Raw genomic sequence first — 56,072 nt, forward strand, 5'->3', positions numbered from 1 at the left:
ACGTCGGCTTCGTCGTCAAGGACAACGGCGACGGCACGATCTCCACGATCGAAGGCAACACCGGCAACGGCAAGGTCGAGGAGCGCGTCCGCCCGACGTCCCAGGTCGTCGGCTACGGTTACCCGTCCTACGCCGCCTGACACCTCGACACGGCGCGCATTCCTGCCCGGGATGCGCGCTTTGTTGTATTACCGCACGTCACGGCGGCTGTGACGCTCGGCACACCCGACTTCTCGATAAATGTGCATGATGCCTAGTAGGGCACTTTCCTCCGTACGGCAGGCTGTTTGACAGGAACCACGGCACGCCGTCAGCAAGATGTAAGGGTGCCGAAAGGGGACGGGGGCATGGTTAGGGACATGAGAGCAGGCGACAACCCAGAAGCGGCTGAAACTGTCGGTGCCGGTCACGAGACTGGGTGAACACGCCGGAGTTCCACCACTGACGACTGAAGTTGAAGGACGTGATGGAGATGCGCCAGACACAGGTTCGCCGCCGGCCGAGGAAGCCGGTCAAGGCCGCACTGGACCTTCGCACGCCGTCGGGGCGACAGTTGCCCTTTTGATCATCAGGAAGCAGGAGCGCCATCTGAGAGGTGCGCGATGATGTGCAGTCACTTTCCCGTATGCCCCAGTGCGGACTCGCCCGACCGTGAGCGTTCGCACGTGATCTCGGCCCACCCCGACCAGGGCTGGAGCCTCCTCTGCAACGGCGTGGTGCTGTTCGAGGACACGGGTCTGCTGCTGCCTGACGGCAGCGTCGTCGCCCCCCACAGAGCGCCCGTCGCCGCCTGAGAGCCCGCGGGCCCCGAGGCCCGGGGGCAACCCCCCGCCGGCCGGTGCCGAGGGGCGTGACCGCCCGCCCGGCACCCTTCGACGCGCTCGGGCCCTACCTGCGCCCGATGCTCAGCACCGGCCCGGTGCGGTCGGTGAAGAAGTCGTCACCCTTGTCGTCGACGACGATGAAGGCGGGGAAGTCCTCGACCTCGATCTTCCACACCGCCTCCATCCCCAGCTCGGGGTATTCGAGCACGTCGACCTTCCTGATGCAGTCCTGGGCGAGCCGGGCGGCCGGGCCGCCGATGGAGCCCAGGTAGAAGCCGCCGTACTTCTGGCACGCCTCGGTCACCTGCTTGGACCTGTTGCCCTTGGCCAGCATGACCATCGAGCCGCCCGCCGCCTGGAAGCGCTCGACGTAGGAGTCCATGCGGCCGGCCGTGGTGGGGCCGAACGAGCCGGAGGCGTAGCCCTCGGGGGTCTTGGCCGGGCCGGCGTAGTAGACCGCGTGGTCCTTGAGGTACTGCGGCATCTCGCCGCCCTCGTCGAGCAGCTCGGCGATCTTGGCGTGCGCGATGTCACGGGCGACGACGAGCGGGCCGGTGAGCGAGAGCCGCGTCTTGACCGGGTACTTGGTCAGCTCGGCGAGGATCTCCGGCATCGGCCTGTTGAGGTCGACCCGGACGACGTCGTCCGACAGGTGCTCGTCGGTGGTCTCCGGCAGGAAGCGGGCCGGGTCGGTCTCCAGCTTCTCCAGGAACACGCCCTCGGCAGTGATCTTCGCCAGCGCCTGGCGGTCGGCCGAGCACGACACCGCGATGGCCACCGGGCAGGACGCGCCGTGCCGGGGCAGGCGGATCACGCGGACGTCGTGGCAGAAGTACTTGCCGCCGAACTGCGCGCCGATGCCGAGCTTCTGCGTCAGCTCGAAGACCTTGGCCTCCAGCTCCAGGTCGCGGAACCCGTGCCCGGAGGGCGAGCCCTCGGTGGGGATGGAGTCGAGGTAGCGGGCGCTGGCGTACTTGGCGGTCTTGAGCGCGAACTCGGCGGAGGTGCCGCCCACCACCACGGCCAGGTGGTACGGCGGGCAGGCCGCGGTGCCCAGCGAGCGGATCTTCTCCTCCAGGAAGGCCAGCATGCGCTTCTCGTTGAGCACCGCCTTGGTCTCCTGGTAGAGGAACGACTTGTTGGCCGAGCCGCCGCCCTTGGCCATGAACAGCAGCTTGTACTCGTCGGCGTGGCCGTGGGGGTCCTCGGCGTAGAGCTCGATCTGCGCGGGCAGGTTGTTGCCGGTGTTCTTCTCCTCCCACATGGTCAGCGGGGCCATCTGGGAGTAGCGCAGGTTGAGCTTGGTGTAGGCGTCGTAGACACCGCGCGAGAGGTGCTCGGCGTCGCGGCCGTCGGTCAGCACGTGGCGGCCGCGCTTGCCCATGACGATGGCGGTGCCGGTGTCCTGGCACATCGGCAGCACGCCGCCCGCCGAGATCGAGGCGTTCTTCAGCAGGTCGAGGGCGACGAACCGGTCGTTGCCGCTGGACTCGGGGTCGTCGACGATCTTGCGGAGCTGGGCCAGGTGCGACGTGCGCAGGAAGTGCGAGATGTCGTGGACCGCGGTCTCGGTGAGCAGCCGCAGGGCCTCCGGGTCGACTTCGAGGAACGTACGCCCGGCCGCTTCGACCTTCCGCACCCCCTCCGACGTGATCAGCCGGTACTCGGTCTCATCGGCGCCAAGGGGAAGCAGATCGGTGTAGTCGAAGTCCATGTCCATAGAGGGTACGCCCCCCGTTCACTGGTCATCCCGGGGCCGGTACGGGCTCCGGCGAGCGCCGCGCGGTGAGCCCCACCAGGATGCCCGCGATCACCAGACCGGCCCCCGCGAGGTCGTAGGCGCTGGGCGCCGCGATGCCGAGCACGAGCCCCGTGACGATCGCGCCGACCGGGATGAGCCCGGCGAACAACCCGGCCGCCCCCGGGCCGAGCTTGGGCAGCGAGGTGTACCAGAGGAAGAAGGCCCCGACCGTGACCACCACCGCCAGGTACGAGAAGCCCAGCGTCTCGGGCGCGGTCGGCGTCCGCAACATGGCGGTGCCCTCCTTGACCAGGCCGATCACCGCCAGCATGGGCACGGCCAGCGCCGTCGAGTACGCCGAGACCCGGATCGCCCCCAGCTTCGGCAGCAGGGGGATGGCCAGCATGGAGAAGCTGACCTCGCCCACCAGCGCCCCGAGCGCCCACAGCAGCCCGGTCGGGTTGCCGCTGCCGAGCCCGGTCGCCAGCGTCGCCCCGGCCACCACCACCGCGGCGCCCGCCAGCAGCCGCGGCGCCGGACGCCCCCCGGCCAGCGCGAGCGCCAGCGGCACGGTGCCGAGCACGGTGCCCACCAGCGCCGGTCCCGAGGCCTTGGTGGACTCGACGACGCACACGTTGAAGATCACCAGGCCGAGCAGGGTCAGCCCGCCCAGGTACAGGGTCTCGCGCCGGGTCAGCCGGACGAACCGCAGGCCGAGCACCCTGGTGATGACCAGCAGGATGACGGCGGCCGCGAGGTAGCGCACGGCCTGGCCGCCGTACACCGGGTAGGAGCCGATCAGGCCGGACACCCCGGCCAGGGTGCCCACCAGGAACATGGCTGTGGCGGCTCCGGCGATTCCGTTTCTCATGGGCAGGATGTTAGGGAGACAATGGTTCGTCCAAACAGTCCAATGTCCCGCTATATGACAGGACCAATATGGCCGACCTGCACATCCAGATCAATCGGGATGAGGGAGGGATCGCCGGGCAGATCGCCGCTGAGCTGCGCGAAGGCGTGCGCCTCGGGCGGCTCGTGCCCGGCACCCGCCTGCCCGCCACCCGTGACCTCGCCGCCGACCTCCAGGTCTCCAGGGGCGTGGTGGTGGAGGCGTACGAGCAGCTCGTGGCCGAGGGGTTCCTGGTCTCGCGGGTGGGGGCCGGGACCGAGGTGGCCGCGCTGGGCGCCGTCCGGTCCGCCCTGCCGGGTCCGGTGGCCGACGGCGGGGTCTACGGGCCGTACCACGGGCACCGGGCCACGTCCCCCGACCTCGGGCACTTCCCCAGGGAGCGCTGGCTGGCGGCGGTACGGCACGTCCTGGCCACCGTGCCGTCCGACGCGCTCGACTACGGCGACCCCGGGGGCGTCCCCGAGCTGCGCGAGGAGCTGGCCGGTTACCTGCGGCGGGTCAGGGCGGCCGACGTGCACCCGGACAACCTGATCGTCGTGGGCGGCGTGGCCCAGGGGCTGAGCCTGGCGTTGCACGTCCTGGCCCCGCGCGGGGGCCTGCGCCTGATCGTCGAGGACCCCACGAGCCGGCGCCAGGTCCCGCTGCTGGAACGGGCCGGGGCCCGCCTGGTGCCGGTGCCCGTGGGTTGTGACGGCCTGGTCGCGGGTGACATGAAGGGCGAGGCGGCGCTCGTCACGCCCGCGCACCAGTACCCGACGGGCGTCGTGCTCTCCCCGGCCAGGCGGGCCGCGCTCATGGAGTGGGCCGGCGCGGGCGACCGGATGATCCTGGAGGACGACTACGACGCCGAGTTCCGCTACGACCGCGACCCGGTCGGCTGCCTGCAGGGGCTGGCCCCCGACAGGGTGATCCTCACCGGCAGCGTCAGCAAGTCGCTCGCGCCCGGCCTGCGGCTCGGCTGGGTCGCCGCCCCGGCCCACCTGGCCGGCGCGATCCGCCGCGCCCGCAGCGAGCTGGACCTGGGCTCGCCGGTCATCGAGCAGTACGCGCTGGCCCGCTTCCTGCGTACGGGCGGCTACGACAAGCATCTGCGGCGCATGCGCAGGGAGTACCGCCGCCGCCGGGACGCGCTGGTCAGGGCGCTGGCCGAGGAACTGCCGGAGATCCGCGTCCGGGGCATCCAGGCCGGGCTGCACGTCTACCTCGACCTGCCGGACGGCTGGGACGAGCCCCGGGTCGTCCGCGCGGCCCAGAGTCTCGGCCTGTCCGCCGAGCCGGTCGGGCCGATGCGGTTCTCGCCCGGCCCTCCGGCGGTCGTGCTCGGGTTCGCCCGGGTGCCGGTACATCAGGCGGGGGAGGCCGTCCGAGGCTTAAAAGTCCGCATGTCCGGACATAGTATGGACTGAGGAAGAAACGTGTGACTGGAGGCGGCATGCGGGTCGGACTGCTGGGCCTGGGCCGGATCGGCGCCTTCCACGCCGCGAACCTGGCCGCGCACCCCCTGGTCGACGAGCTGATCGTGGCCGACCCGGTCAGGACGTCGCCGTACGGCAGGCCCGGAGACCCGTTCGACGCCGACGCCGTGGTCATCGCCACGCCGACCGGCACGCACGCCGAGCTGCTGATCCGGGCCTGCGAGCTGGGCGTCCCCGCCCTCTGCGAGAAGCCGGCGGCGAGCACGGTCGCCGAGACGCTCAAGGTGCTGGAGGCGAGCGCGGGCAGACGGGTGGGCATCGGGTTCCAGCGCAGGTTCGACCCGGGCTACCGGGCCGCCCGCGCGGCGCTGCGGGCCGGCGAGCTGGGGGAGCTGCACCGCGTCCACCTGGTCACGGCCGACCCGGTGCCGCCGCCCGCCGAGTACGTCCCGCTGTCCGGCGGGCTCTTCCGCGACTGCCACATCCACGACTTCGACGTCCTGCGTTGGGTGACCGGGCGCGAGGTCGTCTCCGTCCACGCCGTCGGCGCGAACCGGGGCGCGGCGTTCTTCGGGGCGGCCGGCGACGTGGACAACAGCGCCGCCCTGCTCACCCTCGACGACGGCACGCTGGTCACCCTCCAGGGCTCCCGCTACAACGGCGCGGGATACGACGTGCGCATGGAGCTGGCGGGCACGAAGGGCACCCAGGCGGTCGGGCTCGGCCCGCGTGCCCCGCTGCGCAGCTCCGAGGGCCTGCAACCGCCCGGACCGCCCTGGCCCGACTTCGTGGCCAGGTTCGGCCCGGCGTACGCGGCCGAGATCGACGCCTTCCTGCGCGGCGGCGAGGGCCTGTGCCCGATCGAGGACGCCCTGGCCGCCCTGTACGTCGCCGAGGCCGCCGACCTGTCGCTGCGCGAGTCCCGTCCCGTCCAGGTGGCCGAGGTGCGGGGCTGACCCGGGGGCGTCACGCCTTCGCGACGGCCCGCTTGGGCGCGAAGCCCGGCGCGAGCACGATGATCACGCCCGCCAGCAGCAGCGGCGCGACGAACGCCACCCGCCAGTCCACGGCGTCGGCGAGGCCGCCGATCAGCGCGGCTCCCACGATGAAGCCCACGTAGTTGAAGAGGTTCACCCGGGCGATGGCCACCCCGGTGCCCGCCGGGTCCAGCTTGCCCGCCGCCGAGAACGACTGTGGCGCCACCACCGACAACCCCAGCCCGGTCAGCCCGAACGCGACGATCGCCAGCGGCTGGCTCGGGGCCACCACGACGCCGAGGAAGCCCAGCGTGGCCAGCGCGCCGCCGAGCCGGACGATGGCCGCGGGGCCGTAGCGGCGCACCGCGACGTCGCCGCCGAGCCGTACGGCCAGGGTCGCGCCCTGGTAGACGCTGTAGGCCAGCTTCGCCACGCTGTCCTGGGCCAGCAGCGCCTTGCCCATGAAGACGGTCGCGAAGTTCGACACCGCGGCGTCGCCGATGTAGAGGAAGCCCATGGCCAGGCAGAGCGGGATGATCGGCCGCCAGGGGAACTTGCCGGTCGGGGCCTCGACGACGTTCTCGACCTTCTCCTCGCTGATCGTGCACAGCTTCGGCCCGGCGTAGAGCGAGCCGGCCACCGCCAGGACCATGGGGACGGCCATCGTGACCGCCAGCGAGGTCCGGTGGTCGGCCGCGAACACCGCCCACAGGGCCCCCGCGAGGCTGAGGACGCTCCACAGACTGTGGAAGCCGTTCAGCACGGCGGTGCCGTACCGGCGTTCGACGGCCACGCCCTGCATGTTCATGCCCGCGTCCACCGCGCCGACCGCCAGGCCGAACAGCAGCAGGGCGGGCACGGCCAGCGGCACCGAGGGCGCGAGGCCGGTGAGCACCACGGCGAGCGCCACCACGGGCTGCGCGACCCGTAGGAGCAGCTTGCTGCCGTACCGGGCGGCGAACGTCCCCGCGCCGACGCTGCCCACGCCGGCGAAGACGGGCACGATCAGCAACAGGAGCGTGAGCGCCCCGTCGGTGAGCTCCAGCTTGGTCTGGAGGCTGGCCACCTGGACGAGCACGGTGGCGAAGGAGAGGCCCTGCACGCCGTACACGACGAACGTGGCGGTACGGGCCTGGCGATCACGCGGGGACGGCACGACGGCCTCCTGATCGGGGGGGAATCAAACGTGAGGCGGAGTCAGGTTAGCGGCTGGTCAGGGCCGTACGCCAGCAGCAGATAGGGTGCCGGGGTGAAGCGGGGCTACGCGACCGGCGAGGCGCGCAAGGAGCGCATTCTCGCGGTCGCGCTCCTGGAGTTCGCCGAGCACGGCTACCGCGGCGCCTCGCTGGCCCGCATCGCCGAGCGGGTCGAGCTCTCCCAGGCCGGGCTGCTGCACCACTTCAGGAGCAAGGACCGTCTCCTCGTCGCGGTGCTCGACTACCGCGACGAGCTCGACCAGCGCAGGTTCGGCACCGGCCGCGACGGCGGCGCCGACGCCCTGCGCGCCCTGGCCGACGTCGTCGACCACAACGCGCGGGTGCCGGGCCTCGTCCAGCTCTTCTCGGTGATCAGCGGCGAGGCGGTGACCCCCGGCCACCCCGGCCACGAGTGGGCCAGGCGGCGCTACCGGCGGCTGCGCGCCGACGTGGCCGCCGCGCTGCGCGCGGGCGTCGAACGCGGTGAGTTCCGGGCCGGCCTCGACGCCGAGGCCCACGCCGACCGCCTGATCGCGATGATGGACGGCCTCCAGACCCAGTGGCTGATCGACCCCGACCAGGTGGACATGGCGGCCGTCTTCCGCGGTTACGTGGACGACCTCATCGCCGCTCTACGGCCCGCCTGACCGCCTGGGCGGGCTCGGTCTCCGCCAGCCGCCCGGCCGCCCACACCCCGAGGGCCAGCAACGCGGCCACCTCGGTGCCGGCCAGCACACGTTCGACCAGGCCGAGGGGCATGACCCGGTACCACGGCAGCCCATGGCGGGCGCCGATGACCATCGCCGTGCCGATGCCCACGACCCACAACGCCGAGCACACCCCCAGCCCGAACGCCACCACCGCCGACCTGCGGCGCTCCCGGTGCCGCCAGGGCCGGGCGATGATCACGGCGGCCAGCGGCAGGCTGAGGAAGGCCACGAAGCTGCCGACCCGGTGGATGCTGCCGCTCATGCTCGGGCCGACCGCCCAGTCGTTCTTGTGGAACGCGGCCGTCAGGAGCAGCCCGACGCTCCAGCCCATGAGCGCGATCGTGCCGACCACCCCGGCCAGGCGTCTGCGCGCCAGCGAGACGCCGATGGCCGCCGACCCGGCCGCCAGCAGCCCCACCGCGAGCCCGAAGATCCACCCGCCGGGGCCGAGCCCGTGCTCGCTGATCGTGCGCCTGAACGGGTTCGTCTCGGCGAGGCTGGTCAGCTCCAGGCCCACGATCACGGAGATGCCCACCCCCGCCGCGCCGAGCCCCCATCGTGCCGGTTGATGCACGCCCGCCTCCCGGGATCGGCCGCCAGAAGCCTTCGCGTGGATCAACGGCGGAACGCGCCGGACGATTCCGGCGTAGCGCCCACCGGCGCGCTGACGTGCACAGTTCGCTCCACCGTCGCGCTCTCCCCACCCGCTCGACCGGCGCGCCGACGCGAACGGAGAGCAGGCCCGGGAGAGCGGCGCGTTGCTCGGGCGGATTCGCGGATGTGCGCCCTGTTGGTCCGCTCTTGGGCGAGCGAATACCCGGGCCGCCGGATATCGTCAGAAGTGTGAACGAACGCGCGGGATCGTGGTTGCCGAAGCTGCAGGAAGTCGGAGAGCGGCTTGCCGAAGAGTTCGTGACGTCCCGGCGCGCGTCGTCCGCGCCCGGCCTGCCGCAGCCGCACGAACTGCGCGCCTCCGACGCCGACCGCGAACGCATCGCGCAGGTTCTCCAGGACGCCCACGCCGACGGCCGGCTCGACCTCGTCGAGCTGGAGGAGCGGCTCGGCGTCGTCTACTCCGCGCGCACGCTCGGCGACCTGGCCGGGCTCACCGCGGACCTGCTCCCGGCCGAGGAGCAGCCGCTCAACCTCGACGGCCGGCCGGTGTCGGCCATCTTCAAGAAGGAGCAGCGCGGCGGGCGCTGGGTGGTGCCCGCCGAGCTCGACGTCACGGCCATGTTCGGCACGACCAAGCTGGACTTCCGCGACGCGATCCTGCAGAACAGCCGGATCGTCATCAACGCCACCCTGGTCTTCGGCGGCCTGGAGATCCACGTGCCGGAGGACCTTGAGGTGATCAGGGTCACCAAGGACAAGACCGTCCGCCTGACCAGGGAGCCGGCCGAGCCCGGCGGGCCCGTGGTCGAGGTGCGCACCACGAACTTCGCCGGCGAGGTCAAGGTCAAGGAACCGCCCAAGCGCAAACGCCGCCGCTGAGAAGGGTCAGCCGGCCGTGTCGAAGTTGATCGCGCTGTAGGCGCGCAGCTTCCACAGCTGGTGCTCGCTCTCGATCTTCCTGATGGTCCCCGACCGGCCGCGCATCACCAGCGAGCTGGTCACCGCCGCGCCCGACCTGAACCGCACGCCCTGCATCAGCTCGCCCTGGGTGATGCCGGTCGCGGCGAAGAACACGTCGTCCGACCTGACCAGGTCGTTCGTGGTGAGCACCTGGCTGAGGTCGTGCCCGGCGTCGATGGCCTTGCCGCGCTCGGCGTCGTCCCGCGGCCACAGCCGGCCCTGGATCACGCCGCCCAGGCACTTGAGCGCGCACGCGGCCACGATGCCCTCGGGCGTGCCGCCGATGCCCAGCATCAGGTCGATGCCGGTGCCCGCGCGGGCCGCCATGATCGCGCCGGCCACGTCGCCGTCCACGATGAACTTGATCCGCGCGCCCGTCTCCCTGATCTCCTTGACCAGCCTCTCGTGCCGCGGCCGGTCCAGCACGACCACCGTGACGTCGGACGGCGAGCAGTGCTTGGCCCTGGCCACCGCGTTGATGTTGTCGGCCACCGACGCCTCGATGTTCACCACATCGGCCGCCTCCGGCCCGGTGACCAGCTTCTCCATGTAGAACACCGCGGACGGGTCGTACATCGAGCCGCGCTCGCTCACCGCGATCACCGACACCGCGTCCGGCATGCCGAGCGCCGTCAGCCTGGTCCCGTCGATCGGGTCCACCGCCACGTCGCAGTCGGGGCCGCTGCCGTCGCCTACGCGCTCGCCGTTGTACAACATCGGGGCGTGGTCCTTCTCGCCCTCCCCGATGACCACCACGCCGTTCATCGACACGGTGTTGATCAGTTGGCGCATGGCGTTGACCGCCGCGCCGTCGGCGCCGTTCTTGTCGCCGCGGCCCACCCAGCGGGCCGCGGCCATGGCGGCCGCCTCCGTCACGCGTACCAGCTCCATCGCCAGGTTGCGGTCGGGGGCGTGCTCGCCCGTCGCGAGCGCTGCCGGTACCGACGTCTGATCGGACATGCTGAGCCTCCTCGTTGAGAACACTCTCGATCGTAGTTGCCGGTCTATTCCCGGTCAGAGGGGGATAATCTGCCCACTCCTGCATGCTCCTCCGCACGAGGGCCGCCGCGTGATGGTCAGGGACCGGCGAAAAGGGATATCTATATGGGTGCCCGCATGACGGAGAACGGATTTTGCGCCATATCGCGTGCGCGTCGAAGATCTCGCCTCCACCATGGACATGCGCCCCCGCCGTGGAGGAGATCGAATGAGCGAAGTGGAACACGCGGTGACCCAGCCGCGCACGTCCGAGCGGGGAGCTGCGACGCGGAGCTCGCTGCTGGCCGCCGCGAGGGAGGTCTTCGTCTCCAAGGGCTTCGCCGAGTCCGGCGTGACGGACGTCGTCGCCAGGGCCGACGCCAGCGTGGGCAGCCTCTACCATCACTTCTCCGGCAAGGCCGACCTCTACCTCACGTTGTGGGAGGAATGGCAGGCCCGGCAGGCCCAGCGCACCAAGCAGGCCGCCCGGACGGCCCGCGCCGCCGGCGAGGGCGACCCCATGCGGGTGTTCCTCGACGCCGCCCGCGCCTACCTCGAAGGCTGCCTGGAGGAGCGCGAGCTGGCCGTCCTGTTCCTGCGCGGCGACGGCCCGCCCGGCTTCGAGCTGGTCATGCGCGACCGGCTGCGCACGTGGGCCCAGCGCAACGCCGCCCTGTTCGAGGACGAGCCCGCGCTCGTCGTCGTGGTCACCGGCGCCCTGGCCGCGGCCGTCAGCGAGATCGTCTTCTCCGGCGACCGCGCGATGGTCGACCAGGTGCTCGCGATCATCGGCCAGATCAGGCCCGCCACTTCGGCGACCGCGCCCGCCAGCGGGTAACCTCGCCAAGTGTGCGACGGTTCACCCAAGGTTTCTACGGCTACGCGGTAGCCCTCTTCGTGTGCATGGCGGGCGTGGGGCTCTTCATGCTCGTGGCTCCGCAGAGCCGTGAGGAGCACATCCCGCGGCTCGACTACTCCATCACCGTCGCCAACTTCGGGCACGGCGTGCCCTACCAGGTGTGGTCCCCGCAGAAGGACCCGGCGGGCTGGGTGCCCAACAGCAACCGGATCGCCAAGGGCCAGAACGGCGCCCAGGTGCTCTACCTCGGCTACGCCACCGCCGCGCGCCAGCACGCCATGTTCGCCCAGAGCGACGAGAAGCCGGCCGCCGAGTTCGCCAACCGCATGACCGGCATCGCCAAGCCGTCCGGCAACCAGCAGGTCGGCGGGGTCACGTGGGAGAAGCGCTTCCGCGAGGACAAGAACCAGCGCTCGCTCGTACGCGTGCTCCCCGACGTCACCCTCGTGATCACCGGCACGGCCGACTGGCCCGAGCTGACCGAGCTGGCCGGGCTCCTCCAGCAGCGCGCCAAGGGATGACCCGGGGCGGGCGCGGCGGCGTCTAGGGTGGTTGCCGTGGCAGACGAGAAGACACCTTCGTACGAGCAGGCCCGCGAGGAGCTGACCGAGGTGGTGCGCCGCCTGGAGACGGGCGGGCTGACCCTGGAGCAGTCGATCGAGCTCTGGGAGCGCGGCGAGAAGCTCGCGGCCGTCTGCGAGGAGTGGCTCCAGGGCGCCCGGGTCAAGCTCGCCGCCGCCATGGCCAGGCGCTCGGAGCCGGGCGCCGACGACGCCCCCTTCTGATCCGCCGTCCCGAACCGTCAGGAGCCGGTGCGGCCCAGCGCCACCACCGGGATGCGGCGGCTGGTCTTGGCCTCGTACTCCGCGAAGCCGGGGGCGATCTCGACCATGCGGGCGTAGAGCCGGTCACGCTCGTCGCCCTCGATGAAGTCGGCCTTCACCTCGAACGTCTCGGTGCCGATCTCGGCGGTAGCCGCGGGATTGGCGCGCAGGTTGTGGTACCAGGCCGGGTGGTTGTCGGCGCCCGCGTTGGAGGCGATGATCACGTAGCGGTCGCCGTCGGGCAGGTACATCACCGGCGTGGTCGTGCGGTTGCCGCTCTTGGCGCCCGTCGTCGTGAGCAGCACCAGCGACGCGCCCTCGAACGGGCCGCCCACCCGGCCCTCGTTGGCCCGGAATTCGTCGATGATCTGCTGGTTGAACGAATTGGTCATCTCAGCTCCTCATAATCGGAGAGTTCTCCGATTCGGAGAATACCGGAGAGCTCTCCGCTGACAAGCGGGGTTATGCTCCAGGCGTGTGCGCACGTGACCTGCTGCCCATCGTCGGGCAACCCCAGCCCGAGCGGGCCGACGCCGCGCGCAACCGCCGGAAGATCATCGAGGTGGCCGCCACGATGATCGCCGAACGCGGCGCGGACGAGCTCTCGCTCGACGAGGTGGCCAAGGCCGCCTGCGTGGGGGTGGGCACCGTCTACCGGCGCTTCGGCGACCGGGCGGGGCTCGTCCTCGCGCTGATCGACGAGCGGGAGCGGCGGTTCCAGGCGGCGTTCCTGAGCGGCCCGCCGCCGCTCGGGCCCGGCGCGCCGCCGGCCGAGCGGGTCACGGCCTTCCTGCACGCGCTGGTCGACCGCATCGTCGAGCAGCAGGACCTGTTCCTGCTGCTGGAGAACGGGCCGGGCAAGGCGCGCTACAGCGGGCCGTACCGGGTGCATCAGGTGCACCTGGCGGGCCTGCTCGCCGAGGTCCGTCCGGGGGCCCACGTCGCCTACCTGGCCGACGCGCTGCTCGCGCCGGTCACCGCCTGGCTGATCAAGTTCCAGCGGGAGGAGCGGGGCATGACGGTGGAGGGCGTCAAGGCCGGTCTCGCCGACCTGGCCGCCGCCGTCGTGCGCGGGCCCTAGTCCTCCGTACGGACCGAGAGCCGGTCGTCGCTGAGCCGGATCGTCAGCGGAGTGCCCGGCGGCACGTCCTTGGCCAGGCGTACGACCTCGCCCGACGGATGTTGCACGATCGCGTAGCCGCGTTCCAGCGTGGCCGCCGGGGACAGCGCGACCAGGCGGGCCCGCAGGTGCGTGAGGTCGTCGGCGGCCCGGTCGAGCGAGCCGGTCAGCGAGCGCCTGGCCCGCTCCCGCAGCGCGTCGACCTGCTCGGCCCGGCGTTCGAGCTCGCGCACCGGATCGGCCAGCGAGGGCCGCGAGCGCACCGACGTCAGCCACGACATCTCGCGGTCGAGCCAGCCGTTGAGCACCCGGCGCCCGCGGTCGCGCAGCTGGCGGATCAGAGCGAGCTGCTCGCCCACGTCGGGGACGACCTTCTTGGCGGCGTCGGTGGGCGTGGAGGCGCGTACGTCGGCCACCAGGTCGAGCAGCGGGCTGTCCTGCTCATGGCCGATCGCGCTGACCACGGGGGTGCGGCAGGCGGCCACCGCGCGCACGAGGGTCTCGTCGGAGAACGGCAGCAGGTCCTCCAGCGAGCCGCCGCCGCGGGCCACGACGATCACCTCGACCTCGGGGTCGGCGTCCAGCTTGCGCAGCGCCTCGGTGACCTCCCCGACCGCGTACGGCCCCTGGACGGCCACCTCCTCCACCTTGAACCGCACGGCCGGCCAGCGGCGGCGGGCGTTCTCCAGCACGTCGCGCTCGGCGGCCGAGTCGCGCCCGCAGACGAGCCCGATCGTGCCCGGCAGGAACGGCAGCCGCCGCTTCCTGTCGGCGTTGAACAGCCCCTCGGTGGCCAGCAGCCGGCGCAGCCGCTCCAGCCTGGCCAGCAGCTCGCCCACGCCGACGGGCCGGATCTCCATCGCCGTGAAGGCGAACGAGCCCTTGTTGACCCAGAAGTCCGGCTTGACGTGCACCACGACCCTCGCCCCGTCGGACGGGCGCGGCTCGGCGGCCTCGTAGACGCCGCGCGGAGCCGTGACCCGGGCCGAGACGTTGGCCACCGGGTCACGCAGGGTCAGGAACACCGTGCCGCCGCGGGCGCTCAGATCGGTGATCTGGCCCTCGACCCACACCGTGCCGAGCCTGCCGATCCAGCCGCCCACCATCTGCAGGACCGTGCGGATCGGCAGCGGAGACTCGGGTGTGGTCTTCGAGGTCATGGCGGAAGACTACGGGTTCGCTGCGACTATTCCCCGGCCCGCAGCTTGGCCAGCCGGTTCTCGAACATGCGCACGACCTCGTCGCGGGCGTGGGTGGCGCGCTCGTAGGCGAGGTAGTCGCCGATCTGCTCGGCGGACTTTCCGCGCATCCTGGCCCGCAGGGAGGCCACGGTGAGCTCGGAGTAGCCGGGCAGCGGCTCGGCCAGGTCGTCCGGGACGACCTTGGGCTCGTCCGCGTGGGCGGCCGGCTCGGTGGCCTCAGCGGCGGCCTTGAGGACGCCTTCCTGGGGCGCGGCGGCGGGCTCGGGCTCCTGGGGCTCCTGGGCGACGGCGGCGGGCTTGGCGGCCTTGGTCGCCTTCGCGGGCTTGGCGGTCGTGGTGGCCTTCGTGCTCTTGGCGGTCTTCGTGCCCTTGGTGGCCCTGGCGGGCTTCGCGGCGCCCTTCTCGGTGGCCTCGGTGGCCTCGGCAGCGGCGGCGACCTCAGGCGCGCCCTCGGCCTCGACCGCGGCCTTGGGCTCGGCGACCGCGGCCACGGCGGCGGGCTTGGACTCCACCGCGGGCTCGGCTTCGACGGCGGGTTCAGTGGCGGGCTCAGCGGCAGGCTCAGCAGCGGCCTCGACGGCGGGCTTGACCACGGTCTCGGCCGGGGCTTCCGCCTTGGGCGCGGCTTCCGTCTCGGCGACGGCTTCCGGCTTGGTCTCGGTCTTGGACTCGGTCTTGGGCCCGGCGTTGGACTCGGTCTCGGTCTTGGGCGCGGTCTCCGGCTCGGTCTCCGTCTTGGTGGCGGTCTTGCCCGCGGGGGCGAAGATGACCGGGTCCGGCTTGCTCTTGGACGACCCGTTGGGCGCGGCCTCGGGACGCGGCGCGAAGATCACCGGCTCCTTGCGCGCCGGCTTCTCGTCCTCGGCCGGGGGAGCGGCGACCTGCTCGGCGGCGGAGGGAAGCGACTCCTTCTCCTCCTCGCGCTCCTCCTTCGAGCCCAGCCCCTTGATGGAGTTCTTCATCCGGTCCACCACCAGCAGCGCCTGTCCGGCGGCGCTGAGCGTGGTCTGGACGACGAGCAGCGGCAGGTCCTTGGCCTTCTCCTTGAGTTCGTCCTTGTTGGTAACGGTTCTGGCGATGTTGCGTATCACGTCGCTAAGGGACATGACGTCTCCCTGGGAGGTCAGTATTGGACGGCCAGTCTGGCAAACGGCGGGCGACCACGCACGCGCAGCCCTGATGGCCGCTCCACGTAGCATAAGAAGTATGGAGCCCCAGACCCCCACTTCCCGCCGAGTACTCGTAGCCAAGCCGCGCGGCTACTGTGCCGGAGTCGATCGAGCCGTGGTAGCGGTCGAGAAAGCCCTGGAGCAGTACGGCGCGCCGGTCTACGTCCGCAAGCAGATCGTGCACAACACCCACGTCGTCAAGACGCTGGAGGCCAGGGGCGCCATCTTCGTCGAGGAGACCGACGAGGTGCCCGAGGGCGAGATCGTGGTGTTCTCGGCCCACGGCGTCTCGCCGGCCGTGCACGAGGAGGCCCGGGAGCGCGGTCTGCGCACCATCGACGCCACCTGCCCGCTGGTCACGAAGGTGCACAACGAGGCCAAGCGGTTCGCCGCCCAGGACTACGACATCCTGCTCATCGGGCACGAAGGCCACGAAGAGGTCGAGGGCACCGCGGGCGAGGCCCCCGACCACATCCAGCTCGTCGACGGCCTCGACTCGGTCGGCAAGGTGCAGGTGAAGGACCCCGACAAGCTCGTGTGGCTGTCGCAGACCACCCTGTCGGTCGACGAGACCACCGAGACGGTCGCCCGCCTCAAGGAGCGCTTCCCCACCCTGCTCGACCCGCCGAGCGACGACATCTGCTACGCCACCCAGAACCGGCAGGTCGCGGTGAAGGAGATCGCCGCCGAGGCCCAGCTCGTGATCGTGGTCGGGTCGGAGAACTCCTCCAACTCCAAGCGCCTGGTCGAGGTGGCCAAGGACTACGGCGCCGATGCCGCGTACCTGGTGGACAACGCCGGCTTCATCCAGGACGAATGGCTCGAAGGCGTCACCACCGTCGGCCTGACCAGCGGCGCCTCGGTCCCGGAGGAACTGGTCGACGAGGTGCTCGAACGGCTGGCCGGCCACGGCTTCGGCGACGTGCGCGAGGTCGAGTCGGTGCAGGAGAGCATGCGCTTCGCGCTCCCGCACGAGCTGCGCAAGGACCTTCGCGTGTCCTAGTCGTCGCCGCGCGGGGTGCCGTAGACCTTGGGCTCGAAGTAGCCCTCCGGCTCGGGCACGAACGGCTGGCGCGGGCGCGGCACCTCCGCGCCCGCCTTCAGCTCCTCGCGCAGCTCCCGCACGTTGTCGCGCAGGCCGCGCCGCCAGGCCACGGCCAGCACGACCGCGGAGCCGGCGAACAGCCAGGGCGCGCCGCGGGTCAGCGAGCCGTACAGGCCGAGGGCCAGCGACTGCACGATCGACACCGAGCCGAACGCGCGCCCGAGCTCGACGAAGAGCGTCGCGCAGAAGAACACCAGCGGCGGCGTGACCACCAGCGACAGCAGCTCGCGCTTGTTGACCAGAAGCGCGCTGAGCAGGCACGACACCACGAACGCGGCGCCCACCAGGTAGGACAGGCCGAGCACCGCGGTCAGGACATAGCCCGCCAAGGTGGCGACCAGAGTGAGCGCGATGGCGCCGCGAGCGGTCAGCCTGACGCCGGAACGCCTGCCCTTCTCTGCCACTCTCCCACCCCCGTTTACGGCGACCCGCCTGCCAACTTACCGTTCGAGTGCGAAATGAGAGACGTGGTTTCGAGCAGTTCGGGCGAGGCCAGAGGTCTCGGCAGCCCTTCGAGCATCTCCGGGGCCTCCAGATCGCCGTCCACGACGCCCAGATCGTTGAGTTTGCGCGCGGTGACCAGGACGCGGCTTTCGAGCGAACCGACCGACTTGTTGTACGCCTCCACCGCCCGCGTCAACGCCCTGCCCAGCGACTCCACGTTCCTGCCGAGGGACGCCAGCCGCTCGTACAGCTCCTTGCCCAGCTCGAACACCGCCCGCGCGTTCTCGCTCAGCGCGGCCTGCTGCCAGGCGTAGTGAGCGGTGCGCAGCATCGTGATCAGCGTGGTCGGCGTGGCGATGTGCACCCGCCGCGCCATGGCGTACTCCAGCAGCGCCGGGTCGCGTTCGAGCGCGGGCGCGAGGAACGCCTCGCCCGGGATGAACAGCACGACGAACTCCGGCGACGGGTTGAACCCCTGCCAGTACGCCTTGGCCGCCAGCCGGTCGACGTGCTCGCGCACATGCCTGGCGTGCGCGTCGAGCCGGACGGTGGCCAGCGACTCGTCGCCCGCCTCCGCCGCCTCCAGGTAGGCCGCGAGCGAGACCTTGGAGTCGACCACGATGTTCTTGCCGCCGGCCAGCCTGACCACCATGTCGGGACGCATCGCGCCCTCGGTGACCTGCTCCTCGAAGTCGCAGTGGCGCTGCATCCCGGCGATCTCGGCCACCCGGCGCAGTTGCAGCTCCCCCCACCGTCCGCGGGCCTCGGGCCGCTGCAGGGCCCTGACCAGCGCGGTCGTCTGCGAGCGCAGCTGTTCGTTGCTCTGCTGCACGAACTCCATCTGCTTGGCCAGCTCCGCCCGCGCCGCCCGCTGCCCGGCCTCGGTGTCGCGAAGCTGCGACTCGACCCGCGCGAGCGCGTCCTTCAGCGGCTCGACCAGGTGCTCGACGGCCTGCCTGCGCTGGTCGAGGTCACCGGCGGCCTCGGCCCGGCTGGCCGAGAACCGGGTCTCGGCCAGTTCGAGGAAGCGCACGTTGTTGACGTCGAGGGCGCGCGTGGACAGGGCCTGGAAACGTTCGGCGAGCTGTTCCTCGACGTAGACCAGCTTCTCGGCGGCCGACCTGGCCCGCGCGTCGGCCTCGGCGACCCGCACCGCCGCGCGGGTCCTGGCGACCAGGAAGCCGACGAGGAGTCCGAGGGCGAGCCCGATGAGCAGCGAGACGACATCCACTCCAACGATGATTGCAGCACATCGCGTCTGGATCTTCCCGACACGCTTGCGGAATCCGCTTGTGCGCCGACTCATCCGTCACGCACAGTATTGAGATGGCTACCGATCTGCGGCTCGCAGTCGCCGTGTCCGCGGTGTCGGTGGCCCTGATCGCCCTGGCCGGAGCCGTGTTCACCGGTCCCGGCCCCGAGGCGCCCGCGGCCTCCCGTCCGACCCTGCGCTGGACGCCCGGCGCCTGCGTGACCGAGCGGTACGCGCTCATCGCCTGCAATGGCGGCGACTTCGAGGTGCTGGCCATCGCGCACGACCCGCCGCTGCCCGCCGACTGCCCCGACGACACCGACGACGTGCTCCGCATCGGCCTGGGCCGCACGGCCTGCGTGCGGTCCTTCCTGGCCCCGCACGCCGGTGCACCCGGCGGTGGCGGCGGCGTGCTCAGGTCCGGCGACTGCGTGGCGCTCGACGGCCGGGAGCGCCCGTGCGCGGGCTCCGGCTGGTACGGCAGGTCCGTCGCGATCGCCTCGTCCGCGCGCGAATGCCCCGCGACCACCCTCGACGCGCTCGAAAGCGGAGCGGACGTCGTCTGCCTGGGGCCCGGTGGCCAGGTGCTCGCCGAGGGCGCGTGCGTGGCCAGACCGGCCGCCGACGTGGTCGCCAGGTCGGCGGTGACCAGGGCCGCCTGCGGCTCGTCCGCCGCCTGGGCCCGGGTCGTCTCCTTCGAGACCACGCCCTCGGCCTGCCCGGCCGACGCCCAGCGTTACCTGCGCGCGGCGCCCGGCACGTACCGTCCGGTGACCTGCCTGCACCTGCTCAGCAAGTAAACTCGCTGTCCGTGAGCCTCTCCATCGGCATCGTCGGCCTGCCCAACGTCGGTAAGTCCACGCTTTTCAACGCGCTGACCAAGACCGGCAACGCACTCGCCGCGAACTACCCGTTCGCCACCATCGAGCCCAACGTCGGGATCGTGGGCGTGCCCGACGACCGCCTGCCCAAGCTGGCCGAGATCTTCGGCTCGGCCCGCATCCTGCCCGCCAAGGTCGAGTTCGTCGACATCGCGGGCCTGGTCAAGGGCGCATCCGAGGGGCAGGGCCGGGGCAACCAGTTCCTTGCCAACATCCGCGACACCGACGCGATCTGCCAGGTCATCCGCGTCTTCGGCGACCCCGACGTCACGCACGTCGACGGTGAGATCTCCCCCAAGCGGGACATCGAGACCATCAACACCGAGTTGATCATGGCCGACCTGCAGACGGTCGAGAAGGCCGTCCCGCGCCTGCAGAAGGAGGCGCGCAACAACAAGGACAAGAAGGCCGCGCTGGAGGCCGCCGAGGCCGCGCTGGCCGTCCTGGAGACCGGCAAGACCGTCTTCGAGAGCGGCCTCGACCGGGAGGAGCTGCGCGAGCTCCACCTGCTCACCGCCAAGCCCTTCCTCTACGTCTTCAACCTCGACGCCGACGAGCTGACCGACACCGCGCTCAAGGAGCAGCTGTCGGCCCTCGTCGCCCCCGCCGAGGCCGTCTTCCTCGACGCCAAGATCGAGTCCGAGCTGGTCGAGCTCGACGAGGAGGAGGCCCTGGAGCTGCTCCAGTCGGTCGGCCAGGAGGAGTCGGGCCTGCGCCAGCTCGCCCGGGTCGGCTTCGAGACGCTGGGCCTGCAGACCTACCTGACCGCCGGCCCGAAGGAGACCAGGGCCTGGACGATCCGCAAGGGCGCCACGGCGCCCGAGGCGGCCGGCGTGATCCACACCGACTTCCAGCGCGGCTTCATCAAGGCCGAGGTGGTCTCCTTCGACGACCTCGTCGAGGTGGGCTCCATCGCCAGCGCCCGATCCGCGGGCAAGGCCCGCATCGAGGGCAAGGACTACGTCATGCGCGACGGCGACGTGGTGGAGTTCCGCTTCAACGTCTGATCCGCGCTATCCGAGAAGCCCGCCGAGCAGGGCCGCGGGGCCGCCGCTGAGCGGGAGGCCGCCCCCGCCGCCGCTGTTGCTGTTGCCGGCGGGCTTCTTGTTGTCGAAGTGGATGAGCTCGTTCGCGTACGTGCCCCCCTGGCACACGGCCTTGCCGCGGCCGACGGGGGTGACCTTGCCGCCCGCGCCCGTGCACTCGCTGTCGGTGACCCAGGAGGGCGCGGCGGCGGCGGGGGAGGGGGCGGTGAGGGCGAACGCGGCGAGTGCGGCGGCGGGCAGGAGGGCGGCGGCGAGGCGACGCATCACATCAGTCCAATCACGGTGGGCTAACTTTCGCTACGCTAGGTTACCGGCGGATCGCCGTCGAAAGCCCATCGTCCGGATGACGAACTCGCAGGCCCTTCCGGGATTATGTGATTCCGGGACAACTGAGGCGTCAACCACTTTGGGTCTCTACGCGTCGAATCGTCACGGCGTTCACGCTGACTCGGGAGGCCCTCATGATCCGACGCATCATCCGGAAGCGACGTCCGGCGCCCACGCTCGCGGGCATCAGCCTGGAGGAGGAGCTGGCCCTGATCAGGGTCGAGCTCATGTACGGGCTACGCGTCAACCGTGAGGCGTACCTGCGCAGGAAGGTCGACGAGCGCAACGAGCTGGCCAGCCGCATGCGCGAGCGCGACGCCGCCTCGATGCTGGCCGACCTCCGGGGGTCGCTGGAGCGCGCGGTGTCGCCCACGGTCGTCGACCTGCACAGCCGTCGCCGGGCACGCACCGGCCAGGACCCCGAGCCCGCCTGAGCCGAGAGAGTCGTACCCCCGGAAGTGGCACATAACACCCTCTGTCCTCCTCTCATGCCAAATGCGCAGGTCGTGAGCATCTATGCCTGTTTTGGACAGCAATCCATGTCCGCCGCGCTAGGCGGAAATAGGCGTCTGGCCTGGTCAAATGGTGATTCCACCGGTAACTGACAGGAAGCGGCACTGAGTCCTGCCATACGGATCCGGTTTGCCGTCAAGGCGGTCATGCCTGCAGCATGGGCGTGGCTTTCCTGGAAGAATGGCGGGACCGGATAGGGTGACTACTTCACCGCGGATGATGGGGATCGGCAACGGACGACACCGCGCCAACCGGGGGGATCGGCGCGAGCGGAGGCGTGATGGCTCGTAGGTCTACCGTCCAGCACGATCCTCGGATCGCTGGCGAGCCTGAGCTTTCCGCGCGCCCGGACATGGCTGACTTCGACGCGCCGCCCTCGCGCAGGCCTCGTCGGGGCGGCTGGTCCGGTGGCGGCGGACGGTGGCTGGTTTGGGCCGGCCGCATCATTCTCTGGGCGCTTATTGTGGTTATCGTGGTGAATGGGATTCGTGCCCCATTTGAGCGGTTTACCCAGCAAGAGCCCACGACGACCAATGGCGCCGTCGTGGCGCACAAGGGATTCCCCGCTGACCAGGGCATGGCTTTCGCCGCCCAGTTCGCGGGGGTCTATCTGAATTTCAGTCCGGAAGACGCGGCCAGCAGGACCAGGAAGCTGGCCGCCTTCCTGGCCGAGGGCATGGACGCCCAGATGTGGTGGGACGGCTTCGGCAAGATGGCCGCCGTCGCGATCCAGCCGTACGACATCGAGGCGTCCGACGCCCAGAACGCCGTGGTGAGCGTGGCCTTCCAGTCCGGGCCGCGCCGGCTCATGCTGTCGGTCCCGATCTACTACTCCGGCGACGACAACGGCAGGCGGTTCGTCATCTCGGGCCGCCCGGCGATCCTGCCCGCGCCGGCTCCCGCCGACCTCCCGCAGGTCGCGAAGCCGGAGGCCGACGACGCGGCGGCGGCCGAGCTCAAGCCGCAACTGGAGGGCTTCTTCAAGGACTACGCCTCCGGCGACACCGCCGGGCTGCAGCGTTACGTGGCCGCCGGGAAGACGCTGCCGAGCTTCGGCAGCGCGTTCACCTTCGCGGAGTTGAAGGACATCGTGGTGCCTGTGGGGGGTGCCACCCGAGAGATCCAGGCGGTCGTGGTGTGGATCGTGCCCAACGGCGACGCTCCGGCCACACCCAGTGCCACCGACCCGGCCGCCGTCGGCGGGCGGCTGGAGCAGGCCTACCGCCTCACCGTGGAGAAGCAGGGCGACAAGTGGTACGTCGCCGACATCCGCGGCGCTGGTCGGGCCGTTGAATAGACGCACGACCGCGCTGTTGTTCGGTACCCCCCGGGAGGACAAGAAGTGACGTTGAAGACCGTAGTGCTCACCTTGATCGAAATGTCGCCGTCGCCGTCGCCGACCGGCATCGACACCGGAGGGCTCGCCAACTTCCTGCGGGCCTTCTTCGCCCCGTTGTTCCTGGTCGTCGTCTCCGTGGTCGCGCTCTTCTTCCTCTTCACCCGTGAGATCACGCGTTTCGTCCAGTTCCTCATCCTGGCTGTGGCCATCGGAGTGATCTTCTACGTTCCGAACATCATCGAGGTGACCGCGAAGGCGATCGCGGGCGCGCTGGGCATCAAGTAAAGGGTTGAGACCGCTCCAGGGCGGTCATGTACGAGCGGGTGGAGAGGAGGACTGCGTGGACCTGCCCACGTATACGAACATCTGGCGCATCGAGAAGCGGCTCTACAAGCTCTACGACCTTCGCCTCCCGATGCCGCTCCCCATCGTCTGGATCGGCGTGTTCGTCGGGGTGTTCGTGCCGTGGTCCCTCCTGCTGATCCTGGTGGGCGTGCCGGTGGCCATGCCGTGGCACGTGTTGTTCCTGGTCCCGCCGGGGATCGTGACGTGGTTGTCCACGCGTCCCGTCATCGAGGGGAAGCGGCTCACCGAGCTTCTCGAGTCCCAGCTCCGCTACCTGGGCCAGCCCAAGGCCTGGTACCGGCTCGCGCCCACGTCCGAGCCCGAGGGGGTCACGTTCTCCGGGCGCGTGTGGCGTACCACTCCGGTGCGGGTCAAGGCGAAGGCGGCGCGCAAGGCCCGCCAGCCGCAGCGCAAGCGCGAGGGGCAGCGGATCACCGGGCCGCGGCAGGTGCGTCCCGCCGTGGCCGCCGCGGCGGCGGCCGCCCAGCAGGCGCCGGTGGCGGAAGCCCGTACCGGGTGGGGGTCGCGTACCAGGCGGGGCACGGCTCCCGCGCTGGCGCCGCAGGCCCGCCGTGCCGCGCCCGCCTTCGGGCAGGACGTGCCGCTGGTCCTGGTGCCCGGGGATGAGAACGGACCGGCGTCGTCGCCGGTCGAGCACGACGTCGCCGCCGGAGAGCTGGCCAGCCGCGAGCTCACCGGCGGCGCTCTCCCCGCCCGCCCCCGTCACGCCCGCTCCGAACGCGACGCGGGCGGACGCGAGGCCCCTGAGCGCGACGCCGCAGGGCGCGGTGACGGGCACGGTGAACGTACGGACGCCGAGGCGGACAGGGCGTCGGCCGAGGCACAGGGCGGTCACGGGGCGGTCGTGTCGATCCGGGCGGCGGAAGGGCGCAGGCCCGCGTCCGGCAAGCCGATCGACACCGAGGCACTGCGGCGGCTGCGCCGGCTCGCCGCCAGCGCCGACGCCCCTCCGGAGACATCCGGACACGGCGTTGCCGAGCGCCGTGACGACGTGAGCGAGCGCCGTGCTGCCACGGACGAGCGCCGTGACGACGTGAGCGAGCGCCGTGCGGCCACGGGCGAGCGCCGCCAGGGTGCCGGTGAGCGTCCCGAAGGCGCGGACCGTGAGGGCGAGGGCCGTGAGGGCGAGAACGCGATCGCGCGCGACCAGCACAGGAAGGGGCAGCCGCCGCGAGGCGGGCCCGGCACGGTGATCCTGGGCGCGCAGCGTTCCTGGCCGCCGATCGACCCCGACGCCAAGCCCCTCTCCGGTCCGACCCTCCGCCTTGAGGACCAGATCCTCAAGGCCGAGCGCCCCACCACCTCCGACGGCGCTCCCGCGGGGGAGACCGGTCCCGCCGCCGGCGCGGACGTCGCGGCGTCCGACGCCGCCCCCGCTGAACGGCCTTCGGGCACCGAAGGCGGCACCCCCGCTGATGGCGGTACCGCCGGCGACGGCGGCGATGCCCCCGCCGGGCAGGCCGCCGCCGAAGCGGACGCATCCCATGGAGAGCCCGGCACCGCCCGGGCGGACGCCCCCTCCCACGTGGACGCCCCCTCTCACGTGGACGCCCTCGCCCCGGTCGACGCCTTTGCGCCGGACGACGCCCCCGCTCGGAAGGACGATGCCGTCGGTGCGGAGGCCCCTGTAGACCACGTCGGTGATGCGCCTGCCCTGGACGAGGAGCCCGCGCCCGTCGAGCGCGTGCATGCCGAGCCGGTCCGCGACGAGCGGGTCGAGGACGAGCCCGTCCGGGACGAGCCTGTGCGGGAGGTGGCGGCGCGGCAGCGGCCCGTCGGCGGGAGGTCAGGGGACAGGGCTGGAAAGTTCGTGGCGCCCGTGCCGGTTCCCAGGCCCGGTGAGAGCAGGCCCGCCGAGGGACGGGTGCGCAGGGTCGAGTCCGTCGTCGGCCGGGACTCCGGCGGATGGCGCAGGATCGCCCAGGTCGTGGTGGGCGGAGGCGGCGTACGAACCGACGCGTCCGAGATCGACGAGGCCAGGGCCAGGGCCGTGTTCGGCGGGAGCCGGCGGATCGTGGTGCTCGGCTGCACCGGCGGTGCGGGCCAGTCCACGACGGCGCTCATGCTCGGCCACACCTTCGCCACCTACCGCGACGACCGGATCGTCGCCGTCGACGCCAACACCGGCGGCACCACCCTGACCAGCAGGATCGAGCCGGAGACGCCCGAGACCCTGACGTCGTTGCTGTCCGGGCTCGACCAGGTCAGCGGCTACCTGAAGATGCGCGGCTTCACCACCCGCACCGCCTCCGGCCTGGAGGTGATCTCGGCCGACACCGACGCGGGCGCCGAGCAGCGCCTCGCCGACCGCAGCTTCTTCTCCGACCACCGTCTCGGCGAGTCGATGCGGTTGCTCGACCGCCACTACAAGCTGTCGGTCATCGACCCGGCCGCCGCGCTCGCGGCCCGCATCCTGCCGTACGCCGACCAGCTCGTGCTGGTGGTCCCGGCGAGCGAGGAGGCGGCGGAAGCGGTGGCGATGACGTACGAATGGCTGGACGGGCACGGGTGCGGCGAGCTGCGCAGGCGTGCGGTGATGGTCGTCAACGGCGTCAGCAGGCGTTCGATGGCCGACGTCGAGCAGGCGGAGGCGGTGGCCAGAGGCAGGTGCCGGGCCATCGTCCGGGTCCCGTGGGAGGACGGCCTGGCGCCCGGCGGCGCCGAGATCGTCGACCCCGGTCAGTTGCGCGCGGCCGGACGGCGGGCCTACCTCGCCCTCGCCGGCGTCGTGATCGCAGGCTTCGCGGTACAGGCACACGGACAGGCCGTCCGACCGAGCGAAGAGGAGTTGGCGAGTGACCCCCCGGGCACGAGAATCGGTGAGCGTTAAGTGAACATGCGAGCAGGTCTGGCCCGTTCATGCGCCGAGGGGGCGGCATGAGCAGGGCGTCCCGAGCGCACCAGCGCCTCGCGGTCCGGTACTTCGACGACCGCATCCTGCTCACGGACACCTGCGCGTGGGCGTACTTCCGGCTTCCGACGGTCAGCTACGAGTTCGTCACGCCGGAGGAACGCGAGGCGCTGGCCACCAACGTCACGATCGCGCTGGCCGCGATCAGGATGCCCGACGCCGAGGTCCACCTGCGGGTCGCGCACCGCACCTACCCGGCGGCCGAGTGGGCGATGGCGCTCAACGCCACGTCCGACGAGGGGCCCGGCTGGCGCGACTACCTGGAGGAGATGTACCGGCACGTCTGGGCGAAGGACTTCTGGTCGAAGGAGGTCTTCCTGGGCGTACGCCTCGGGCCGCGCGGCAAGCAGCTCGGCAGCGGCGTGCTGGCCCAGCTTCTCGGCTTCTACCAGAAGACCGAGAAGGCGCTCGGCATGGAGGACGACCACGTCCCGGACAGCGAGATCGGCCGCTGGACGGAGTCGGCCGAACGGCTGGGCAGGGCGCTGGCGTCCAGTGCCCTGTACGCCAGGCACGCCACGTCCGTCGAGGTGGCCTGGCTGTTCCAGCACGCCGCCGCCGGAGCGCTCGGCGACCCGCCGCCCTCGGCCAGCCCGAAGCGGCGCTGGGGCAAGGGCGAGATCGAGTCGCTGGTCGAGGGCGAGATCCACAACGGCAGGTCGTTGCTGCGGATCGTGCAGCCGCAGGGCGACTCGTACGTGGCCCATCTGTCCTTCGCCCGCTTCCCCGACCTCATGCCGTTCCCCGACGGCGAGCCGTGGATGCACTTCGCCGACCAGCTGCCCTTCCCGGTGGAGATCTCGTCCAGGATGCGGCTGATCCCGCCGGTCAAGGCGTCCAAGGACGTCGCGCGCAAGCTGGCCCACGCCCGCGACATGGACCACCACATCCGCGAGGCGGGCGCGGAGGCGCCGATCGCGCTGGCCGAGCAGATCGACGCGGCCCGCATGCTCGAACACGGCATCACCAAGGAACGACTGCCCTTCGTGTACGGCTGGCACCGCCTGATCGTCTCGGCCCCCACGGAGGACATCTGCGTGCAGCGGGTCGAGGCGGTCGTCGAGCACTACCGCGACATGGGCATCGACGTGGTGAACTCGACCGGCGACCAGTTCTCGCTGTTCTGCGAGGCGCTGCCGGGCGAGAAGGTGCGCGTCAACGCCTACGCCCAGCGCCAGCCGCTGCGGACGATCGCGGGCGGCATGGCCACGGCCACCGTCGACCTCGGCGACCGGCTCGACGACGGCAGCGAGGGCTGGCTCGGGCCGTACATCGGGGAGACGGTCGGCCGGGCGCGCAGCATCGTGCACTTCGACCCGCTGCTGGCCGCGAGCCGCAACCGGCCGACCGCCATCGCGATCACCGGCGAGCCGGGCGGCGGCAAGACCACGCTCGCGCTGCTGATGATCTACCAGATGGCGCTGCGCGGGGTCACGGTCGCGGTGATCGACCCGAAGGGCGACGCCGAGTCGCTGGTCCAGCTCCTGGAGAAGCGCGGGCGCAAGGCCAGGGTGATCCCGCTGGGCTCGGCCGCGCCGGGGCTGCTCGACCCGTTCTCGTTCGGCGACGACATCGCGGCGAAGAAGACCATGGCGACCGAGACGCTGCGGCTGCTGCTGCCCCGCATGTCGGAGGAGCGCGAGTCGGCCATGATCCAGGCGGTGGCCGCGGTCTCCAACGGGGCCGACCCGTCGCTGGGCAAGGTGGTCGACTACCTGGAGCGGGCCGACGACCCGGCGTCCAAGAACCTGGGCGCGGTGCTGCGTTCGATGTCGGAGATGCACCTGGCCCGGCTCTGCTTCGACCCCTCGGGCGGCGACCAGATCGACAGCGAGGGCTGGACCACCGTGTTCACCCTGGGCGGGCTGACGCTCCCCGACGTGGCCACGACCAGGGACGACTACTCCTACGAGCAGCGGCTCTCGGTGGCCCTGCTCTACCTGGTCTCGCAGTTCGCCCGCAGGCTGATGAACGGCCTCGACCGCCGCGCCCCCAAGGCGATCTTCCTGGACGAGGCGTGGGCGATCACCTCCACGCCCGAGGGCGCCAAGCTCGTGCCCGAGGTCAGCCGCATGGGACGGTCCCGGAACACGGCGCTCGTCCTGGTGTCCCAGAACGCCGGAGACCTGCTGAACGAGCAGGTGACCAACTGTCTGTCCTCGGTGTTCGCGTTCCGTTCCACCGAAAGGGTGGAGGTGGACCACGTCATGTCGCTGCTCGGCGTGGAGCCGTCGGAGGAGCACAAGGCCGTGCTCCGCTCGCTCGGCAACGGCGAATGCGTATTCCGTGATCTGGATGGCAGAGCCGGGCGCATCGGAGTAGACCTGATCTCCGAAGAACTGCTCCGCTGGCTCGACACGAACCCGACACACGACAAACCAGACGGTGGCGGGCATGATGATCTTCGAGGGGGCGTGGGCAGGGCGCAGGAGGTGCGGTCATGAAGATCCGACTATCCCGACGACTGGCGCTGGTTCTCGCGCTGGTCAGTGCCGTTCTCGTGGTTCCGCTGGTGGTGGGCGGTTTCTCCACGCCCGTCGCGGCGGCGCCCTGTGACCTGTCGGGGCCCCTCAACCCCGAGATGATCGGCGGTGGCACCGACGGAATGATCCAGCCGCCGCCTCCCACGGGCGGCGCCCAGGCCCCGACGACGAACTACGGCCAGTTCGGCATGGCCGGCCAGTTCTGGCAGACCCACGGGCTCGGCTGCTCCGACTACGTCGCCGTGCTGGGCAACATGTGGGCCAACGGCGTCTTCACCGCGGCCAAGGCCATCGACCGGCTGACGATCACGACGTACCAGGCGGCCGCGACGGAAGGGCCGCTCCAGTCGATCAAGGACGTCGTCGACGACATCGTCCAGAACCTGTCCGAGGCCATGTACTGGCCGTTCCTGCGGCCGATCGTGATCCTCGGCGCGATCTGGCTCGCCTGGTACGGCCTGATCCGCAAGCGGGCCACCACCACCGCCGAGGGCGTGATCTGGATGGTCCTCGCGGTCACCGTGGCCGTGTGGTTCTTCAGCCGGCCGGGCGACTTCACCGGGCTCGGCAAGGTCGTGACGGACAAGACGGGCGAGGTGGTCAACTCCGCCTTCTCCGGCCTGCCGGGCGCGGGCGGCGCGTCCTGCCTGCCACCACCCGGCCAGACGAACCCCCAGATCAAACCGGGCGGCTACGGCCAGGTCGGCACCGCCGGCGTCGATCAGAACGCCGACGCCCTGTGGTCCACCCTGGTCTGCAAGCCGTGGCTGGTGGGCATGTTCGGCACCGCCGACCCGCAGCAGCCGATCGTGCGCGACTTCGGGCGCAAGATGCTGGAGACCCAGTCGATCGCCCCCGCCGTGGCCGGCCAGCCCGCCCCCGACATCGCCGCCCATCAGGCCGAGTACGCCAAGGTCGCCGAGCTGCTCAAGAACGACTCCCGCTACACGGTCTTCTCCGGCCGCGACTGGTCGAGCAGGCTCGGCGTGTCCGTCGGCGCGCTCATCGCGGCGGTGGTGGCCGGGCTGCTGATCTTCCTGGTGGCGGTCTCGCTGCTGGTGCTCAAGGTGGGCTTCCTGCTGCTGCTGATACTCGGGCCGGTGTTCCTGCTGGTCGGCGTCCATCCGGGCAGCGGGCGCATCATCGCCATGCGCTGGGTGGAGATGCTCGTCGGCACGCTGCTCAGGCAGGCGGTGCTGACGCTCGTCCTCAGCGTCCTGGTCTACGGGTACGCCCTGATCATCTCCACGGCCATGCCCTGGGGGCTGCAGGTGCTGTTCATGGCGCTGCTGACGATCGCGGTGTTCTTCTACCGGCGTCCGTTCCAGCATCTGTTCGCGTCCCTGAGCGGCCACACGGTCGCCACCCGCATGCTCGGCGACGCCGCGAGCTCGCCCGTGCTGGAGCGGGCCGCGAACGTGCTGCCGCCGGTCGCCGGCGCCAAGCTCGGCCGGTGGGGCCTGCGCAAGGCCGAGCCGCTCATCAGGGCGGCGGCCGCGGGCAGCGGCGCGGGCGCGGCGGCCGGCGCCGCGGTCGCCCAGGCGCGCATGCGCGGCGAGGAGGGCGAGGGCGTCTCGGCGGGCACCCGGATGCCGGTGTCGGCCGCGCCGCTGGACACCGACCAGCAGGGCGGTAAGGCGGGGGCCCGGCCTCCGCTCGAACCCCGCAGGGGCACCGCGCCCCCGCTCAACCTCGGCGGCCAGGCCGGCAGGACGCGTGGCCCGGCGCCGAGCGGCGCCCGCGGAGCGGGCTCCGGTGCGGCGGCCGCGGGTGGCACGCCGTCCGGGGGCATGGCCGCGGGTGGCGGCTCCGCCGGGGGTTCCGGCGGTGGCGGCGGTGGCGCTGGTGGCGGTGGCTGGTTCGGCGGCCGGTCGGGTGGCGGATGGGCCTCGCGGGGCGGCGCGTCCGGTGGTTCGCGCAACGGCTCCTCGGGCGGTTCGCGCGGCTCCCGGTTCGGCGGGTCCGGCGGGGGCGGCGGCTCGCGGTCCTCGGGGTCGCGTACGCGTGGCTCCAGTGGCGGGCTGTTCGGCGGCGGTGGCGGTTCGGGGTCCGGTTCCGGTGGGTCCGGGGGCGGCTTCTTCGGCGGCGGCGGCGGGTCCAGGAACGGTGGCGGGTCCAGGTCCGGGGGGTCGGCGTCCCGGCCGTCCGGCGCGTCGTCGGGGCCCAGGATCTTCGGGTCGGACGAGTCGTCGTCCCGCTCGTCCGAGGCGCCGCCGCTGTGGTTGCGCAGCGGCGGCAACGGCGGCTCGGGTGACGATCCGTCGGTGCCGTTCTGGCTCAAGCCCAACAGCGGCAAGGACTGACCATGGCTCAGTCCGGTGACAAGCGCGGGCTGGCCTTCGCCGCCATCGTCGTGGTCATCGCCGCGGTCGGCGTCTACCTCACGATGTGGCCGAGCTCGGACGATCCGCCCGAGCAGGCCCCGTCCACGGGCAGGACGTCCGCGGCCGCGCCCTCGGCGCCCAGCAAGCCGCTGGCCACGGCCAGCGACGCGCCGTTCGACGTCTACTCCTACCTGCCGATGAAGAAGGAGCAGCTCGCCGCGGCGGCGGACCTCGCCGAGCGCTTCACCGCCGTCTACGGCACCTTCAGGTACGACGAGGAGCCGGCCGCGTACGCGGCGAGGGTCAAGACGTTCACCACCGCCGAGCTGGGCAACATCCTCACCCGGACGCTCACCTCGGCGGGCACCGTCCAGCAGAACCGCGACGACCAGGTCGTCTCCCAGGCCACGGCCCGACTGAAGGAGATCAGGCAGATCGAGAAGACCTCCATCGTCTTCGTCGTGACCGAGACCAGGCAGGTCACCGCGAAGAGCGGCAGCAGGCAGGACGTCGAGGACCTGGCGGTCACGGTGAGCCAGCTCGGCGCCGACTGGCGGATCTTCGACGTGCTGCCCGCCACCGAAGGCCAGGACGGGGACAGCTAGCGGTGAAGTCCTCCCCCACCCGCCTGGCGCTGCTGCTCGGTCTCGCCGGGGTCCTCCTCCTGGCTGCGATCATCATCTCGCCGATGTTGCTGGTCACGATGCCGTCCTTCCTGAACGGCGGTGGCGAGGGCTCGGTCGACTGCGAGGGCGGCACCCAGGTGCAGGAGGTGTCCGACTCGGGCGCCGCCGACATCCCGGGCGACTACCTCGACCTGTACAAGAAGTGGGGCAAGAAGATCGGCGTCCAGTGGACGATCCTGGCCGCCGTGGGCAAGCGCGAGACCGACCACGGCCGCAGCGACCTGCCCGGCGTCAAGAGCGGCACCAACTACGCGGGCGCGGCCGGCCCGATGCAGTTCCTGATCTCGACGTGGGGCGGCAAGGCGCAGGTGCCGATGTCCTCGACGTTCAACGGCTACGCCTCCGACGGCGACGGCGACGGCGTGGGCGACGTCTACAACCCCGCCGACGCCATCCTCGGGGCCGCCAAGATGCTCAAGCGCAACGGCGCGCCCGAGAACGTCCGGCGGGCCCTGTTCACCTACAACCGCGCCTGGTGGTACGTCGACCAGGTCGAGGAGATCGCCAGGAAGTACGCCAAGTCGGGTGCGGTGGAGGTGCCGCCGCAGGCCTCCGAGGAGTGCGACGACCCCCTGGTGGCGGCCGCGCCCAGCGACATCGTGGCCAAGATCCTCCAGTTCGCGCTGGCGCAGCGCGGCAAGCCGTACCTGTGGGGCGGCACCGGGCCGGACGCGTTCGACTGCTCGGGCGTCATCTACGCGGCCTACCGGGCCGCCGGGCTGAGCATCCCGCGCACGACGTTCACGCAGTGGCCGTTCGGGGTGAAGGTGCCGGCGGGGGACGAGCAGCCCGGGGACCTGGTGTTCTTCAACGCCGGTCCGGGCTCGTCGGCCGACAACCCCGGTCACGTGGGGCTGGTCGTGTCCGAGGGCAAGATGCTGGAGGCCCGGTGCACGCTGTGCGGGCCGATCAAGGTGACGAGCTACCAGGCGCGCGACAACAAGATGGGCTTCACCCGTCCCCTGCAGAACCCCGATGTGCTCGACCAGCTCAAGAAGCTGCAGAATCCCGCACTGTGAGGATGACGAACGCATGAGCACGATCGTGGTGGCGGCGGTGATCGTCGCCCCGGGCGGCAAGGTGCTGGCCGCGCAGCGGGCCGCGCCCGCCGCGCTGGCCGGGGGCTGGGAGTTCCCCGGCGGCAAGGTGGACCCGGGTGAGAGCGAGGTCGACGCGCTGGTCCGGGAGTGCCGGGAGGAGCTCGGCGTGGAGATCACGGTGGGCGCGCGCGTGGGCGAGGACTGGGCGCTGTCGGAGGGGTACGTCCTGCGCGTCTGGCTGGCCACGCTCACCTCCGGCACGCCCGAGGCCCGTGAGCACCTGGCGTTGCGCTGGCTGGGGCCGGGGGAGTACTACGACGTGGAGTGGCTCGGGGCCGACCTGCCGATCATGAAGACCGTGGAGAGTCTGCTGCGGCAGGATTAGACCGTCTCTCTCTGTGACATAACGATTACTACACGTGATTTGTCGCAGTGGGGGAGTGGAGTGATGCGGCGTGGCTGGATCCTTTCTGGAGCGTTGATCCTGGTGGCGCTGCCCTCCGTGCCCGTGGCGGCTGCGGGGGTGACGCTCGTGCTCGAACGCGTGAGCGGCCCCGAGGGCATGGGGAAGTGGATCAGGACGGGTGACGTCCAGCGTTTTAGGGTCCGGCTCAACGGGATGGCCAAGGGGGCCAAGGTCGCGGTGGCCACCAGCCCGGTCGAGGCGCTGGCGGGGGTGTCCTGCCCGACGTCCTCCGGCGCTTCCCGGATGGCGGCCGGTGGGGTGGACGGGGCCGAGGAGTCCGGTGGGGAGGGGGCTCATCCGCTGCCGTTCCCGGTTCCGGGCGGGGAGCCCGCGCCGGGCCGACGCCTGACGCGGGCGGAGGCCGGTTACAGCGCGCCGCAGACGGGGGCCGACCGGGAGGCGGCGCAGTGGGGGCCGGGAGCGCCAGGGGTTCAGGGCGCGCCGCCGGTCGGGGCCGGGCAGGGGATGCCGCAGGTCGGCGGTGCGCAGGGGGTGCCGCACGCCGAGGACGGTCGGGGCGTCCCGCGCCCTGAGGACGCGTCCCGCGCCCAGGGCGGGCTGGGAGCGCATCAGGTCCAGGGGGGTCAGGGAGCGCCTCGGGCTCAGGACAGGCAGGGCGCCTCTTGGGCTGAGCGGGGTTCGGGGGTGTCCCGGGCCGAAGGTGGCCAGGAGGGGGCACGGGCTGAAGGTGGCCAGGAGGGGACACGGGCTGAAGGTGGCCAGGAGGGGGCACGGGCTGAAGGTGGTCGGGGCGGGGCCCAGGTCGGCGGGCGGGAGGCGGCTGGGATGCTGGCCGCGCGGGCCCTGGCCGGTGGGGAGGGTTCGACTGCCGATGGCGGTGCACTGCCCGGCGCGCGGGTCTGCGCCCTCGGGGCGGTCTCCGGGGAGCGGGCACTGGATGTGATCTTCCAGGCGCCTGCGGGGGCCAAGGAGGTGGTGCTCGCGGCGGTGGCCAGGATGCGGACGCCCTCCGGTGGGCTGACCACCATGAGCAGGAGCGCGTCCATGCAGGTGGGGGAGGAGATGCCGCGCGAGGCCGCCACGATCAGCGGCCAGGCGGTGCCCGTTCCTGCCCCCCACAACGGGCGGCGGCTGGGCGGCGCGCAAGGCGGGCCGTGGGCGGGCGTACGGGGGCAGCAGGGTGGCGCTGCGGGGTTGCTCGCAGGTTCCGGAGGGAAGACGCGAGGCGGCCTCCTGGGTGCGGGTGGCGCCGGCGCGGGTGGCACCGGTGGTGCGCTTGGTGGCACGGGTGGTGCGGCGGCGGGGTGGCCCGGCCTTTCCGGAGGGGCCACCGGCTTGGGAGCCGTCGGCGGAGCTCAGGGGGCGCTCCCCAGGGTGAGGGCCGGGGGTGCGATGCAGGCCCCGCGCGCAGGTGGCGTGGGCGGGGTCCGAGGGGCGTTGCCCGGAGCGCAGGTTCCCCGAGTCGGAGGTACGGGCGGGACGTTGGGGGCGTTCCCGCGGGCGGGGGGTGTGGGGCAGGTGCCCGGCGCGGCCGGCCAGACGCGCAGCGGCACGGCGGGGCAACAAGCCCTCCCCGGTGGCCTGATGGCGCGCAACCTGCCCGGCGGCGTGGCGCGCAGCCTGCCAGGTGGCGCGGCCGGGAGCGCGCCTGGCGGTGTTGCGGGAAGCCTGCCAGGTGGCGCGGCGGGGAGCCTGTCTGGTGGTGTGGCGGGGAGTGTGCCCGGGGCGTTGGGGAGTCTGGCCGGAGGGGCTGCGCACGGAGGGTTGTCCGGGGCGGCGGGGTTGGCGCCGGGTGGGGTGCCGGGGGCGCTGCATCAGAGCCTGCCCGGTGGCGTGATGCCCGGGGGTGTGGCCGGTGGAGTGTCAGGGGGCCTGCCCGGTGGGGCGCTGCCGGGGGGTGTGGCCGCCGGCGGGGTGCCGGGGGGCGTGCCGGCGGGGGCGGTTGCCGGTGGGGGGAGCCCGGGGGTGGTGAGCCTGGCGCCGGAGTCGGCGGCCGGGGCGCCGTGGCCGGTGCAGGTCGTGGAGGCGCGGAAACCTGTTCGTCCCGTCGCCTACGCCAGCCCTCTGGACGGCCCTCGCGGTTTCTCGCTGGTCATCGGGGGGATCGGCGTGCTGCTGGGAGCCCTGTGGCTGGTCCCGAGACTCCAACGCAGGCGTAAGCCGCGAAACGTATGGTAATTCCGTCTTTACTGTTGCTTTGACCCGACTAGTATTCCCTTGACCAAGGTTCCGGGACTATGCGGAGGGCTCCGGTGGCACGCACGCGAGCGACGGCCGTGTCCGCGATCGTCCTGGCGCTCGGGCTGACGGGTGTCGGTGTGGCCCCGTTCGTCGGTCAGAGCGCGAGCGCCTCCGTCAGCCGCGCGGCCTTCGACCCGGCGGTGGAGCCGTGCGACGCGGGCGAGACCTGCGATCCGCAGACCACGGTCACCGTCACGACGACGTTGGGCACGCCCACCCCGGAGGAGGCTCCGGAGACGACGATCACCCACACCGTCACCGCGGGCCCGACGAAGACCACGAAGGCACCGAAACCGCCCAAGACCACCACCGCGCCCACACCTCCGCCCGTCCAGGAGACGACGCAGCAGCCGCTGGCGCCCCTGCCCACCGCGCAGACCACGGCCGGGCCGCTGCCCACGGAGCAGTCGACGGAGCCGACCGTCGAGATGCCGTCCGTCGCGCCGACGGACTCGCCCACCGCGGCCGTCCCGCCGCCGCCGAGCGACACCGCCCCGGCCACGGACTCGGGCCAGCTGGAGTTGCGCGCGGCCGCGCCGGAGTTCGACCAGAAGTCGCTGACGCAGAAGCTCAGCATCCCGGCGCTGGTGCTCGTCCTGCTCGCGCTGTTCGCGGTGCTCATCTTCGAGGGACGGCTGCGCCGCATGGCCCACGCGGCGGCCGTGCGCAAGGCGGGCCCTCCGGCGGGCTCCCCGATGGGCCGTCCGGACGCGCCGCCGCCCGGCTACCCGGCGGGCCCCGGTTACGCCACGGCCTCCTTCCCCGCCCCCGGCTACCCGGGCGGCACGGCGTACGCGCCGATCATCAGCTTCGTCCCGATCCAGACCTACCCGACCGGCCAGCCCGGTTACGGCCCGGCGTACCACGACCCGGCGGCCTACCACGACCCGTACGGGCACCAGGGCGGCTACCCGCCCGAGCCGGAGCCGACAGTGCCCGCGACCATGCCCGCCACCATGCCCGCAACCATGCCCGCGACAGCCCCCGAGCCCGTCGTGCTGCACCCGGACGAGTTCGACTCCTACAGCGAGCCGCCGCAGGCCACCCAGGACTACCGTGACCCGTTCGAGCCGCTGATCCCCGCCGAGCAGCCGCCGGCCGACATCCCGCCGGGCGGCGGGAAGCCGTACGAGGATGAGCGCGAGTTCCCGCTGGCCCCGGCCGCGGCGGCCGAGAGCGGCGACTCCGAGCCCTGGCAGCAGGGCCCGTCGCTGTTCGAGCCGAAGCAGCCCGTGCAGCCCCGGCAGCCGGGGCCGTCCGAGGGGTACCAGCCGCCGCCGTACCTGCCGCCGGAGGGGGACGCCGCGACGGTCGTCCAGCCGTTGCCGCCGCAGCAGCCGGAGGACGCCACGAAGGAGATTCCGGACCCGAAGCACAAGAAGAAGCGCTGGGGCCGCAAGTAGCGGAGAACGACGGAAGCGGGGGCCGGACGGATCCGGCCCCCGCTTCCGATTGCTCGCCTACTTGGCGCGCTTGAAGATCTTGTTGCCCAGCCAGACCAGCGGGTCGTACTTCCGGTCGGCCACGCGCTCCTTCATCGGGATCAGCGCGTTGTCAGTGATCTTGATGTGCTCGGGGCAGACCTCGGTGCAGCACTTGGTGATGTTGCAGTAGCCGAGCCCGTGCTCCTCCTGGGCGGACTCCTGCCGGTCGGCCACGTCGTACGGGTGCATGTCCAGCTCGGCGATCCGCATGAGGAAGCGCGGACCGGCGAAGGCCGGCTTGTTCTCCTCATGGTCGCGGATCACGTGGCAGACGTTGTTGCACATGAAGCACTCGATGCACTTGCGGAACTCCTGCGAGCGCTCGACGTCGACCTGCTGCATGCGGTACTCGCCCGGACGCACGCCCGCGGGCGGCGTGAACGAGGGGATCTCGCGGGCCTTCTGGTAGTTGAAGGACACGTCGGTGACCAGGTCCTTGATGACGGGGAAGGTCCGCATCGGGGTGACCGTGATGGTCTCGTCCTCGGAGAAGGTGGACATCCGGGTCATGCAGCCCAGGCGCGGCTTGCCGTTGATCTCCATGCTGCACGAGCCGCACTTGCCGGCCTTGCAGTTCCAGCGCACGGCCAGGTCGGGGGCCTGCGTCGCCTGGAGCCTGTGGATGATGTCGAGGACGACCTCGCCCTCGTTCACCTCGACGGTGAAGTCCTCAAGCTTGCCCTCGCCGCCCTCACCACGCCAGACCTTGAACTTCGCCTTGTAACTCATTTGGCAATCCCGTCGAACTCGGCCATCTCTTCGTCGGTGAGGTACTTCTTCAGCTCGTCCCGGTCGAACAGGGTGATCAGGTCGTCGCGCATGGACGGCTGGGTCTTCTCCACGACCTGGACGTCGCCGCCGTCCGCCGTGGAGCAGACGAGCAGCTTGCGGCGCCATTCCGGATTCATCCCGGGGAAGTCGTCGCGCGTGTGGCCGCCGCGGCTCTCCTCGCGCAGCAGGGCGGCGCGGGCCACGCACTCGGAGACCAGCACCATGTTGCGCAGGTCGATCGCCAGGTGCCAGCCGGGGTTGTAGATCCGCGAGCCGGCCGCGCCGACCTGGCGCACGCGCTCCTTGAGCTTCTCCACGACCTCCATGGCCTCGGAGACCTCTTCGGCCTTGCGGATGATGCCGACCAGCTCGTTCATGGTCCGCTGGAGCTCGTGGTGCACCTCGTACGGGTTCTCGCCGTCGCGCTGGAGGGGCGCCAGGGCCTCCTCGCGGGCCGCGTCCACGAGCTCCTGGGCGACCTTGGGACGGGCCTTGAGCCCGTCGACGTACGCCGACGCGCCCGCGCCCGCGCGCCGCCCGAACACCAGCAGGTCGGACAGCGAGTTGCCGCCCAGCCGGTTGGAGCCGTGCATGCCGCCGGACACCTCGCCCGCCGCGAACAGCCCGGGTACGGCCGCCGCGCCGGTGTCGGCGTCCACCTCGACGCCGCCCATGATGTAGTGGCAGGTCGGGCCCACCTGCATGGGCTCGGCGGTGATGTCGACGTCGGCCAGCTCCTTGAACTGGTGGTGCATCGACGGCAGCCGCTTCTTGATCTCCTCGGCCGGCAGGCGGGTCGAGACGTCGAGGAAGACGCCGCCCTGGGGCGATCCGCGACCGGCCTTGACCTCGGAGTTGATCGCGCGGGCCACCTCGTCACGCGGCAGCAGCTCCGGCGGGCGCCGGTTGTTGGCCTGGTCGTTGTACCAGCGGTCGCCCTCCTCCTCGGTGGTGGCGTACTTGTCCTTGAACACCTCGGGGATGTAGTCGAACATGAAGCGCTTGCCCTCGGAGTTGCGCAGCACGCCGCCGTCGCCCCGGACGGACTCGGTGACGAGGATGCCGCGCACGGACGGCGGCCAGACCATCCCGGTGGGGTGGAACTGGATGAACTCCATGTTGATCAGGTTGGCGCCGGCGAGCAGGGCCAGGGCGTGGCCGTCGCCGGTGTACTCCCAGGAGTTGGAGGTGACGACGTACGACTTGCCGATGCCGCCGGTGGCCAGGACCACGGCGGGGGCGTCGAAGAGCAGGAAGTTGCCGGTCTCGCGCCAGTAGCCGAACGCGCCGGAGATGCGGTCGCCGTCCTTGAGCAGGCGGGTGACCGTGCACTCGGCGAAGACCTTGATGTAGGCCTCGTGGTCGCCGTGCGTCTCGAAGTCCTCCTGCTGCAGCGCGACGACCCGCTGCTGGAGGGTGCGGATCAGCTCCAGGCCGGTACGGTCGCCCACGTGTGCGAGCCGCGGGTACTCGTGACCGCCGAAGTTCCGCTGGCTGATCTTGCCGTCCTTGGTGCGGTCGAACAGCGCGCCCCACGCCTCCAGCTCCCAGACGCGGTCGGGGGCCTCCTTGGCGTGCAGCTCGGCCATGCGCCAGTTGTTGAGGAACTTGCCGCCCCGCATGGTGTCACGGAAGTGCACCATCCAGTTGTCGTCGGAGTTGACGTTCCCCATGGCGGCGGCCGCGCCGCCCTCGGCCATGACGGTGTGGGCCTTGCCGAACAGTGACTTGCAGACGATAGCCGTGCGCTTGCCCTGCTGGCGGGCCTCGATGGCGGCCCGTAGCCCGGCGCCGCCCGCACCGATGACGACGACGTCGTATTCGTGACGCTCGATTTCCACTGGAAGAAGTCCTTTATGCGAACGGGAAGGCGATGACGCCCTTGGCGACCATGCGGACGTAGAAGTCAGCGATCATGACCGAGAACATCGAGGCCCAGGCGAGCTGCTGGTGCTTGGCGTTGAGCTTGGAGACGAACGTCCAGGCCCGGTAGCGCAGCGGGTGACGGGAGAAGTGGTTGAGCCTGCCCGCGGTGATGTGCCGGCACGAGTGGCACGACAGCGTGTACGTGTTGATCAGCACGGCGTTGACGACCAGGATCCAGGTGCCGAGCCCCTGCGGCTTGTGCACGAGCGCCAGGACGGCGTCGTAGGCCAGGACGAGGCCGATCACGATGGCGGCGTAGAAGAAGTACCGGTGGATGTTCTGCAGGATCAGCGGGAACCGGGTCTCACCGGTGTACTTGCCGTGCGGCTCCTGGACGGCGCACGCGGCCGGCGACAGCCAGAACGACCGGTAGTACGACTTGCGGTAGTAGTAGCACGTGAGCCGGAACCCGCCCGGCAGGCCGAGGATGAGCAGCCCTGGCGGCAGGGTGAACCAATCGCCGATCGGCGCCCACCCGAACAGCCGCGCGCCCTCGGGGCACGCCGTGGTCAGACAGGGCGAGGCGAACGGGGCGATGTACGGATCGACGAAATAACTGCCGTCGATGATCGCCCACACGCCGTAGACAAGGAACGAGCTGAGCCCGAGGAAAGTCAGCAGCGGGACCAGCCACCACCTGTCGGTGCGCAGCGTGCGCACCTTGACCTGGGCGCGTTGCCTTCTGACCGGGGCTTCGGGCGTCGTCTGGGTCATCGCGGACCTCTCCACCTCCCGCGGACCCTGCACACAGGGGGTCCGGGTCGTTTCACTGGGCGCGCGTACGGCGGGTGCGGTACCGCTCTGGGCGCGTATTGGTGGGGGATACGTTACGACGACCGCATAGGATTTTGTGAGCGGGGTCACTCACTTTTTCGATGACCCACTGTGATTCCTGTCACGTAGGCGCGTCAGGGCCGCCGGCCGGGTGTCGGGAGCTTCGCCACGGTCACGAAAAAATCATCTATTTGCCGGACAACACGGATAAATTGCTCGAAATCCACCGGCTTCGACACATAAGCATTGGCGTGCAACCGGTAGCTGTGCAGGATGTCCTCCTCCGCCTCCGAGGTCGTCAGGATCACCACCGGGATCGTCCGCAGCGCGGCGTCGGCCTTGATCTCGCGCAGCACCTCCAGGCCGTTCATCCGGGGCAGGTTGAGGTCGAGCAGGATCAGGTCGGGCCGGGGCGCGCCGGCGTAGGCGCCCTCCCGCCGCAGGTACGCCATCGCCTGCTCGCCGTCGTTGACCACGTCGAGCCGGTTGCGCACCTTGTTGAGGGCGAACGCCTCCCTGGTGAGCAGGATGTCCCCCTGGTCGTCCTCCACGAGGAGCACGTCGATCGGGTGCCAGTCGGTCATGCGTCGTCTCCTTCCGCCGGAAGCGTCCAGCGGAACGTCGCGCCCTGGTCCGCCGGTGTGTCGTCGAGCCGGAGCTGCCCGCCGTGGTACTCGACGATCTTCCGGCAGAGCGCGAGGCCGATGCCGGTCCCCGGGTACACGTCGCGAGGGTGCAGCCGCTGGAAGATCAGGAAGATGCGGTCGGCGTACTTGGGGTCGACGCCGATGCCGTTGTCGGAGCAGCTGAACTCCCACATGTCGCCCTTCCGCTCGGCCGTGAGGATCACGCGTGGCGGCTCCTGCGAGCGGAACTTGACCGCGTTCTCGACGAGGTTCTGGAAGAGCTGGGTGAGCTGCGGCCGATTGCCCTCGACCATGGGCAGGTCGTCGTGGACGACGGTGGCGCCGGTGTCCTCGATCATGGCCGACAGGTTCTCCAGGGCCCGGTTCAGGGCCTGGCCTGAGTCGGTCGGCGCGCGCCCGCCGTTCACCCGGCCCACCCGGGAGAAGTCGAGCAGGTCGTTGATCAGGAGCTGCATGCGCTTGGCGCCGTCGACCGCGTAGTGGATGTACTGCCGGGCGCGGTCGTCCAGTTGCGGGCCGTACCGCTGCTCCAGCATCTGGGTGAAGCTGGCGACCTTGCGCAGCGGCTCCTGGAGGTCGTGGCTGGCGACGTAGGCGAACTGCTCCAGGTCGCCGTTGGACCTGCGCAGCTCGTCGGCCTGGTCGGCGGCCTCGCGCCAGGCCGAGACGATGCGGCGGCGCATGGAGTCGACGTGGCTGGACAGCTCGCTCAGCTCGGCCGGCCGGTCGACGCCGAGCCGGTGGTCGAAATCGCCGGCGGCGACCGTGCGGACCTGCTCGGTGAGCCGGGCGACGGGCTTGAGCACGGCGTGCCGGACGACGAACGCCAGGCCCGCCCCGCACGCCGCCAGCACCGCGAACATCACGATCAGCGCCACGTTGAGCCGGTCGAGCTGGGCGGCCACCTCGGGCCTCGGGTTCAGGGCCCGCGCGTGCGCGATCATCGTCATGGTGACCACTACGCCGGCCGCGAACGCGAACCCGGCCACCGCGCCGATGACCAGGAACCAGCGGGCCACCGGCAGCCTGCCGAGCCCGGTCGGCGGCTTCGGGGGCGGCAGCGGATGGATGCTCATCCCGGTCTCCTCGACACCATGACCACCGCGAGGTCGTCGCTCGGCTTCCCGACGTGCGCGATCAGCCGGTCGAGGTCGATCGCGCCGTGCTCGCGCACCAGCCCGACCAGGCCCTCGACGCCGAGCGCCTCCTTGCGCTCGCCGACGGCCGCCTCGATCAGGCCGTCGGTGTAGAGCAGCATCGACCACTCCTCGCCCAGCGGCACGTCGATGACCGCCCACTCGGCGTCGGGGAAGATGCCGAGCGGCGGACCCGAGGGCGTGCCGTCCACCGCCGCGGGCACGCCCCCGCGGACCAGCACCGGCGGCGGGTGCCCGACCACGCGCATCCGGGCGTCGCGCAGGTCGGGCGTGAGCGTCGCCATGCACAGCGTGGTGAAGATCTCGGGCGCCTTGCGCTCGGCGCGCAGGAGGGCGTCCATCGTGCGCAGCAGCGTGTCGCCGGTCTGCCCGGCCAGCACCAGCGTGCGCCAGGCGATGCGCAGCGCCACGCCGAGCGCGGCCTCGTCGGGCCCGTGTCCGCAGACGTCGCCCACGACGACGTGCACCGCGCCGTCGGGCGTCTGGACCATGTCGAGGAAGTCGCCGGCCAGCAGCGTGCCCCGGTCGCCCGGCAGGTAGCGGATCTGGTGGGTGATGGCGTCGGTGCGCAGCAGGGGCACGGGCAGCAGGCCGCTCTCCAGGCGGGCGTTCTCCTTGGCGGTCAGCTCGGCCTCGAACAGCCTGAGCTGGGTCAGGTCGGCGCGCTTGCGCTCCATCGCGTACCTGATCGCCCTGGCCAGCAGGCGGGCGTCGATGTCCTGCTTGACCAGGTAGTCCTGGGCGCCCGCCTGGACGGCGGCCACGCCGACGTGCACGTCCCGCAGGCCGGTGAGGACCAGCACGGCCGCGTGCGGGGCCAGCGCGAGCACCTCCTCCAGCGCTTCGAGCCTGCTGGCGTCGGGCAGCGTGAGGTCGACGAGCACGCACTGGATCGTCGGGTCGAGCTTGGCCCTGGCCTCCTGGAGGCTGCGCGCCCAGAAGATCGTCGGTGGCGCCACGGCCTGGTTGAGCAGCTCTTCGACAAGGAAGGCGTCGCCGTCGTCGTCTTCGATGAGGAGCAGTGTCAGCGGCTCGTCGAGGTTTGCCGTCACACACGCCTTTCCCGGGGGAGTCGGGCTGTTGCTGCTCATTCTGCGATGAGTTCGACCCCTTGCGGAAGCGTGCCTTCCTGGCCGGCCTCGACCACGAAGGAGAGCAGGGTCTCCCGGAACGCCTGCGCCGCCCTGGTCGGCTCGACGTCCTTGCGGTGGGCCAGGGCGATCGTCCGGCTCAGGCCGGGCGGCGCGAGCGGCGTGCCGGACAGCCCAGGACGCCCGTCGAGCACCATCGACGGCACCACGGCCACGCCGAGCCCCGCCTCGACGAACCGCAGCACCGCGTCCATCTCGCCGCCCTGCACCGAGAACCTGGGCTCGAACCCGGCCTGGCGGCAGGCGGCGAGGGTGGCCTCGCGCAGGTCGTAGCCACGCCTGAACATCACCATCTGCCGGCCGCGCAGGTCCTCTATCCGCAGGTACGGCCCCCGGGCCCGCTCGTGCGAGGGCGCGACCACGACCAGGTTCTCCCGCAGGATCTCCTCGGTCACCAGCGAGGGGTCGTCGCTCTGCAGCGGCATGATGATCAGCGACAGGTCGAGCTGCCCCCTGGCCAGCGCCCTGACCAGGTCACGCGACCCGCCCTCCTCCACCAGCAGCTCCACCCCCGGGTACGCCTGGTGGAAACGCGCCAGCGCGTCGGCCAGCAGGCCCGCGCACAACGACGGCGTGGCCCCCAGCCGTACCCGGCCGCGGCGCAGCCCCGCCAGCTCGGCCACCTCCTGCCGGGCGGTGTCGGCGTCGGCCAGCATGCGGCGGGCCAGGGGCAGCAGCGCCTCGCCCGCGGCCGTCAGCGTGACGTTCCCGCGCGCGCGGGAGAACAGCGGCGCGCCGAGCTCGCTCTCCAGAGCCTTGATCTGCTTGCTGAGCGAGGGCTGGGCGACCCGCATGCGCTCGGCCGCCTGGGTGAAGTGCCTGGTCTCCGCGACCGCGACGAAGTAGGCGAGCTGCTGCAACTGCATGTGATTTTCCTCGCACCGGCCGAGCATTTTTCCTTATGCCGACCGTATAAACCAAGCATCATAGCCGGAAGCTATGGAAACCAGATCCGCGATGACTTGGACGGATCATTGCTGGATACCTAGCGTTCAAACGTGACTGCCACGATAGAGCGCGGCGCCGCCACCGCGCCTGTTAACGCCCCCAAGGGTGCCTCACCCGCACCGACGTCCAAGAAGCCGAGCCGGTTCCTGAGCTCGTCGAACGGCAAGAAAGTCGTCATGGCCGTCACGGGCGCCGTGATGGTGTCCTTCCTCGTCCTGCACATGCTCGGCAACCTCAAGATCTTCCTCGGCAAGGACTCGTTCAACGAGTACGCCGACGCGCTGCGCACGCTCTTCGAGCCCATCGCGCCGTACCGGACGGTGCTGACGATCCTGGAGATCGGGCTCGTCGTCTCGGTCGTGCTGCACATGTGGGCCGCGATCTCGCTGTCGCGCAAGGCGGCCAAGGCCCGGCCGGTCAAGTACGTGGCCAAGAAGTCGCAGGCCAACGGCTACGCCACGCACATCATGCGGTTCGGCGGCCTGACGATCCTGCTGTTCCTGGTCTGGCACCTGCTCGACCTCACCTTCGGCGTCGTGAACCCCAAGGGCTTCGACTCCGCGCCCGCCGACCGCATGATCGCCGGCTTCGACGCCTCCCGCTGGTGGGTGACCCTCATCTACCTCGTGGCCGTCGTCATGGTCGGCCTGCACCTGCGGCACGGCATCTGGAGCGCCTTCCAGACGCTGGGCTGGGCCAACCGCAACCGCTACCGCGGCCTGCGCCTGACGGCCGCCCTGGTCTCGGCGGTCCTGGTGGTCGGCTTCCTGGCCCCGCCCCTCGCCATCACGTTCGGAGTTGTGAAGTGAAGTACACCGAAGGCTCGGAGATCCGGGACGCCAAGGCTCCCGCCGGTCCCATCGAGGAGCGGTGGGAGAAGCGGAAGTTCAGCGCCAAGCTGGTCAACCCGGCCAACAAGCGCAAGCTCAACGTGATCGTCGTCGGCACCGGCCTGGCGGGCGGCTCGGCCGCGGCGACCCTGGGCGAGCTGGGCTACAACGTCAAGTCGTTCTGCTACCAGGACACGCCCCGGCGCGCCCACTCCATCGCCGCCCAGGGCGGCATCAACGCCGCCAAGAACTACCGCGGCGACGGCGACTCGATCTACCGGCTCTTCTACGACACGGTCAAGGGCGGCGACTTCCGCGCCCGCGAGTCGAACGTCTACCGCCTGGCCCAGGTCTCGGTGAACATCATCGACCAGGCCGTGGCCCAGGGCGTGCCGTTCGCCCGCGAGTACGGCGGCCTGCTGGACACGCGCTCCTTCGGCGGCGCCCAGGTCTCCCGTACGTTCTACGCCCGCGGCCAGACGGGTCAGCAGCTCCTGCTGGGCGCGTACCAGGCGCTGGAGCGGCAGATCGCGGCCGGGACCGTGGAGATGCACACCCGCCACGAGATGCTCGACCTGATCGTCTCCGACGGCCGGGCGCGCGGCGTCATCGTGCGCGACATGGTGACCGGCGAGATCGAACGGCACCTCGCCGACGCCGTGGTGCTGGCCACCGGCGGTTACGGCAACGTCTTCTTCCTGTCCACGAACGCCAAGGGCTGCAACACGACGGCCATCTGGCGGGCGCACGAGCGCGGCGCGTACTTCGCGAACCCGTGCTACACGCAGATCCACCCGACCTGCATCCCGGTCTCCGGCGAGTACCAGTCGAAGCTGACGCTGATGTCGGAGTCGCTGCGCAACGACGGCCGCGTGTGGGTGCCGCTGCGCAAGGACGACGACCGGGCCCCCGGCGACATCCCGGAGGAGGAGCGCGACTACTACCTGGAGCGCATCTACCCCGCCTTCGGCAATCTCGTCCCGCGTGACATCGCCTCCCGCGCCGCCAAGAACGTCTGCGACGAGGGCCGCGGCGTCGGCCCCGGCGGGCTCGGCGTCTACCTCGACTTCCGCGACGCCATCAACCGGCTCGGCCGCGACGCGGTGGAGAAGAAGTACGGCAACCTCTTCGAGATGTACGAGCGCATCACCGGCGAGAACCCGTACGACGTGCCGATGCGCATCTACCCCGCGGTCCACTACACGATGGGCGGCCTGTGGGTGGACTACGACCTGCAGTCCACGATCCCCGGCCTGTTCGTGATCGGCGAGGCCAACTTCTCCGACCACGGCGCCAACCGGCTCGGCGCCTCGGCGCTGATGCAGGGCCTGGCCGACGGCTACTTCGTGCTCCCGACCACGATCGGCGACTACCTGGCCAACGGCCCGTACGGCGAGGTGGACGAGGAGGCCGTGGCCGAGGCGGAGATCAAGGTCCGGACCAGGATCGACCGCCTGATGTCGGTGAACGGCACCCGCACCCCCGACTCCTTCCACCGCGAGCTGGGCAAGCTCATGTGGGACTACTGCGGCATGGAGCGCACCGAGGAGTCGCTGCGCAAGGCCCTGGAGCGCATCCCCGAGCTGCGCGAGGAGTTCTGGAAGAACGTCAAGGTGTCCGGCACCGCCGAGGAGCTGAACCAGGTGCTGGAGAAGGCCGGCCGCGTCGCCGACTTCTTCGACCTGGCCGAGCTGATGTGCCTGGACGCCCTCGTCCGCACCGAGTCCTGCGGCGGCCACTTCCGCGCCGAGTCGCAGGACCCCGACGGCGAGGCCCTGCGCGACGACGAGCACTTCGCGCACGTCTCGGCCTGGGAGCGCACGCCCTCCGGCGAGACGGTGCTGCACAAGGAAGCGCTCGAATACGAGTACGTCAAGATGACCCAGCGGAGCTACAAGTGAACCTGACCCTCAAGGTCTGGCGTCAGAACGGCGCCTCGGACGCCGGACGCATGGTGACGTACCGGGTGGAGGACGTGTCCCCGGACATGTCCTTCCTGGAGATGCTGGACGTGCTGAACGAGCGGCTGATCGTGGAGGGCGACGACCCGATCGCCTTCGACCACGACTGCCGCGAGGGCATCTGCGGCATGTGCGGCATGGTCATCAACGGCGTGGCGCACGGCGAGCAGCGTGCCACGACGACGTGCCAGCTCCACATGCGTCACTTCGAGGACGGCGCCGAGATCACCATCGAGCCGTGGCGCGCCGCGCCGTTCCCGGTGGTGAAGGACCTGGTCGTGGACCGCAGCGCGTTCGACCGCATCATCCAGGCGGGCGGCTTCGTCTCGGTCCCGGCCGGCTCGGCCCCGGACGCGCACAGCGTCCCGGTGCGCAAGGAGGACGCCGACGCCGCGTTCGACGCCGCGACCTGCATCGGCTGCGGCGCCTGTGTGGCCGCCTGCCCGAACGGCTCGGCCTCCCTGTTCACCGCCGCCAAGATCACTCACCTCAGCCTGCTGCCCCAGGGCCAGCCCGAGCGCCTGGTCCGCGCCAAGGCCATGGTGGACCAGATGGACGCCGAGGGCTTCGGCGGCTGCACGAACACCGGCGAGTGCACGGCGGTGTGCCCCAAGGGCATCCCGCTGGACACGATCGCCCAGATGAACAGCGACTACCTCAAGGCCAACGCCAAGTAGGCCAGGTCGTCGAGCAGGCCCCGTCCCGGTACGCACCGGGGCGGGGCTTCTGCGATTTCTAGGCGAGCTGTAACAACAGGGGTGCTCGCACCACTTCCCGGTGTCAGAAGAACGCACCAGGGACGAAGGGGCTGCGCGGTGACGGATGATTCCCACCGTTTCACCGGCATGTACGACGAATGCCGACAACGGGTGTGGGCCTACGTGGTCAGTCGTGCGGGCCGACAGGTGGCCGACGAGGTGGTGAGCGAGACGTTCGCCATCGCCTGGCGGCGGCTGGACGACGTGCCCGAGCCGCCGCTGCCGTGGCTGCTCGGCGTGGCGCGCAACCTCCTGCGCGACGACGCCCGCTCACAGGCGCGCAGGGACGCGCTGGCCGCCGAGCTGGGCACCTGGACCGAGGACGGCCGTCCGGACGTGGCCGAGCAGGTGACCGAGCGCCTGGGCGTGCTGCGGGCGCTGGCCGAGCTGCACGAGGACGACCGGGAGGTGCTCATGCTGGTCGCCTGGCACGGGCTGACGCCCAAGGAGGGCGCCCGGGTCGTCGGCTGTTCCTCGGCGGCCTTCCGCGTACGGCTGCACCGGGCCCGCAAGCGCCTCGCCCGGGCCATGGAGTCGTCCGAACCGTCCCGTCCCTACGTGCGCAACCTCAGCGAGGAGTGGTCATGAACCCGATGGACGAACTCCGGGCCGCCCGGCCCGCGCACCTCGGCGACCGGCCGGTGGACGAGCGCACCAGGGCCGCCGAGCTCTCGCGCGCCATGTCGGGCGCCCGGCGGCCCCGGCGGCGGCGCGCGGTCGTGCGTCCGGTGTGGGGGCTCGCGGCCCTCGCGGCGGGGGCGACGGCGGTGGCCGTCGTGGTGGCGGGGAACGCGGCGCCGCAGCCCGGCGGGCAGGCTCCGCAGGCCGACGGCCAGGTTCCGCAGGCCGGGGAGAGCGCGTCCGCGACGCCGCGCAAGGTCACGCTGTCGGCCAGGGAGGTGCTGCTGGCCGCCGCGGAGAAGGCCGACCGGCAGCCCGACGGCACCGGCGACTGGTGGTACACCTCGTCGGTGAGCAGGTACGTCTACCCCGCCGTCAAGGGCGGCTACCTGGTCGTGGACCGGCAGCGCAACGACGAGTGGACGCCGCGCGCGACCGGCGGCGACCAGTGGAGCCGCCAGCAGCGGCTCGGCGCGGAGCCCGCCGGCGAGGCCGACCGGCTGGCCTGGGAGCAGGCCGGGTCACCCGGCGAGATCGACGTGGTCGTGCCGATGAAGAAGGTGGCCCCGATGCGCCTGTCGACCGCCTCCGGCAAGCCCGCGACCTCGCACAGCTCCCTGGTGGACGGCGACAAGGTCTTCTGGCTGGGCCGCAACGTCACGATGAAGGACCTGCGCGGCCTGCCGGACGAGCCGGCGAAGCTGAAGAAGTGGCTGCTCGACTCCTACACCGGGCACTCGACCGAGTCGTCCAGCGTGAAGATGTCCTCCGACGACTGGCTGTTCGCGGTCAGCGTCGGGCTGATCGTCGACATGCCGGTGACCCCGCAGGTGCGCGGCGCCGCCTTCCGCATGCTGGCCGGGCTGGACTCGGTGAAGGTCATCGAGAACGTCACCGACGCCGAGGGACGTACCGGGACGGCCGCGGCCCTGCGGGCGAACGACAAGAGGACCGGCGTGCGGGAGAGCCGCCTGATCTTCGACGAGGCCACCGGGCGGGCACTGGGCACCGAGAGCATCGTGGTCGAGCCGCGCGGCGCGATGGCGGTCCTGGAGCCGGGCACGGTGTCGAGCTCCGAGGCCGTCCTGGAGTCCGGCTGGACGGACGCCGGCCCCAAGCGCTGAGAAGGGCCCGCTCAGCCGGGAAGCAGGTTCAGGTGCAGGCGGAACCGGGTCCCGGAGGGGCCGGAACGCACCTCCAGCAGGTCGCAGAGCTGGCGGACCACCCACAGGCCGTGCCCGCGCAGGGCGGTCGGGGCGGGCGGCAGGTAGCCGGGCAGGACGGCCGTCAGCTTCCCCGGGTCGGTCACGTCGCACACGACGGCGTTCCCGTCGGTCCAGATCGCGAGGTCGCCATGTCCGCCGCCGTGCTCGACGGCGTTGGCGGCGACCTCGTTGACGGTCAGCAGCAGGCGGTCGGTCAGGGCGCGGGACAGGCCGAGCCGTTCGGCGGTCGCCCGTACGTGCCGGCGCACGCGGTGCAGGTCGCCGTCGAAGCGCAGCGCGGCCGCCCCGGGAGGCGGCGGCGGGAGCGGGTCGTGATCGGCGGCGCAGGTGAAGACCCCGGGCTCGACGTAGTCCGGGCTGGCACGGGGGCCGTCGCCGGTCAGCAGCCCAGGGTGGGTACGCCGGGCGCCGGCGACGACCCGGTCCGGCACCGCGCGCTCGTCGAAGGCGCAGACCATCCAGGCGGACCGGGCGGCGAACGCGGCGTTGACCGCGGACTCGTACCGGGTCCACTCGGTCTCCTCCAGCGGCGTGCGGCCGTGCCAGACAGGCTCGCCGATGACCCTGACCCGGGGGTTGCCGTCCAGGTAGCGGCCGTAGGCGGCCAGGGTGCGGCCCGGGGCGTCGTACCAGCCGCCGGTCTCGACGAACTCGACCCCGCCGGCGTCGTCGCCGAGGGCCCGCGTGAGCAGGGCGATGTTGGCGGCGGTGGTCACCGCGAGCACCTTCTCCCGCGCGGCCAGCCCGTCGCGGCAGAAGGGGACGGCCACCGCCAGGAAACCGGCGTCGCTGGAGTAGACGAGCGCCTGGTGGACCAGCGGGTGCTCGTCCGGCTGGTCGGCGACGGCGATCATGTGCGACCCGTTCTCTCGGCGACGGGACCGCTCATGGACACGCCTTCGGCCTGCCGCACGAGGCCGCCACAAGCAGTCGGAGGGGTCGGGCCGTACTCAACGGTATATCTCCCGGGTGCGCGCATACAGGGCGTATGTCGGTCACCCTAGCCAATGGACCGCCGGTACGCCTGCTGAAGCAGGCGATCGGCATCGAGCACCGTCACCTGACGTAGGGCCACACGGAGGATGCCCTCGCTTCGCCACGAGCCGAGGAGCTTGTTGACGATCTGGCGGTTGACCCCGACCCAGTTGGCGATCTCCTCCTGGGTCAGCGGCACCGTCACGCAGCGCCCTTCGGGGCCGTCGGTGCCGTAGCGCGAGAGCAGGTCGAGCAGGAGCAGCGCGAGCCGCTGGGAGGGCTTGCGCGACGCCATGGACAGCGGCATCCGGTTGACCTCCCTGAACCTGGAGATGAGCGACTGCTTGAGTATCAGGTCGGCGTGCCGGTGCTCCTCGATGAAGTCCAGGAACTTCCTGGTGCTCAGCCGGTAGACCCGGGTCTCGTCGAGCGCGACGATGGTGGCCCGGCGCCGCCCTCCGTCGATGGCCTCGAACTCTCCCACCAGGTTTCCCGGTCCGATGACGGTGACCAGGCAGTCGGTGCGTTCGGCGTCGGAATACAGCACCTTCGCGAAGCCGGACTGGATGACCATCACGCAGATCGGGGGCTCCCCGATTCTCATGAGCGGCTCGTCGCGGTGGAAGAGCTGCTCCTGGCTGAGGTCGGCGAGGGCTTGCTGCTCGTCCGGGGTGAGCGCGGTCCAGAAGACGGCTCCCGGATCTGTTCGGTCCGAGTCGAGGATGTGGGCCAGATAGTCGTATCGGTTCACGTCCGCTCCCGCTGATCGAATGCCGCGCGGGTCATCCCATCCACTTGGGATTCCCGGCTATCTTGCGGAGGGCAAGCGTGTCGTCGACGACCAAGGAGTTCTTGCGAGTCCTGACTATCCCGCGCTTGCGCCAGCCGGCGAGTATGTGGGCGACGGTGGAAAGGCTTGCTCCGATGATGCCCGCCAACTCGTTCTGGCTGAAGGGGAGGGTGTTCTTCTCCTCGGGGCTCTCGTCGTAGTAATTCTGTAGGGCGTCGAGGTTGTCGAGAATGGAAAGCGCCAGTCGCTGGCGCGCGTCGAGCACGCGATAGGCCAGTCGCGCGCGGTTCGACTGTCGAATGTGCCCGACCAGGATCTTGCACATGAGGGCCCAGCCCTCTGTGCGGGAGTTCAGGAATCCGACGAACTGCTCAATGGTCAGCGACAGCGCGACGACGTCGTTGATCGCCTGTGCCGTCGCGATCCGGCCGTCCTGCTCCACGGCCTCGAACGAGCCGACGACCGCGCCGACTCCCAGGACGTTGATCATCACCTCGTGCCCCTCGGCGTCGGCGATGTAGATCCGCACGACGCCCTTCCGCACGACCAGCACCTCCTCGGCGGGATCGCCGCTGCGCATGAGGATGCTGCCCGCCTGGAAACGCCGGAGGTGGCCGACGGACTCAAGGTGATCCCGATCCTCCGGCTGCAGGGATTCCCAGAAGGCGAAGGAGGAGGCGGAGGGGCCGCCTGCGTCTGGAGGTGGCTGCATCACCATTCCTAGCGGTCGTGGATCAGCCCGGCAACGCGGTCGCCGTGAACAGCCAGGCCACGAACAGGAGGATTCCCGTCATGGCGAGCCGCGGATACATCGCCCTCGCAACGGAACTGTACTTAGCCGTCGTCCAGGCGGCCAGCGTTCCCAGCAGGGCGAGGGCGGTGAGAAGGAGGAGGATCAGGGAGATCGTCCCGGCAGCTCCTTGTGCGACCCAGGTGGCGTGCAATGGGCCTGTTTGGGTGGCGAAACCCACCACGATGATGCCGACCGCGCCGGCGGTCAGTTCGGTCGGTGGCTCCCGGTCCGCTCTTCGCCTGACCATGTCGCTGCTCCTCTGTCGGGGTCCACCCCAACCATCGCCTCCCTCGGGCGACGACGTTGCCCTTCAGGCGACTCACCGTGAGTGCAATTCGACATGCTGTCAGTGTCGCTCCGGGAGCTGGGAGAACAGCGGTGACGCAGGGGATGCCCCGCGGGCGGGACATCCCCGGTCAGCCCTTGTAGTTGAAGATCTGGCGCAAGGTGTGCTGAACCTCGACCAGGTCCTTCTGGTCGGCCATCACCTGGTCGATCGGCTTGTACGCCTCAGGGTGCTCGTCCACCAGGGCGGCGGCGCGGTCCGCGTTCCAGGTGCGGCCCTTCATCGCCTCGGTCAGCGAGCGGGCCGACAACTCCCGCTTCGCCTTCGTGCGCGACATGCGGCGTCCCGCACCGTGGGAGCAGGAGTTGTACGACTCCGGGTTCCCCCGGCCGCGCACGATGTAGGAGCGGGTGCCCATCGAGCCAGGGATCACGCCCTCGTCGCCGGTGTCGGCCTTGATGGCCCCCTTGCGGGTGATCCACAGGGACTTGCCGTAGTGGGTCTCCTGCTGGGTGAAGTTGTGGTGGCAGTTGATCGTGCGGACGCGCCGGCCCGTCCCGACGACCTTGAACAGGGCGTCGATCAGCACCTTGTCCATGCGGGCACGCGAGGCCATGGCGTAGTGCTGGGCCCACAGCATGTCCTCGATGTACGCGGTGAACTCCGGCGTGCTCTGGACGAGGTACGCGAGGTCCGGGTCCTCCAGGCCGACGGCCTGCTTCCTCATCAGCTTCTTGGCGCCCGTGATGTGCATCTGGGCGAGCTGGTTGCCGATGCCGCGCGAACCCGAGTGCAGGACCGTCCAGACGTGGTCGCGCTCGTCGAGGCAGACCTCCACGAAGTGGTTGCCGGAGCCGAGGGTGCCGAACTGCTCGGCCACCTTCCTGGTCTGCTTCGGGTTGAGGTCGGTGTAGGGGACGCCGAGGTCGCTCAGCGTACGGTCGATCGACGGGTCCTCGTGGCCCTTGCCGACCCCGGCGGGGATGCGGCGCTCCACCATCGGCATCAGGGCGGCCAGGGTGTCGGGAAGGTCCGAGGCCGTGAGCGTCGTTTCCGTGGCCACCATGCCGCAGCCGATGTCCACGCCGACGGCGGCGGGAATGATGGCATTCTCCGTGGGAATCACCGAGCCGACCGTCGCGCCGATACCGACATGTGCGTCAGGCATGAGAGCGACGTGGCCGGAGACGAATGGCAGGCGGGCGGTACGTGCGGCCTGCATGATCGCGCCTTCGTCGATCTCGCTGGCCCACGACAGCAAATTCGGTGCGGGCTGGTTCGGCATGAATTCAGATCTCCTCGCTGGTTGATGATCAGTTTGGCTGTACCAGGGAGGAATTCCCACTCATTTTATCTAATGCGGCATTTATGGGCGCCTGCCCCCGTGCGCGGGATCCGCCTATGGGTGGGCGGCGGCGGCGCGGTCGGCGGCGCTGCGCAGGACGCAGAACTCGTTGCCCTCGGGGTCGGCGAGCACCGCCCAGCCCGTGCCGTCCGGCTCGCGGAGGTCGGCGATCAGGGTGGCCCCCCGGTGCACCAGGCGTGCCACCTCCTCGTCACGCGTGGAGTCGGGACGCAGGCACAGGTGCAGCCGGTTCTTGACCGCCTTCGGCTCCGGCACCTTGTTGAAGTGCAGGATCGGGCCCTCCCGCAGCATCACCCGGGTCTCCTCGTCCCCCGGACGGTCCTCCGGGTGCACGGGGCAGCCGGTCACCTCGCTCCAGAACCTGGCCAGCTCGTACGGATCCGCGCAGTCGATCGCGACGTTCTGCAATACCGACACCATGGTGGGATCCTGCCCCAATGCGGGGCGCATGTCGCGCGACACTTCTCCGACACCACAAGAAGGGGCCTGATGGAGATCGGCGAGCTGCTGGGAACGGGCCGCACCGCGGACGTGTACGCACTCGGGGACGGCCGGGTGCTGCGGCGCAACCGGTCCCCGGTGGACAGCCGCCGGGAGGCGGAGGTCATGGCCCACGTGGCGGCCCGCGGCTATCCCGTCCCGCGGGTGTACCCGGGCGGTCACGGGCCGGCCGACCTGGTGATGGAACGCCTGGCCGGGCCCACGATGCTGCACGCCGTGCTGGCCGGCCGGATGGAGCCCCGGGAGGCGGGGACGATCCTCGCGCGGCTGCTGCGCGGGCTGCACGAGATCCCGGCGCGGACGGCGGCCGATCCCGGGCACCGGGTGCTCCATCTCGACCTGCATCCCGACAACGTCATGCTGACGTCCCGGGGGCCGATGGTGATCGACTGGGCCAACGCCGAGGAGGGGCCGCCCGCGCTCGACCGCGCGATGTCCGCGGTGATCCTGGCCGAGGTCGCGGTGCGGCCGGAGACCGGGATCGCGGACGTGGCGCACGCCGTCCTGGGCGGATTGCTGGCCGGGCTCGGCGACGCCCTGCCGGGGGAGGAGCATCTGGCGGCGGCCAGGGCCAGGCGGGAGGCCAACCCGACGCTCAGCGCGGCGGAGATCGCCGGGCTCGGCGCGGCTGTGGGCGAGATCACGCGGCTCGCCGCCGCTCTGGGGTGACCCCGCCGTACCTGCGCGGTCGTCCCTGGCCGGGCCGGGAAGGCCGTGGATTACGGGGGAGCCGAAATCGCATTTGTGTGTTGTTCGCCTGCTGTTCGCTTTGTTGATCACTTGCTGCGCGAAGCTGACGGACGATCAAGAGCGACAGTAAGGATGAACATGCGCACGATCACCAAGACGCTCCTCACCGCGGGTGTGCTCGCCTGCGGGCTGGCGAGCGTCCTGCCCGCCCAGGCCGCCACCGCCGCCGTGGACCCGGCCGGCGTGTGCGGGTCCGGGTTCCGCGTCATCGACTCGCACCCGTTCAAGTCCGGCAGCACGGCGCTGGGCACGATCTACCTGTCCTACAACTCCGGCACCGGCAAGAACTGCGTCGTGACGGTCAACAAGACGCCGTACACGCGGTGGATGCGGGCGACGCTGAGCGTGCAGGGCGGCGCGACCAAGTCCGACGCCGGTGAGTTCAAGTCGTACGCGGGACCGGTGATCCTGTCCGCCAGCAACACCTGCGTCAAGTGGGGCGGCGCCTGGGACGAGTCGCCGTACGTGTGGACCAGCGGCTGGAGCCACTGCGGCTGATCCGTCAGGACGTCCGAGCCTCGGCCCCCGGGGCTCGGGCACCGGGGGGCGCGTCAGGCGCTCCAGGCGGCCGTGAGGTCGAGGCGTTCCTGCCACAGCTTCTCGCCGCCCCCGCCCGGCTCCCACCGCCCGCAGAACTCCAGCAGGTCGCGGCAGCGCGCCACCATCGACGCCTGCCGCTCGGTCCACGCCGGCACCGGGCCGCCGTAGGCGTCGAAGAAGCGCGGCAGCAGGGACACGTGCTCGGGGTGGTGGCTGCGGACGATCCACTCGCACCACGCGAGGTCCTCCACCGGCCGGCCCGGATGGGCCCACTCCCAGTCGAGGATCGCGGTGGTCTCGAACGTGGCGGGGTCGAACAGCAGGTTCTGGGGCCCGTAGTCGCCGTGCACGATGCCGAGGCGGTGGATGCGGGCGAGGACCCGGCCGCACTCGGCCAGCACCTCGGCGGCGCGGCCCTCGTCCAGGAGGTCCTGGCCGTGGACGCCGGCCACGAAGCGCGTGGTCAGGCTCGTGGCGGTGATCTGGTGGACCCGCGGGACCGGCAGCCGGCCGCGCAGGCGGCGCAGGTACCTGCTCTCCGTGCCCAGCCTGAAGGCGGCCTCCGGGCCCTGGTAACACTTGACGACCAGAGCGCCGTCGCCGACCGTGCTGTTGGTGTACCCGTGCTCCACAGCCAACGATTCTGGCGCACCCGCCCCCGTTCCGGGCGGTGCGGCGCGCTATCGGGACCGGGCCCGATACACGATGTAAGGGCGGAACAAATAGGTGATCGGCGCCGAAAGGGCGTGCACGAGGCGGCTGAACGGGAAAAGCACGAACAACGCCATCCCGATCACGGTGTGCACCTTGTAAAGGATGCTCGCGTGCCCCATCGCCGCGGTGTCCGGGTTGAGGGCGAAGATGCCGCGGAACCAGGGGGCGACCGTCGTCCGGTAGCTCACCTCGCTCGGCACGAACCCCGCCACCGTCGT

The 56,072-nt window shown here is 71.1% G+C and carries 55 protein-coding genes and 1 pseudogene (1 of these 56 running past the window's edge); 30 read left to right on the plus strand and 26 right to left on the minus strand.

What is annotated here, in order from left to right:
* Together AB0J97_RS38870 and AB0J97_RS38875 are read left to right on the plus strand one after the other, a co-directional pair.
* A pseudogene (locus tag AB0J97_RS38870) lies at window positions 1-140 on the plus strand (CHAP domain-containing protein); the annotation flags it as partial.
* Window positions 141-605: 465 nt separating this feature from the next.
* On the plus strand, window positions 606-794 hold the full coding sequence (locus tag AB0J97_RS38875) for a DUF5999 family protein (protein ID WP_352327892.1): 189 nt from the start codon (window positions 606-608) through the stop codon (window positions 792-794).
* 94 nt (window positions 795-888) lie between these two features.
* Here the strand turns inward: AB0J97_RS38875 and AB0J97_RS38880 are convergent, their stop codons facing one another.
* Both AB0J97_RS38880 and AB0J97_RS38885 read right to left on the minus strand, forming a co-directional pair.
* The gene (locus AB0J97_RS38880; RefSeq protein WP_357704099.1) at window positions 889-2,538 is read right to left on the minus strand and encodes a fumarate hydratase; all 1,650 of its coding nucleotides are present in this window, start codon (window positions 2,536-2,538) and stop codon (window positions 889-891) included.
* A 31-nt stretch (window positions 2,539-2,569) separates the two neighbouring features.
* Complete coding sequence (locus tag AB0J97_RS38885; RefSeq protein ID WP_364098552.1) at window positions 2,570-3,436, minus strand: DMT family transporter; 867 nt, start codon at window positions 3,434-3,436, stop codon at window positions 2,570-2,572.
* Window positions 3,437-3,504: 68 nt separating this feature from the next.
* Between AB0J97_RS38885 and AB0J97_RS38890 the strand changes: the two genes are divergently transcribed.
* On the plus strand, window positions 3,505-4,881 hold the full coding sequence (locus tag AB0J97_RS38890; protein WP_364098554.1) for a PLP-dependent aminotransferase family protein: 1,377 nt from the start codon (window positions 3,505-3,507) through the stop codon (window positions 4,879-4,881).
* Between the two features lie 26 nt (window positions 4,882-4,907).
* Window positions 4,908-5,846, plus strand: coding sequence for a Gfo/Idh/MocA family oxidoreductase (locus AB0J97_RS38895; RefSeq protein WP_357704105.1), 939 nt, complete (start codon window positions 4,908-4,910; stop codon window positions 5,844-5,846).
* A gap of 10 nt (window positions 5,847-5,856) precedes the next feature.
* Here the strand turns inward: AB0J97_RS38895 and AB0J97_RS38900 are convergent, their stop codons facing one another.
* Entirely contained in the window at window positions 5,857-7,023 is a 1,167-nt protein-coding gene (locus AB0J97_RS38900) for an MFS transporter (RefSeq protein ID WP_364098557.1), read from the minus strand.
* 93 nt (window positions 7,024-7,116) lie between these two features.
* Here AB0J97_RS38900 and AB0J97_RS38905 point away from each other — a divergent pair, with 93 nt between their 5' ends.
* Window positions 7,117-7,710 carry a TetR/AcrR family transcriptional regulator gene (locus tag AB0J97_RS38905; protein WP_357704109.1) on the plus strand — a complete coding sequence of 198 codons (594 nt, stop codon included), beginning with the start codon at window positions 7,117-7,119 and terminating at the stop codon, window positions 7,708-7,710.
* Here AB0J97_RS38905 and AB0J97_RS38910 read toward each other — a convergent pair.
* Entirely contained in the window at window positions 7,685-8,347 is a 663-nt protein-coding gene (locus AB0J97_RS38910; protein ID WP_364098559.1) for a DUF998 domain-containing protein, read from the minus strand. The genes AB0J97_RS38905 and AB0J97_RS38910 overlap by 26 nt on opposite strands.
* A gap of 269 nt (window positions 8,348-8,616) precedes the next feature.
* On the opposite strand from AB0J97_RS38910, the gene AB0J97_RS38915 reads away from it, so the two are divergent.
* Window positions 8,617-9,267 (plus strand): DUF1707 domain-containing protein, encoded by a 651-nt coding sequence (locus tag AB0J97_RS38915; protein ID WP_357704113.1) that lies wholly within the window; start codon window positions 8,617-8,619, stop codon window positions 9,265-9,267.
* 6 nt (window positions 9,268-9,273) lie between these two features.
* Here the strand turns inward: AB0J97_RS38915 and glpX are convergent, their stop codons facing one another.
* On the minus strand, window positions 9,274-10,308 hold the full coding sequence (gene glpX, locus AB0J97_RS38920; protein ID WP_364098562.1) for a class II fructose-bisphosphatase: 1,035 nt from the start codon (window positions 10,306-10,308) through the stop codon (window positions 9,274-9,276).
* A 247-nt stretch (window positions 10,309-10,555) separates the two neighbouring features.
* Here glpX and AB0J97_RS38925 point away from each other — a divergent pair, with 247 nt between their 5' ends.
* The 3 genes from AB0J97_RS38925 to AB0J97_RS38935 are packed head-to-tail and all read left to right on the plus strand — an operon-like array spanning window position 10,556 to window position 11,970.
* Window positions 10,556-11,164: a TetR/AcrR family transcriptional regulator gene (locus AB0J97_RS38925; protein WP_364098565.1), complete on the plus strand. Its 609-nt coding sequence runs from the start codon at window positions 10,556-10,558 to the stop codon at window positions 11,162-11,164.
* An 11-nt stretch (window positions 11,165-11,175) separates the two neighbouring features.
* The gene (locus AB0J97_RS38930) at window positions 11,176-11,706 is read left to right on the plus strand and encodes a DUF4245 domain-containing protein (protein WP_364098568.1); all 531 of its coding nucleotides are present in this window, start codon (window positions 11,176-11,178) and stop codon (window positions 11,704-11,706) included.
* A 36-nt stretch (window positions 11,707-11,742) separates the two neighbouring features.
* Complete coding sequence (locus AB0J97_RS38935; protein ID WP_125636712.1) at window positions 11,743-11,970, plus strand: exodeoxyribonuclease VII small subunit; 228 nt, start codon at window positions 11,743-11,745, stop codon at window positions 11,968-11,970.
* Window positions 11,971-11,987: 17 nt separating this feature from the next.
* On the opposite strand, the gene AB0J97_RS38940 is transcribed toward AB0J97_RS38935, so the two are convergent.
* A complete protein-coding gene (locus tag AB0J97_RS38940; RefSeq protein ID WP_357704121.1) occupies window positions 11,988-12,401 on the minus strand; it encodes a nitroreductase family deazaflavin-dependent oxidoreductase in 414 nt (137 codons plus the stop codon).
* A gap of 83 nt (window positions 12,402-12,484) precedes the next feature.
* Here AB0J97_RS38940 and AB0J97_RS38945 point away from each other — a divergent pair, with 83 nt between their 5' ends.
* Window positions 12,485-13,090 carry a helix-turn-helix domain-containing protein gene (locus AB0J97_RS38945; protein WP_357704123.1) on the plus strand — a complete coding sequence of 202 codons (606 nt, stop codon included), beginning with the start codon at window positions 12,485-12,487 and terminating at the stop codon, window positions 13,088-13,090.
* Here the strand turns inward: AB0J97_RS38945 and xseA are convergent.
* Together xseA and AB0J97_RS38955 are read right to left on the minus strand one after the other, a co-directional pair.
* Window positions 13,087-14,289 carry an exodeoxyribonuclease VII large subunit gene (gene xseA / locus AB0J97_RS38950; RefSeq protein WP_364098573.1) on the minus strand — a complete coding sequence of 401 codons (1,203 nt, stop codon included), beginning with the start codon at window positions 14,287-14,289 and terminating at the stop codon, window positions 13,087-13,089. The genes AB0J97_RS38945 and xseA overlap by 4 nt on opposite strands.
* Before the next feature lie 26 nt (window positions 14,290-14,315).
* A complete protein-coding gene (locus AB0J97_RS38955) occupies window positions 14,316-15,437 on the minus strand; it encodes a hypothetical protein (RefSeq protein ID WP_364098576.1) in 1,122 nt (373 codons plus the stop codon).
* A gap of 100 nt (window positions 15,438-15,537) precedes the next feature.
* Here AB0J97_RS38955 and AB0J97_RS38960 point away from each other — a divergent pair, with 100 nt between their 5' ends.
* Window positions 15,538-16,503 carry a 4-hydroxy-3-methylbut-2-enyl diphosphate reductase gene (locus AB0J97_RS38960; protein WP_357704131.1) on the plus strand — a complete coding sequence of 322 codons (966 nt, stop codon included), beginning with the start codon at window positions 15,538-15,540 and terminating at the stop codon, window positions 16,501-16,503.
* Here AB0J97_RS38960 and AB0J97_RS38965 read toward each other — a convergent pair.
* Both AB0J97_RS38965 and AB0J97_RS38970 read right to left on the minus strand, forming a co-directional pair.
* On the minus strand, window positions 16,500-17,009 hold the full coding sequence (locus tag AB0J97_RS38965) for a DUF6542 domain-containing protein (RefSeq protein ID WP_357704133.1): 510 nt from the start codon (window positions 17,007-17,009) through the stop codon (window positions 16,500-16,502). The two genes, AB0J97_RS38960 and AB0J97_RS38965, sit on opposite strands and share 4 nt — an antisense overlap.
* Before the next feature lie 14 nt (window positions 17,010-17,023).
* On the minus strand, window positions 17,024-18,289 hold the full coding sequence (locus AB0J97_RS38970; RefSeq protein WP_357704328.1) for a DNA recombination protein RmuC: 1,266 nt from the start codon (window positions 18,287-18,289) through the stop codon (window positions 17,024-17,026).
* A gap of 86 nt (window positions 18,290-18,375) precedes the next feature.
* On the opposite strand from AB0J97_RS38970, the gene AB0J97_RS38975 reads away from it, so the two are divergent.
* Window positions 18,376-19,101, plus strand: coding sequence for a hypothetical protein (locus AB0J97_RS38975; protein ID WP_364098579.1), 726 nt, complete (start codon window positions 18,376-18,378; stop codon window positions 19,099-19,101).
* Between the two features lie 11 nt (window positions 19,102-19,112).
* Window positions 19,113-20,189 (plus strand): redox-regulated ATPase YchF, encoded by a 1,077-nt coding sequence (ychF, locus tag AB0J97_RS38980; RefSeq protein ID WP_364098582.1) that lies wholly within the window; start codon window positions 19,113-19,115, stop codon window positions 20,187-20,189.
* A gap of 6 nt (window positions 20,190-20,195) precedes the next feature.
* Here ychF and AB0J97_RS38985 read toward each other — a convergent pair whose 3' ends face one another.
* Window positions 20,196-20,492: a hypothetical protein gene (locus AB0J97_RS38985; protein WP_364098585.1), complete on the minus strand. Its 297-nt coding sequence runs from the start codon at window positions 20,490-20,492 to the stop codon at window positions 20,196-20,198.
* Between the two features lie 197 nt (window positions 20,493-20,689).
* Here AB0J97_RS38985 and AB0J97_RS38990 point away from each other — a divergent pair, with 197 nt between their 5' ends.
* The 10 genes from AB0J97_RS38990 (at window position 20,690) to AB0J97_RS39035 (ending at window position 36,288) form a co-directional block, all read left to right on the plus strand.
* On the plus strand, window positions 20,690-20,989 hold the full coding sequence (locus tag AB0J97_RS38990) for a hypothetical protein (RefSeq protein ID WP_364098588.1): 300 nt from the start codon (window positions 20,690-20,692) through the stop codon (window positions 20,987-20,989).
* A gap of 623 nt (window positions 20,990-21,612) precedes the next feature.
* The gene (locus tag AB0J97_RS38995) at window positions 21,613-22,365 is read left to right on the plus strand and encodes a conjugal transfer protein (RefSeq protein ID WP_364098591.1); all 753 of its coding nucleotides are present in this window, start codon (window positions 21,613-21,615) and stop codon (window positions 22,363-22,365) included.
* A gap of 81 nt (window positions 22,366-22,446) precedes the next feature.
* Complete coding sequence (locus tag AB0J97_RS39000; protein WP_352325464.1) at window positions 22,447-22,692, plus strand: hypothetical protein; 246 nt, start codon at window positions 22,447-22,449, stop codon at window positions 22,690-22,692.
* A 55-nt stretch (window positions 22,693-22,747) separates the two neighbouring features.
* Window positions 22,748-25,603: a TcpE family conjugal transfer membrane protein gene (locus AB0J97_RS39005; RefSeq protein ID WP_364098594.1), complete on the plus strand. Its 2,856-nt coding sequence runs from the start codon at window positions 22,748-22,750 to the stop codon at window positions 25,601-25,603.
* 47 nt (window positions 25,604-25,650) lie between these two features.
* Window positions 25,651-28,128 (plus strand): ATP-binding protein, encoded by a 2,478-nt coding sequence (locus tag AB0J97_RS39010; RefSeq protein WP_364098597.1) that lies wholly within the window; start codon window positions 25,651-25,653, stop codon window positions 28,126-28,128.
* Entirely contained in the window at window positions 28,125-30,470 is a 2,346-nt protein-coding gene (locus tag AB0J97_RS39015; RefSeq protein WP_364098600.1) for a type IV secretion system protein, read from the plus strand. Before AB0J97_RS39010 ends, AB0J97_RS39015 begins: the two co-directional genes overlap by 4 nt.
* A gap of 2 nt (window positions 30,471-30,472) precedes the next feature.
* Window positions 30,473-31,096 (plus strand): hypothetical protein, encoded by a 624-nt coding sequence (locus AB0J97_RS39020; protein WP_357704151.1) that lies wholly within the window; start codon window positions 30,473-30,475, stop codon window positions 31,094-31,096.
* A 2-nt stretch (window positions 31,097-31,098) separates the two neighbouring features.
* On the plus strand, window positions 31,099-32,196 hold the full coding sequence (locus tag AB0J97_RS39025; RefSeq protein ID WP_357704153.1) for a bifunctional lytic transglycosylase/C40 family peptidase: 1,098 nt from the start codon (window positions 31,099-31,101) through the stop codon (window positions 32,194-32,196).
* A gap of 13 nt (window positions 32,197-32,209) precedes the next feature.
* Window positions 32,210-32,602 carry a (deoxy)nucleoside triphosphate pyrophosphohydrolase gene (locus tag AB0J97_RS39030; protein ID WP_357704155.1) on the plus strand — a complete coding sequence of 131 codons (393 nt, stop codon included), beginning with the start codon at window positions 32,210-32,212 and terminating at the stop codon, window positions 32,600-32,602.
* A 2,294-nt stretch (window positions 32,603-34,896) separates the two neighbouring features.
* Window positions 34,897-36,288, plus strand: coding sequence for a hypothetical protein (locus tag AB0J97_RS39035; protein WP_364098605.1), 1,392 nt, complete (start codon window positions 34,897-34,899; stop codon window positions 36,286-36,288).
* Between the two features lie 57 nt (window positions 36,289-36,345).
* On the opposite strand, the gene AB0J97_RS39040 is transcribed toward AB0J97_RS39035, so the two are convergent.
* The 7 genes from AB0J97_RS39040 to AB0J97_RS39070 all read right to left on the minus strand — a co-directional run bounded on the left by AB0J97_RS39040 (window position 36,346) and on the right by AB0J97_RS39070 (window position 43,661).
* Window positions 36,346-37,098 (minus strand): succinate dehydrogenase/fumarate reductase iron-sulfur subunit, encoded by a 753-nt coding sequence (locus tag AB0J97_RS39040; RefSeq protein WP_352324162.1) that lies wholly within the window; start codon window positions 37,096-37,098, stop codon window positions 36,346-36,348.
* Entirely contained in the window at window positions 37,095-38,981 is a 1,887-nt protein-coding gene (locus AB0J97_RS39045; RefSeq protein ID WP_357704161.1) for a fumarate reductase/succinate dehydrogenase flavoprotein subunit, read from the minus strand. Before AB0J97_RS39045 ends, AB0J97_RS39040 begins: the two co-directional genes overlap by 4 nt.
* A 13-nt stretch (window positions 38,982-38,994) precedes the next feature.
* Complete coding sequence (locus AB0J97_RS39050) at window positions 38,995-39,780, minus strand: hypothetical protein (protein ID WP_364098609.1); 786 nt, start codon at window positions 39,778-39,780, stop codon at window positions 38,995-38,997.
* 194 nt (window positions 39,781-39,974) lie between these two features.
* A complete protein-coding gene (locus AB0J97_RS39055; protein ID WP_364098612.1) occupies window positions 39,975-40,424 on the minus strand; it encodes a response regulator in 450 nt (149 codons plus the stop codon).
* On the minus strand, window positions 40,421-41,563 hold the full coding sequence (locus tag AB0J97_RS39060; RefSeq protein ID WP_364098615.1) for an ATP-binding protein: 1,143 nt from the start codon (window positions 41,561-41,563) through the stop codon (window positions 40,421-40,423). Before AB0J97_RS39060 ends, AB0J97_RS39055 begins: the two co-directional genes overlap by 4 nt.
* A complete protein-coding gene (locus AB0J97_RS39065) occupies window positions 41,560-42,696 on the minus strand; it encodes a fused response regulator/phosphatase (RefSeq protein ID WP_357704169.1) in 1,137 nt (378 codons plus the stop codon). The genes AB0J97_RS39060 and AB0J97_RS39065 overlap by 4 nt, the downstream gene beginning before the upstream one ends.
* Before the next feature lie 35 nt (window positions 42,697-42,731).
* A complete protein-coding gene (locus AB0J97_RS39070) occupies window positions 42,732-43,661 on the minus strand; it encodes a LysR family transcriptional regulator (RefSeq protein ID WP_357704171.1) in 930 nt (309 codons plus the stop codon).
* A 132-nt stretch (window positions 43,662-43,793) separates the two neighbouring features.
* Here AB0J97_RS39070 and AB0J97_RS39075 point away from each other — a divergent pair, with 132 nt between their 5' ends.
* From AB0J97_RS39075 to AB0J97_RS39095, 5 genes are all read left to right on the plus strand, one after another.
* A complete protein-coding gene (locus tag AB0J97_RS39075) occupies window positions 43,794-44,552 on the plus strand; it encodes a succinate dehydrogenase cytochrome b subunit (protein ID WP_357704173.1) in 759 nt (252 codons plus the stop codon).
* Window positions 44,549-46,474, plus strand: coding sequence for a fumarate reductase/succinate dehydrogenase flavoprotein subunit (locus AB0J97_RS39080; protein WP_364098620.1), 1,926 nt, complete (start codon window positions 44,549-44,551; stop codon window positions 46,472-46,474). Before AB0J97_RS39075 ends, AB0J97_RS39080 begins: the two co-directional genes overlap by 4 nt.
* Window positions 46,471-47,211: a succinate dehydrogenase/fumarate reductase iron-sulfur subunit gene (locus tag AB0J97_RS39085; RefSeq protein ID WP_357704176.1), complete on the plus strand. Its 741-nt coding sequence runs from the start codon at window positions 46,471-46,473 to the stop codon at window positions 47,209-47,211. Before AB0J97_RS39080 ends, AB0J97_RS39085 begins: the two co-directional genes overlap by 4 nt.
* Window positions 47,212-47,349: 138 nt before the next feature.
* Window positions 47,350-47,880 (plus strand): RNA polymerase sigma factor, encoded by a 531-nt coding sequence (locus AB0J97_RS39090; RefSeq protein WP_364098624.1) that lies wholly within the window; start codon window positions 47,350-47,352, stop codon window positions 47,878-47,880.
* Window positions 47,877-49,037: a CU044_5270 family protein gene (locus tag AB0J97_RS39095; protein ID WP_364098627.1), complete on the plus strand. Its 1,161-nt coding sequence runs from the start codon at window positions 47,877-47,879 to the stop codon at window positions 49,035-49,037. Before AB0J97_RS39090 ends, AB0J97_RS39095 begins: the two co-directional genes overlap by 4 nt.
* An 11-nt stretch (window positions 49,038-49,048) precedes the next feature.
* Here the strand turns inward: AB0J97_RS39095 and AB0J97_RS39100 are convergent, their stop codons facing one another.
* The 6 genes from AB0J97_RS39100 to AB0J97_RS39125 form a co-directional block, all read right to left on the minus strand.
* Window positions 49,049-49,993: a sensor histidine kinase gene (locus AB0J97_RS39100; RefSeq protein ID WP_364098630.1), complete on the minus strand. Its 945-nt coding sequence runs from the start codon at window positions 49,991-49,993 to the stop codon at window positions 49,049-49,051.
* Between the two features lie 146 nt (window positions 49,994-50,139).
* The gene (locus AB0J97_RS39105; RefSeq protein WP_357704184.1) at window positions 50,140-50,865 is read right to left on the minus strand and encodes a Crp/Fnr family transcriptional regulator; all 726 of its coding nucleotides are present in this window, start codon (window positions 50,863-50,865) and stop codon (window positions 50,140-50,142) included.
* A gap of 31 nt (window positions 50,866-50,896) precedes the next feature.
* Window positions 50,897-51,616: a Crp/Fnr family transcriptional regulator gene (locus AB0J97_RS39110; protein ID WP_364098633.1), complete on the minus strand. Its 720-nt coding sequence runs from the start codon at window positions 51,614-51,616 to the stop codon at window positions 50,897-50,899.
* A 22-nt stretch (window positions 51,617-51,638) separates the two neighbouring features.
* Entirely contained in the window at window positions 51,639-51,944 is a 306-nt protein-coding gene (locus tag AB0J97_RS39115; RefSeq protein ID WP_357704188.1) for a hypothetical protein, read from the minus strand.
* A gap of 169 nt (window positions 51,945-52,113) precedes the next feature.
* The gene (locus AB0J97_RS39120; RefSeq protein ID WP_364098637.1) at window positions 52,114-53,268 is read right to left on the minus strand and encodes an RtcB family protein; all 1,155 of its coding nucleotides are present in this window, start codon (window positions 53,266-53,268) and stop codon (window positions 52,114-52,116) included.
* Between the two features lie 114 nt (window positions 53,269-53,382).
* On the minus strand, window positions 53,383-53,769 hold the full coding sequence (locus AB0J97_RS39125; protein WP_357704192.1) for a VOC family protein: 387 nt from the start codon (window positions 53,767-53,769) through the stop codon (window positions 53,383-53,385).
* A 69-nt stretch (window positions 53,770-53,838) separates the two neighbouring features.
* On the opposite strand from AB0J97_RS39125, the gene AB0J97_RS39130 reads away from it, so the two are divergent.
* Window positions 53,839-54,519, plus strand: a complete 681-nt coding sequence (locus AB0J97_RS39130; protein WP_364098641.1) for a phosphotransferase — start codon at window positions 53,839-53,841, stop codon at window positions 54,517-54,519.
* A 159-nt stretch (window positions 54,520-54,678) separates the two neighbouring features.
* Window positions 54,679-55,098, plus strand: a complete 420-nt coding sequence (locus AB0J97_RS39135; protein WP_364098644.1) for a spore-associated protein A — start codon at window positions 54,679-54,681, stop codon at window positions 55,096-55,098.
* 53 nt (window positions 55,099-55,151) lie between these two features.
* Here the strand turns inward: AB0J97_RS39135 and AB0J97_RS39140 are convergent, their stop codons facing one another.
* On the minus strand, window positions 55,152-55,772 hold the full coding sequence (locus AB0J97_RS39140; protein ID WP_364098647.1) for a phosphotransferase: 621 nt from the start codon (window positions 55,770-55,772) through the stop codon (window positions 55,152-55,154).
* 48 nt (window positions 55,773-55,820) lie between these two features.
* A protein-coding gene (gene narI, locus AB0J97_RS39145) for a respiratory nitrate reductase subunit gamma (RefSeq protein ID WP_364098650.1) crosses the window boundary here: on the minus strand, window positions 55,821-56,072 show its end. It continues 429 nt past the right edge of the window; only the last 252 of its 681 coding nucleotides appear in the window; the start codon falls outside the window, past its right edge; its stop codon occupies window positions 55,821-55,823.

The organism is Nonomuraea sp. NPDC049607, assembly GCF_040675375.1.
Taxonomy (GTDB): Bacteria; Actinomycetota; Actinomycetes; order Streptosporangiales; family Streptosporangiaceae; genus Nonomuraea.

Coding starts and splice junctions, on each gene's coding strand:
- AB0J97_RS38875 (WP_352327892.1), top strand. CDS start 606: ATGTGCAGTCACTTTCCCGTATGCCCCAGTGCGGACTCGCCCGACCGT.
- AB0J97_RS38880 (WP_357704099.1), bottom strand. CDS start 2,538: ATGGACTTCGACTACACCGATCTGCTTCCCCTTGGCGCCGATGAGACC.
- AB0J97_RS38885 (WP_364098552.1), bottom strand. CDS start 3,436: ATGAGAAACGGAATCGCCGGAGCCGCCACAGCCATGTTCCTGGTGGGC.
- AB0J97_RS38890 (WP_364098554.1), top strand. CDS start 3,505: ATGGCCGACCTGCACATCCAGATCAATCGGGATGAGGGAGGGATCGCC.
- AB0J97_RS38895 (WP_357704105.1), top strand. CDS start 4,908: ATGCGGGTCGGACTGCTGGGCCTGGGCCGGATCGGCGCCTTCCACGCC.
- glpX (WP_364098562.1), bottom strand. CDS start 10,308: ATGTCCGATCAGACGTCGGTACCGGCAGCGCTCGCGACGGGCGAGCAC.
- AB0J97_RS38925 (WP_364098565.1), top strand. CDS start 10,556: ATGAGCGAAGTGGAACACGCGGTGACCCAGCCGCGCACGTCCGAGCGG.
- AB0J97_RS38940 (WP_357704121.1), bottom strand. CDS start 12,401: ATGACCAATTCGTTCAACCAGCAGATCATCGACGAATTCCGGGCCAAC.
- xseA (WP_364098573.1), bottom strand. CDS start 14,289: ATGACCTCGAAGACCACACCCGAGTCTCCGCTGCCGATCCGCACGGTC.
- AB0J97_RS38955 (WP_364098576.1), bottom strand. CDS start 15,437: ATGTCCCTTAGCGACGTGATACGCAACATCGCCAGAACCGTTACCAAC.
- AB0J97_RS38960 (WP_357704131.1), top strand. CDS start 15,538: ATGGAGCCCCAGACCCCCACTTCCCGCCGAGTACTCGTAGCCAAGCCG.
- AB0J97_RS38975 (WP_364098579.1), top strand. CDS start 18,376: ATGGCTACCGATCTGCGGCTCGCAGTCGCCGTGTCCGCGGTGTCGGTG.
- AB0J97_RS38985 (WP_364098585.1), bottom strand. CDS start 20,492: ATGCGTCGCCTCGCCGCCGCCCTCCTGCCCGCCGCCGCACTCGCCGCG.
- AB0J97_RS38990 (WP_364098588.1), top strand. CDS start 20,690: ATGATCCGACGCATCATCCGGAAGCGACGTCCGGCGCCCACGCTCGCG.
- AB0J97_RS39000 (WP_352325464.1), top strand. CDS start 22,447: ATGTCGCCGTCGCCGTCGCCGACCGGCATCGACACCGGAGGGCTCGCC.
- AB0J97_RS39010 (WP_364098597.1), top strand. CDS start 25,651: ATGAGCAGGGCGTCCCGAGCGCACCAGCGCCTCGCGGTCCGGTACTTC.
- AB0J97_RS39015 (WP_364098600.1), top strand. CDS start 28,125: ATGAAGATCCGACTATCCCGACGACTGGCGCTGGTTCTCGCGCTGGTC.
- AB0J97_RS39020 (WP_357704151.1), top strand. CDS start 30,473: ATGGCTCAGTCCGGTGACAAGCGCGGGCTGGCCTTCGCCGCCATCGTC.
- AB0J97_RS39030 (WP_357704155.1), top strand. CDS start 32,210: ATGAGCACGATCGTGGTGGCGGCGGTGATCGTCGCCCCGGGCGGCAAG.
- AB0J97_RS39040 (WP_352324162.1), bottom strand. CDS start 37,098: ATGAGTTACAAGGCGAAGTTCAAGGTCTGGCGTGGTGAGGGCGGCGAG.
- AB0J97_RS39050 (WP_364098609.1), bottom strand. CDS start 39,780: ATGACCCAGACGACGCCCGAAGCCCCGGTCAGAAGGCAACGCGCCCAG.
- AB0J97_RS39055 (WP_364098612.1), bottom strand. CDS start 40,424: ATGACCGACTGGCACCCGATCGACGTGCTCCTCGTGGAGGACGACCAG.
- AB0J97_RS39060 (WP_364098615.1), bottom strand. CDS start 41,563: ATGAGCATCCATCCGCTGCCGCCCCCGAAGCCGCCGACCGGGCTCGGC.
- AB0J97_RS39070 (WP_357704171.1), bottom strand. CDS start 43,661: ATGCAGTTGCAGCAGCTCGCCTACTTCGTCGCGGTCGCGGAGACCAGG.
- AB0J97_RS39095 (WP_364098627.1), top strand. CDS start 47,877: ATGAACCCGATGGACGAACTCCGGGCCGCCCGGCCCGCGCACCTCGGC.
- AB0J97_RS39100 (WP_364098630.1), bottom strand. CDS start 49,993: ATGATCGCCGTCGCCGACCAGCCGGACGAGCACCCGCTGGTCCACCAG.
- AB0J97_RS39110 (WP_364098633.1), bottom strand. CDS start 51,616: ATGCAGCCACCTCCAGACGCAGGCGGCCCCTCCGCCTCCTCCTTCGCC.
- AB0J97_RS39115 (WP_357704188.1), bottom strand. CDS start 51,944: ATGGTCAGGCGAAGAGCGGACCGGGAGCCACCGACCGAACTGACCGCC.
- AB0J97_RS39120 (WP_364098637.1), bottom strand. CDS start 53,268: ATGCCGAACCAGCCCGCACCGAATTTGCTGTCGTGGGCCAGCGAGATC.
- AB0J97_RS39125 (WP_357704192.1), bottom strand. CDS start 53,769: ATGGTGTCGGTATTGCAGAACGTCGCGATCGACTGCGCGGATCCGTAC.
- AB0J97_RS39130 (WP_364098641.1), top strand. CDS start 53,839: ATGGAGATCGGCGAGCTGCTGGGAACGGGCCGCACCGCGGACGTGTAC.
- AB0J97_RS39135 (WP_364098644.1), top strand. CDS start 54,679: ATGCGCACGATCACCAAGACGCTCCTCACCGCGGGTGTGCTCGCCTGC.